General features: G+C 65.2%; 48 protein-coding genes and 1 pseudogene (1 of these 49 running past the window's edge). 20 read left to right on the top strand and 29 right to left on the bottom strand.

Translation table 11 applies throughout. The features are described from left to right. Both FRC96_RS19945 and pyk read left to right on the top strand, forming a co-directional pair. A protein-coding gene (locus tag FRC96_RS19945; RefSeq protein ID WP_146977196.1) for a hypothetical protein crosses the window boundary here: on the top strand, nucleotides 1-59 show its final stretch. 1,027 nt of this gene lie to the left of the window's left edge; only the last 59 of its 1,086 coding nucleotides appear in the window; the start codon falls outside the window, past its left edge; the stop codon is at nucleotides 57-59. A 40-nt stretch (nucleotides 60-99) separates the two neighbouring features. Next, nucleotides 100-1,518 (top strand): pyruvate kinase, encoded by a 1,419-nt coding sequence (gene pyk / locus FRC96_RS19940; protein WP_146977194.1) that lies wholly within the window; start codon nucleotides 100-102, stop codon nucleotides 1,516-1,518. Between the two features lie 137 nt (nucleotides 1,519-1,655). On the opposite strand, the gene FRC96_RS19935 is transcribed toward pyk, so the two are convergent. From FRC96_RS19935 to FRC96_RS19850, 18 genes and pseudogenes are all read right to left on the bottom strand, one after another. Further along, nucleotides 1,656-2,579 (bottom strand): GGDEF domain-containing protein, encoded by a 924-nt coding sequence (locus FRC96_RS19935; RefSeq protein WP_146977193.1) that lies wholly within the window; start codon nucleotides 2,577-2,579, stop codon nucleotides 1,656-1,658. 217 nt (nucleotides 2,580-2,796) lie between these two features. Then, nucleotides 2,797-4,155, bottom strand: a complete 1,359-nt coding sequence (locus tag FRC96_RS19930) for a glucose-6-phosphate isomerase (protein ID WP_146977191.1) — start codon at nucleotides 4,153-4,155, stop codon at nucleotides 2,797-2,799. A gap of 109 nt (nucleotides 4,156-4,264) precedes the next feature. Then, complete coding sequence (gene gcvPA / locus FRC96_RS19925) at nucleotides 4,265-5,626, bottom strand: aminomethyl-transferring glycine dehydrogenase subunit GcvPA (RefSeq protein ID WP_146977190.1); 1,362 nt, start codon at nucleotides 5,624-5,626, stop codon at nucleotides 4,265-4,267. Between the two features lie 2 nt (nucleotides 5,627-5,628). Further along, on the bottom strand, nucleotides 5,629-6,021 hold the full coding sequence (gcvH, locus tag FRC96_RS19920; RefSeq protein ID WP_146977188.1) for a glycine cleavage system protein GcvH: 393 nt from the start codon (nucleotides 6,019-6,021) through the stop codon (nucleotides 5,629-5,631). Nucleotides 6,022-6,069: 48 nt separating this feature from the next. Beyond that, nucleotides 6,070-7,173 carry a glycine cleavage system aminomethyltransferase GcvT gene (gene gcvT / locus FRC96_RS19915; protein WP_230470507.1) on the bottom strand — a complete coding sequence of 368 codons (1,104 nt, stop codon included), beginning with the start codon at nucleotides 7,171-7,173 and terminating at the stop codon, nucleotides 6,070-6,072. A 206-nt stretch (nucleotides 7,174-7,379) separates the two neighbouring features. Continuing rightward, a pseudogene (locus FRC96_RS19910) lies at nucleotides 7,380-8,255 on the bottom strand (bifunctional 5,10-methylenetetrahydrofolate dehydrogenase/5,10-methenyltetrahydrofolate cyclohydrolase); the annotation flags it as partial. A 102-nt stretch (nucleotides 8,256-8,357) separates the two neighbouring features. Then, nucleotides 8,358-8,786 (bottom strand): thiol-disulfide oxidoreductase DCC family protein, encoded by a 429-nt coding sequence (locus FRC96_RS19905; protein WP_146977184.1) that lies wholly within the window; start codon nucleotides 8,784-8,786, stop codon nucleotides 8,358-8,360. Beyond that, the gene (locus tag FRC96_RS19900) at nucleotides 8,783-9,448 is read right to left on the bottom strand and encodes a metal-dependent transcriptional regulator (RefSeq protein WP_230470505.1); all 666 of its coding nucleotides are present in this window, start codon (nucleotides 9,446-9,448) and stop codon (nucleotides 8,783-8,785) included. Before FRC96_RS19900 ends, FRC96_RS19905 begins: the two co-directional genes overlap by 4 nt. Before the next feature lie 49 nt (nucleotides 9,449-9,497). Further along, entirely contained in the window at nucleotides 9,498-10,400 is a 903-nt protein-coding gene (locus FRC96_RS19895; RefSeq protein ID WP_146977181.1) for a metal ABC transporter permease, read from the bottom strand. Continuing rightward, entirely contained in the window at nucleotides 10,397-11,335 is a 939-nt protein-coding gene (locus FRC96_RS19890; RefSeq protein ID WP_146977179.1) for a metal ABC transporter permease, read from the bottom strand. Before FRC96_RS19890 ends, FRC96_RS19895 begins: the two co-directional genes overlap by 4 nt. Before the next feature lie 4 nt (nucleotides 11,336-11,339). Next, nucleotides 11,340-12,098 (bottom strand): metal ABC transporter ATP-binding protein, encoded by a 759-nt coding sequence (locus FRC96_RS19885; protein WP_146977177.1) that lies wholly within the window; start codon nucleotides 12,096-12,098, stop codon nucleotides 11,340-11,342. After that, a complete protein-coding gene (locus FRC96_RS19880; RefSeq protein ID WP_230470504.1) occupies nucleotides 12,095-13,075 on the bottom strand; it encodes a metal ABC transporter substrate-binding protein in 981 nt (326 codons plus the stop codon). Before FRC96_RS19880 ends, FRC96_RS19885 begins: the two co-directional genes overlap by 4 nt. Nucleotides 13,076-13,288: 213 nt before the next feature. After that, entirely contained in the window at nucleotides 13,289-18,472 is a 5,184-nt protein-coding gene (locus FRC96_RS19875; RefSeq protein WP_230470503.1) for a hypothetical protein, read from the bottom strand. 79 nt (nucleotides 18,473-18,551) lie between these two features. Then, nucleotides 18,552-19,532 carry a peptidase MA family metallohydrolase gene (locus tag FRC96_RS19870; RefSeq protein WP_146977173.1) on the bottom strand — a complete coding sequence of 327 codons (981 nt, stop codon included), beginning with the start codon at nucleotides 19,530-19,532 and terminating at the stop codon, nucleotides 18,552-18,554. Between the two features lie 125 nt (nucleotides 19,533-19,657). Beyond that, nucleotides 19,658-20,299: a DivIVA domain-containing protein gene (locus FRC96_RS19865; protein WP_146977171.1), complete on the bottom strand. Its 642-nt coding sequence runs from the start codon at nucleotides 20,297-20,299 to the stop codon at nucleotides 19,658-19,660. A gap of 67 nt (nucleotides 20,300-20,366) precedes the next feature. Further along, the gene (proC, locus tag FRC96_RS19860) at nucleotides 20,367-21,335 is read right to left on the bottom strand and encodes a pyrroline-5-carboxylate reductase (RefSeq protein ID WP_146977169.1); all 969 of its coding nucleotides are present in this window, start codon (nucleotides 21,333-21,335) and stop codon (nucleotides 20,367-20,369) included. After that, nucleotides 21,328-22,056, bottom strand: coding sequence for a YggS family pyridoxal phosphate-dependent enzyme (locus tag FRC96_RS19855; protein ID WP_230470502.1), 729 nt, complete (start codon nucleotides 22,054-22,056; stop codon nucleotides 21,328-21,330). Before FRC96_RS19855 ends, proC begins: the two co-directional genes overlap by 8 nt. After that, nucleotides 22,053-22,691, bottom strand: coding sequence for a Maf family protein (locus tag FRC96_RS19850; RefSeq protein WP_146977167.1), 639 nt, complete (start codon nucleotides 22,689-22,691; stop codon nucleotides 22,053-22,055). Before FRC96_RS19850 ends, FRC96_RS19855 begins: the two co-directional genes overlap by 4 nt. Nucleotides 22,692-22,803: 112 nt before the next feature. On the opposite strand from FRC96_RS19850, the gene FRC96_RS19845 reads away from it, so the two are divergent. The 3 genes from FRC96_RS19845 (at nucleotide 22,804) to rarD (ending at nucleotide 28,039) form a co-directional block, all read left to right on the top strand. Next, the gene (locus FRC96_RS19845; RefSeq protein ID WP_146977166.1) at nucleotides 22,804-25,671 is read left to right on the top strand and encodes a HEAT repeat domain-containing protein; all 2,868 of its coding nucleotides are present in this window, start codon (nucleotides 22,804-22,806) and stop codon (nucleotides 25,669-25,671) included. A gap of 100 nt (nucleotides 25,672-25,771) precedes the next feature. Next, nucleotides 25,772-26,935, top strand: a complete 1,164-nt coding sequence (moeB, locus tag FRC96_RS19840; protein WP_434006984.1) for a molybdopterin-synthase adenylyltransferase MoeB — start codon at nucleotides 25,772-25,774, stop codon at nucleotides 26,933-26,935. A 186-nt stretch (nucleotides 26,936-27,121) separates the two neighbouring features. Next, nucleotides 27,122-28,039, top strand: coding sequence for an EamA family transporter RarD (gene rarD, locus FRC96_RS19835; RefSeq protein ID WP_146977162.1), 918 nt, complete (start codon nucleotides 27,122-27,124; stop codon nucleotides 28,037-28,039). Between the two features lie 437 nt (nucleotides 28,040-28,476). Here the strand turns inward: rarD and FRC96_RS19830 are convergent, their stop codons facing one another. The 5 genes from FRC96_RS19830 to FRC96_RS19810 all read right to left on the bottom strand — a co-directional run bounded on the left by FRC96_RS19830 (nucleotide 28,477) and on the right by FRC96_RS19810 (nucleotide 33,403). Next, the gene (locus FRC96_RS19830; RefSeq protein ID WP_146977160.1) at nucleotides 28,477-29,235 is read right to left on the bottom strand and encodes an SDR family oxidoreductase; all 759 of its coding nucleotides are present in this window, start codon (nucleotides 29,233-29,235) and stop codon (nucleotides 28,477-28,479) included. Nucleotides 29,236-29,237: 2 nt separating this feature from the next. Further along, nucleotides 29,238-29,852, bottom strand: a complete 615-nt coding sequence (locus FRC96_RS19825; protein WP_146977158.1) for a hypothetical protein — start codon at nucleotides 29,850-29,852, stop codon at nucleotides 29,238-29,240. 107 nt (nucleotides 29,853-29,959) lie between these two features. After that, entirely contained in the window at nucleotides 29,960-30,712 is a 753-nt protein-coding gene (locus FRC96_RS19820; protein WP_146977156.1) for a DUF72 domain-containing protein, read from the bottom strand. A gap of 3 nt (nucleotides 30,713-30,715) precedes the next feature. After that, nucleotides 30,716-32,578, bottom strand: coding sequence for a sensor histidine kinase (locus tag FRC96_RS19815; RefSeq protein WP_146977154.1), 1,863 nt, complete (start codon nucleotides 32,576-32,578; stop codon nucleotides 30,716-30,718). 42 nt (nucleotides 32,579-32,620) lie between these two features. Beyond that, complete coding sequence (locus FRC96_RS19810) at nucleotides 32,621-33,403, bottom strand: hypothetical protein (protein WP_146977152.1); 783 nt, start codon at nucleotides 33,401-33,403, stop codon at nucleotides 32,621-32,623. Between the two features lie 216 nt (nucleotides 33,404-33,619). Between FRC96_RS19810 and FRC96_RS19805 the strand changes: the two genes are divergently transcribed. Beyond that, complete coding sequence (locus FRC96_RS19805; protein ID WP_146977150.1) at nucleotides 33,620-34,552, top strand: MBL fold metallo-hydrolase; 933 nt, start codon at nucleotides 33,620-33,622, stop codon at nucleotides 34,550-34,552. Between the two features lie 98 nt (nucleotides 34,553-34,650). Then, nucleotides 34,651-35,268 carry a tRNA (guanosine(46)-N7)-methyltransferase TrmB gene (gene trmB, locus FRC96_RS19800; protein WP_146977149.1) on the top strand — a complete coding sequence of 206 codons (618 nt, stop codon included), beginning with the start codon at nucleotides 34,651-34,653 and terminating at the stop codon, nucleotides 35,266-35,268. Nucleotides 35,269-35,363: 95 nt separating this feature from the next. Here the strand turns inward: trmB and FRC96_RS19795 are convergent, their stop codons facing one another. Continuing rightward, nucleotides 35,364-36,479, bottom strand: a complete 1,116-nt coding sequence (locus FRC96_RS19795; RefSeq protein ID WP_146977147.1) for a PQQ-binding-like beta-propeller repeat protein — start codon at nucleotides 36,477-36,479, stop codon at nucleotides 35,364-35,366. 88 nt (nucleotides 36,480-36,567) lie between these two features. Next, on the bottom strand, nucleotides 36,568-37,377 hold the full coding sequence (locus FRC96_RS19790; protein WP_230470500.1) for a tetratricopeptide repeat protein: 810 nt from the start codon (nucleotides 37,375-37,377) through the stop codon (nucleotides 36,568-36,570). 353 nt (nucleotides 37,378-37,730) lie between these two features. On the opposite strand from FRC96_RS19790, the gene FRC96_RS19785 reads away from it, so the two are divergent. From FRC96_RS19785 to greA, 4 genes are all read left to right on the top strand, one after another. Next, the gene (locus FRC96_RS19785) at nucleotides 37,731-38,174 is read left to right on the top strand and encodes a hypothetical protein (RefSeq protein ID WP_146977143.1); all 444 of its coding nucleotides are present in this window, start codon (nucleotides 37,731-37,733) and stop codon (nucleotides 38,172-38,174) included. Between the two features lie 237 nt (nucleotides 38,175-38,411). After that, nucleotides 38,412-40,301, top strand: a complete 1,890-nt coding sequence (locus FRC96_RS22495; protein ID WP_230470499.1) for an alanine/glycine:cation symporter family protein — start codon at nucleotides 38,412-38,414, stop codon at nucleotides 40,299-40,301. A gap of 121 nt (nucleotides 40,302-40,422) precedes the next feature. After that, nucleotides 40,423-43,671: a carbamoyl-phosphate synthase large subunit gene (gene carB, locus FRC96_RS19770; RefSeq protein ID WP_146977142.1), complete on the top strand. Its 3,249-nt coding sequence runs from the start codon at nucleotides 40,423-40,425 to the stop codon at nucleotides 43,669-43,671. A 177-nt stretch (nucleotides 43,672-43,848) separates the two neighbouring features. Then, a complete protein-coding gene (gene greA, locus FRC96_RS19765) occupies nucleotides 43,849-44,322 on the top strand; it encodes a transcription elongation factor GreA (RefSeq protein ID WP_146977140.1) in 474 nt (157 codons plus the stop codon). Nucleotides 44,323-44,406: 84 nt separating this feature from the next. Here the strand turns inward: greA and lon are convergent, their stop codons facing one another. Next, the gene (gene lon / locus FRC96_RS19760) at nucleotides 44,407-46,839 is read right to left on the bottom strand and encodes an endopeptidase La (protein WP_146977138.1); all 2,433 of its coding nucleotides are present in this window, start codon (nucleotides 46,837-46,839) and stop codon (nucleotides 44,407-44,409) included. 243 nt (nucleotides 46,840-47,082) lie between these two features. On the opposite strand from lon, the gene FRC96_RS19755 reads away from it, so the two are divergent. Genes FRC96_RS19755 through FRC96_RS19745 form a run of 3 tightly spaced genes read left to right on the top strand, consistent with a single transcriptional unit; the run spans nucleotide 47,083 to nucleotide 49,893 of the window. Beyond that, nucleotides 47,083-47,964: a hypothetical protein gene (locus tag FRC96_RS19755; RefSeq protein ID WP_146977136.1), complete on the top strand. Its 882-nt coding sequence runs from the start codon at nucleotides 47,083-47,085 to the stop codon at nucleotides 47,962-47,964. Continuing rightward, nucleotides 47,942-49,147 carry an MFS transporter gene (locus tag FRC96_RS19750; protein ID WP_146977134.1) on the top strand — a complete coding sequence of 402 codons (1,206 nt, stop codon included), beginning with the start codon at nucleotides 47,942-47,944 and terminating at the stop codon, nucleotides 49,145-49,147. Before FRC96_RS19755 ends, FRC96_RS19750 begins: the two co-directional genes overlap by 23 nt. Nucleotides 49,148-49,206: 59 nt before the next feature. Beyond that, nucleotides 49,207-49,893, top strand: a complete 687-nt coding sequence (locus FRC96_RS19745; RefSeq protein ID WP_115602728.1) for a deoxynucleoside kinase — start codon at nucleotides 49,207-49,209, stop codon at nucleotides 49,891-49,893. Nucleotides 49,894-49,896: 3 nt separating this feature from the next. Here FRC96_RS19745 and FRC96_RS22490 read toward each other — a convergent pair whose 3' ends face one another. Then, complete coding sequence (locus FRC96_RS22490) at nucleotides 49,897-50,043, bottom strand: hypothetical protein (RefSeq protein WP_230470498.1); 147 nt, start codon at nucleotides 50,041-50,043, stop codon at nucleotides 49,897-49,899. Between the two features lie 95 nt (nucleotides 50,044-50,138). Then, nucleotides 50,139-51,437, bottom strand: a complete 1,299-nt coding sequence (locus FRC96_RS19740) for a CBS domain-containing protein (protein ID WP_230470497.1) — start codon at nucleotides 51,435-51,437, stop codon at nucleotides 50,139-50,141. 97 nt (nucleotides 51,438-51,534) lie between these two features. Here FRC96_RS19740 and FRC96_RS19735 point away from each other — a divergent pair, with 97 nt between their 5' ends. After that, complete coding sequence (locus tag FRC96_RS19735) at nucleotides 51,535-52,518, top strand: NAD(P)H-quinone oxidoreductase (protein WP_230470496.1); 984 nt, start codon at nucleotides 51,535-51,537, stop codon at nucleotides 52,516-52,518. Between the two features lie 2 nt (nucleotides 52,519-52,520). On the opposite strand, the gene FRC96_RS19730 is transcribed toward FRC96_RS19735, so the two are convergent. Continuing rightward, nucleotides 52,521-53,879: a serine/threonine protein kinase gene (locus FRC96_RS19730; RefSeq protein ID WP_146977128.1), complete on the bottom strand. Its 1,359-nt coding sequence runs from the start codon at nucleotides 53,877-53,879 to the stop codon at nucleotides 52,521-52,523. Between the two features lie 178 nt (nucleotides 53,880-54,057). On the opposite strand from FRC96_RS19730, the gene FRC96_RS19725 reads away from it, so the two are divergent. The 5 genes from FRC96_RS19725 to FRC96_RS19705 all read left to right on the top strand — a co-directional run. Then, complete coding sequence (locus tag FRC96_RS19725) at nucleotides 54,058-54,918, top strand: 3-hydroxybutyryl-CoA dehydrogenase (protein ID WP_146977126.1); 861 nt, start codon at nucleotides 54,058-54,060, stop codon at nucleotides 54,916-54,918. An 11-nt stretch (nucleotides 54,919-54,929) separates the two neighbouring features. Next, nucleotides 54,930-55,715, top strand: a complete 786-nt coding sequence (locus FRC96_RS19720; protein ID WP_146977124.1) for an enoyl-CoA hydratase/isomerase family protein — start codon at nucleotides 54,930-54,932, stop codon at nucleotides 55,713-55,715. 15 nt (nucleotides 55,716-55,730) lie between these two features. Continuing rightward, nucleotides 55,731-56,858: an acyl-CoA dehydrogenase family protein gene (locus tag FRC96_RS19715; RefSeq protein ID WP_146977122.1), complete on the top strand. Its 1,128-nt coding sequence runs from the start codon at nucleotides 55,731-55,733 to the stop codon at nucleotides 56,856-56,858. A 32-nt stretch (nucleotides 56,859-56,890) separates the two neighbouring features. Then, complete coding sequence (locus FRC96_RS19710; protein ID WP_146977120.1) at nucleotides 56,891-57,316, top strand: cobalamin B12-binding domain-containing protein; 426 nt, start codon at nucleotides 56,891-56,893, stop codon at nucleotides 57,314-57,316. 38 nt (nucleotides 57,317-57,354) lie between these two features. Further along, on the top strand, nucleotides 57,355-57,671 hold a 317-nt coding region (locus FRC96_RS19705; RefSeq protein WP_146977118.1), incomplete at its 3' end, for an acyl-CoA dehydrogenase family protein.

Here is a 57,671-nt window from a genome sequence, read left to right as displayed (position 1 = left end):
GTGGAACGCGCCAGATCGTGGGAACCATCGAGAACGCCTCGGTGTGCCTCGACTCCTGAACGCGTCGTTTTTCATGCTCTTTGAACCATTGCGGTGACCATGCGCCACGCCAAAATTGTCTGTACTCTCGGGCCCGCCTCCAACTCTCCAGAGGTCCTCACCGAGATGATCAAAGCCGGGATGAACGTCGCCCGGCTCAACTTCTCCCACGGCTCCCACGACGACCACCGCGCCACCTACACCATGGTGCGTGAGCTCTCGCGGGAGCTACGTCGACCGGTGGCCATCCTCCAGGATCTTCAGGGCCCCAAGATTCGGGTGGGTACCTTTGAGACGGGCTCCGTCGAGCTGGCGCGTGGCGATGAGTTTGTGATCACGGTCGACGACATCATTGGCGACCAGGAGCGCGTCTCCACCACCTACAAAGATCTCCATCGCGACGTGCGCCCCGGCGACATCCTGCTGCTCGACGACGGCCTGATTCGCCTGCGTGTCGTCGATGTTCAGGGCCCGGACGTACGCACGCTGGTGGAAGTCGCGGGCACGCTCAAAAACAACAAAGGCATCAACCTGCCCACCGCCGCCGTCTCCGCTCCCAGCATGACCGAGAAGGATCGCGAAGATCTGGAGTTCGGCATGGAGCTGGGTGTCGACTACGTCGCCCTGAGCTTTGTGCGCTCCGCGCTCGATATTCATCAGCTGCGCTCGCGGATGCCCGAGAGCGCCGCCGAGTCGATCAAGATCATCTCCAAGATCGAAAAACCGCAGGCCATCGCCGAGATCGATGACATCATCGCCGTCTCCGACGGCATCATGATCGCCCGCGGCGACCTGGGCGTGGAGATGCCCCCGCAGAAAGTCCCGATGCTCCAGAAGATGTGCATCGCTCGCGCCAACGAACAGGGGCGGCTCACCATCACCGCCACCCAGATGCTCGAGTCCATGACGGAGAACTTCCGCCCTACCCGCGCGGAAGCCTCCGATGTCGCCAACGCCATCCTCGACGGTACCGACGCGGTGATGCTCTCTGGCGAGACCGCCGCCGGGCGCTACCCGATTGAGGCGGTGCGCATGATGAGCTCGATCATCGAAGAGGTGGAGCGTTCTCCACGCTTCCACTCCCTGCCCGAGCCTCGCTCCATCAGCCACCTCAAGACCTTCCCAAACGCGGTGGCCCGCGCGGCGGCAATCGCCGCCGACGAACTCAACGTCTCCGGCCTGGTGGTCCTGACCACCTCGGGAGCGACCGCCCGGCTGATGATGACCTACCGCCCCACCAACACGATCATCGCCTGCACGCCCTCCGAGCAGGTCTACCGGCAGATGGCCCTCTACTGGGGCGTTGAGCCTTACCTGCTGGAGATGTCACAGAGCACTGACCTGATGCTCCAGCGGGCCGAAGATCTGATGCGCCGCGAGCGCGGCGCCAAAAAGGGCGACGAGATCATTGTCGTGATGGGCTCACCGGCCGGACACGGTACCGAGACCAACCTCATCAAGTTCCACCGCCTGAGCTGAAAAGACGCTCGGCAGATGTGCTGAACAGCCCTCCAAACACAGAGAAGCGGCCGGCAGTGATTACTGCCGGCCGCTACTCTGTGTCGGTGGTTTTAAGACGATCTTCAGACCCAATCGCACACGAACCGATGACGCGGCTATTGACCCACGACGCGATTTCGACCGGTCTCTTTGGCTTTGTAGAGCCGCTCGTCTGCAATCTTGATGAACGCGAACGCGTTGACCTCCGCGCTCATGTCGATCTCCTGAGGGGTCGCAAAGCGCGCCAGATACTCGCGCAGATCAGTCACGCCCATCGAGAGCGTAATGGGGATATCCACGTTATCAAAGGTGAAGGGTTCCTCGCTGATCAGCACGCGGATCTTTTCGGCGAGCTGAATCGCGCGCGCCTTGTCGATCTCCGGCAGGAGCAGAATGAACTCCTCACCGCCGTAACGCGCGAAGATGTCATCGCGTCGAATCGAGCGCACAATCCGCTGCGCCACCTGCTTGAGGATGTGATCCCCGGCCAGGTGTCCGTAGGTATCGTTGACCGGTTTGAAATGATCGATGTCGATCATCACCAGCGAAAGCTCGCGCTGGTAGCGAATGCAACGGCTCAACTCGCGCTCGGTCTCTTTGAGGAAGTAGCGCTTGTTGTAAACCTGAGTGAGGCCATCGGTGGTGGTCAGGCGATAGATCTCGTCGTGGTAGGCCGCCTCGATATTGCTGCCCGAAAGAAACTTGAAGATCGTGCGCCCAATCTTGACCTGGTCACCGTCCATCAGGCGATGCTCGCGCACCGGGCGGTCATTGACGTAGGTCCCGTTGGTCGACTCCAGATCGCGGACCACAATCTCATTGCCCAGGTTGTTAATAACGGCGTGATTCCTCGAGATCGAGTCTTCGTCGATCTGAATATCTACCTTACTGGAGCGGCCAATGACGGTCGAAGGCTGGGCGAGTCCATACTTCTTGCCGAGGTCTCCCCCGTTGATGACCACAAGGCAGGCATCGCGCATCGACGATCCCGACTTGGGGATCTGACTGATGACGGTGACGACGGTGCTGTCCTTACCCATATTCGCCTTCTTCGTCTCCGAATCCGCCGGGGCGGTTTCCACCGAGGTTGGCAGCCGCGCCTCGTTATGAGGCGCAATCGTGCTACGTTGAGCCGACCGGGTGTAGAGCGCCCTCCGGGGCGCGTCCACCTCAGGTCAAGCTCAGGGAGTCAGCGGGATTCTTCCAGGTTGATTAAAGCAAAGTCGCCCCTTGAATGCAAAGCCAACACCGCTCTCCTCAACGCCGAGCTGTCCATGCGCCGGCAGTATCACTCATGGGAACGGCCCCGGTCTCATCCGCCAGAGCTCCATGCTCCGGATGCCCGAGAAGTCCGTGCGCGATCTTCTTGCCGAGCTCAACCCCCGGCTGATCAAAAGCGTCAATGTCCAGCAGCTCGCCGGCGAGCGCGGTGATGACCATCCAGGCGGTCAGGAAGCCCCCCACGCTGGCAGCCCCCGTCGACTCCAGGCGCCAGCAGGCCGTGGGACGCCCCGCCCGTGCAAGCGCCGCGCGAGTACCCTGCGCCTCCGCTTGAAGGATCTCCGCGACGCTGCGCCCTTGCAAATGGCTCAGGGAGGCCGGCAACGATGGCGAGAGCGGGATCGTCAGGTCGGTGCTATGTGAGCGCGTCTCAACGAAGAGGATCTGCTTGTCGTTGGGCCCCTCCATGTAGAGCTGCACCTGGCTATGCTGGTCAATCGCGCCAATGGCTTTTATGGGCGTGATCCCGGTATGAACGCGGGCTCCGCGGCGGTCACGCGCTTTTCCGAGGCTCTCTGCCCAGAGCTGGCGAAACCAGTCGACCAGAGCGTTGAGCCGGTCGGCGTAGGCCATCATCACAAGCTGACCGTAGCCCTGGTCGCCCAGCGCAACATGTTGCGCCGCAATGCGCGCCAGCCCCATCCACGCATCCTCTCCCCCATCGAGACACCGACGCGCCCCGCCGAGAAGTCCGTCGATGTCGTAGCCGGCCAGCGCCAACGGCACCAACGAAACGGCGCTGAGCACGCTGAAGCGCCCCCCGACGTTGGGCGGCACATCGAAGCTCTCCCAGTCTCGCTCCTGCGCCAGCGCCCGCAGGGAGCCCTTCTGAGGATCGGTGATCGCGATGACCTGGCGGTCGGCCTGTTCGCGTCCTACTACTCGAACAAGCGCGTCGTACAGAATCCACAGCTGACTCATCGTCTCAATCGTCGATCCGCTTTTGGTGACCACAACGAGCAGAGTCTTCTGAAGATCCACCTGCTCGAGGATCGCGTGCAGCGTGACCGGGTCGAGGTTCTCGGCAAAATGTGTCCGGATCGCCGCCTTCCAGGCCGGCCCCATCGCCTCAAGCACCGCGCGTGTTCCCAGGCTGGAGCCTCCGATGCCGATGACAATCTGGTCGGTCCAGCCCTCCGCACGTCGCCCCTCGGCCCAGGTGATGAGGTCGATCGGATCGCGCTCAGGCAGCGAGGCAAAACCCAGCTCGCCACTGGCGATACGACGCTGAAGGCTGGTGATCGCGTCCTGGCAGCGGTCCGACCACAGGGTGTCAAAGTCGGGGGAGAGACCTGCCTCAACGTCAAACAGGCCCGCATCGTCGTAGCTGTACATGGGGCTCCTGATAGAAAATGTTGGACTGAGCGGGCAATGCTAAGCGCCGTTCTCCCCCCCGCAAGTCTCTGGTTCGATCAGCCGTGCTCTTGTGGTGCGACGCAGCGTTTTAGAGCGCCGCCTCGACCGCGTCCAGAGCGCGGTCCAGCGATTCCGCGGTGGTCATCTCAGTGCAGGCGATCAGCATATGCCGACTCCATTCGGGTCGCACGCTGCCCAGGTCAAAGCCCGGCGCGATGCCCTTGTCGAGGCAGGCGTCGATCACGTCGCGCGCTGGCGCGTCCAACTCCACCACGAACTCGTTGAAAAAGCTCCCCGAGTACACGCGCCGTCCCAGGCCACGCGCTTCGTAGGCTCGCAGCGCGTGACGAGCTCGAGCCATGTTGAGGCTCGCAAGCTCTTTAAACCCTTCTCGCCCCATCAAGCTCAAGTAAATCGCCGCCGCCAGCGCCATCAGCCCCTGGTTCGTGCAGATGTTGCTGGTGGCGCGAGCCCGACGGATATGCTGCTCACGCGTAGAGAGGGTGAGCACGTAGCCCTCGCGCCCCATCGCGTCGACGGTCTGGCCGGCGAGGCGCCCGGGCATCGCGCGAAGATGCTTCTCACGGGCGGCGAAGATACCGAGCGCCGGACCGCCGTAACTCAGTCCCACTCCCAGGCCCATCCCTTCGCCCGCGCAGATATCGACCCCGTGACTTCCCGGCGGTTTCGCCAGCGCGAAGGCATGAGGCTCATTGAAGGCTGCGACGGTGAGGATCTTGTGTTCCTCCGCCCAGGCCACAAGCTCGCGCGGATCTTCGAGGACCCCGAGAAAGTTCGGTGTCTGGAAGATCACACAGGCCACCCGTTTGGGATCTTCGACCCGCGCCTTGAGGTCGTCGAGATCCATGCGTCCCGTCTCAGGATCGACGTCGAACTCGTGGTAGACCCCGTCCTGGTAGCGCAGGTAGGTCTCGATGACCTCCCGGTACTCCGGGTGAACGTTACGCGCCACAAAGACATGCTCTCTACGGCTGATGCGCTGGGCCATCAGCGCGGCCTCGGCGGTGGCATGCGCCCCATCGTACATCGAGGCGTTGGCGATCGGCATGTCGAGCACCTCCGAGACCATCGACTGAAACTCGAAGATGGTCTTGGTGGTGCCCTGGCTGATCTCGGGCTGATAAGGCGTGTACGAGGTCAGAAACTCCGCACGCAAGAGAAGTTGATTGATCGCCTGCGGCACCACGTGGTCATAACACCCCGCCCCCAACAACGAGACCGTCGAGGGATCGGAGCTCTGATTGCGCGCAGCCAACGCGCCCAGGTGCTGATTGAGCGCGATCTCGCTCATCGGCGCCGGCAAGCTGAGCTCGCGCGCACGCTCGCGCAGCGCTTGAGGAATGCGCTCAAAGAGCGCGTCGATGCTCTCGACACCGATGGCCTCGAGCATCCGGGCGATATCATCTTCGGTATGCGGAATGTAGCGCATGATCAGGACTCGCCATCGTTAAGGAACGCCTCGTAACCGGCGGCGTCCATCAAGGCGTTGATCTCAGCGGGGTCGCTGAGCTTGATGCGCACGATCCAGCCCTCCTGGTACGGGCTCTCGTTGACCAGCTCCGGGGCGTCTTCGAGCGCATCATTAATCGCGACCACCTCGCCAGAGACAGGCGCGTAGACGTCTGAGACGGTCTTCACACTCTCGACCACGCCAAAATCATCTTCGGCGTTAAGCTCCGCTCCGACCTCGGGGAGCTCTACAAAAACGATGTCGCCGAGCGCGTCCTGCGCGTAGTGGGTGATGCCCACAAGCACAGTGCCATCGCCCTGGTCGCTGACCCATTCGTGGTCTTTGGAGTAGCGGTAGGAATCGGGAAGTTGCATGACGGCTCCTCAACGCGAGCATCGCTCGCGAACATGGGGTGGGTAGACTTAGCGCGGACGGCTGTAAAATGGCTTTTTGGAGACCTGAACCGGAAAGCGTCGACCGCGAATCTCAACCTCGGCGCGCTCCACGTCGGTATGCTCCACGTCGATGTATCCCAGCCCAATGCTGGCATCAAGCGTCGGGGCGTATCCACCGCTGGTAAGTTCGCCTACCGGTCTCCCATCCACAAAGATCGCATACCCCGGACGCAGCACCCCACGCCCCTCCAGGCGAAACCCCCGAAGGCGCCGGGTCACGCCCTGAGCCTTGATCGTCTCAAGTGCCGCTTTGCCGACAAAGTCATGGCCGGCATCGAGCTTCACGACCCAACTCAATCCCGCTTCCAGAGGATTGATCTCCGCGCTGAGATCCTGGCCGTAGAGCGGAAGGCGCGCCTCCAGCCGGAGCGTATCGCGCGCGCCGAGACCGCACATCACAAGGTCATTCGGCACATAGCGCTCCACGAGGGTGTCGAAGACCACCGCCCCGCCCTCTCCCGGGATGTAGAGCTCAAAGCCGTCTTCGCCGGTATAGCCGGTGCGGGCCACCAGGGCGTTCACCCCCGCCACCTGCATCCAGGCGCAGCGAAAGAGCTTCAGCGCGGAGAGATCCGCGTCGTCGACCAGGGGCTTGAGCAAGGCTTCGGCCTTCGGGCCCTGCAGCGCAAGCTGCACGTAGTGGTCGGAGGTGTCCTCCAGCGTCGCGTCGACGTTCGGGAGATGCTCCCGCATAAACGCGACATCCTTATGCCGGTTGGCTGCGTTCACGCAGATGAAGACGTGATCTTCGGCGAGTCTGTAGACGATCAGGTCGTCGACGATGCCGCCATCCGGAGCGCACATCACGGTGTAGAGAGCCTGACCATCCACAAGCCCACGCACGTTGTTGGTCACCAGCGCGTCGACAGCTGCGATGGCGTCAGGGCCACGCACCTCCACCTCGCCCATATGGCTGACGTCGAAGAGGCCGACGGCCGAACGCACCGCCAGGTGCTCATCTTTGATGCCCTGATACTGCACCGGCATCTCGAAGCCGGCGAAAGGCACCATGCGTCCTCCCAGCGCGACGTGGCGGTCGTGAAGAGGGACTCGGTCAAGGGAATCAGACATCATGCGCATCCATGATCGGGGCACATCACGCAGCCCGGTGAAGGGTTGGCGCTGTGCGTGTCTCGTGAGCGCTAAGACGCTCAGCGGGGTGTAATGGGGCGAGCACGCCAGGGGGCAAGCCCCACGCCGGAGTCGAAACGGACGCCGGCGGAGGCCGCATCAATGAGCTCGCCATTTCGAAAGATCAAACCATGTCGCACACAGACCGCGCGAATCAGATTTTCCATTAAAGTGGCCACGGTCATCGGGCCCACACCGCCGGGAACCGGTGTGATGGCACCCGCACGCTGCCGCGCCCCTTCAAAGTCGACATCGCCGCGAAGTTTGCCATTTACGCGGCTGATCCCCACATCGATGACGACCGCCCCGGGTCGTATCCACTCGCCGCGAACCAGCCCGGCCACCCCGGTGGCCACCACCAGCACCTCGGCCTGGGAGACGATCTCGGCAAGCTCGCGGGTGTGACGGTGGCAGAGGGTGACGGTGGCGTTGGCGCGGGCCAACATCAGCGACATGGGTCGACCGACGATCACGCTGCGGCCAATCACCACCGCGCGCCGGCCCGTGAGCTCCACACCGGAGGCCGCCAGGAGGGTCATCACCCCACGCGGCGTGCAGGGCTCCAGCACAGCGTGGCCACTCATCAACCCGCCCAGGTTCAGAGGATGAAAGCCGTCAACGTCTTTGCGCGGGTCGATCGCGGTGAGCAGATCGGCGCCGTTCATGTCGCCGGGAAGAGGCAGCTGCAACAAGATCCCGTGGACGTCATCATCGTCGTTGAGACGGCGCAGCGAGGCCAGCACCTCAGCTTGAGTCGCCGTGGCGGGGAGATGCTCCTGGCGAAAGGCAATGCCCACCTTCGCGCAGGCGCGCTCCTTGTGGCGCACATAGATCTCGCTGGCGACGTCGTCGCCCACGCGCACCACCGCGAGCGTCGGAACGATGTCACGACGCGCCAGCGCGGCGGTCGCAACCTCGACCTGCGCAAGCAGCGCGGCGGCCACCGCCTTGCCATTGAGCACCCCCGGCGCTCCGGCCTGTGCCGCCTCGCGAAGCGGCTGTGTCGCGATCTCAAACACCATAGACATTGACCCCGTCCCTTCCGTGGTACCAACCCCCGGCGCACTATAGAAACCGCCCCCTTGCCTGTCTACAACTGCGAACGCCCCATCAGACACACCGATCTACTTCGGTACATCGTCAGGAAGTTCGCGCCGCATCCAGCGCGTCAAGCGGGAGGCCGTCATGCGGTTGTTGGCCACCAGGCGGTAGACCCACTCACTTAACTGCCGAAACCCCGGCACGTAGCGGTACATCCACCAGGGGAGCCGGTACCGCGCGCGCAACGACGCCGCCTTATAGACCGCAGCCGCCCCCCGCCAGACTCGCCCCTCGACATCCACCAAATGAATCGCCTCCAGCAGATCGCGCTGCGATATGGCGTGAAAACGATCGCCGCGCCTCTGCAACGCCACGATTTGAAGCGCGTCGCCGATCTTCATCGCCCAGCGCCGCGCCCAGTAGGTGCAAAATCCACACTCCGCGTCATAGAGCAACGTCGCTTTCTCGGGCGCGTCCTCCACTCGGATGCTCAGGGCGTACGCCTCACTCACGGGGGCTCCACTTCGGTGACCAGCATCTTCGCGGCGAGGCTCTCACTGACGGAGACGTCCTCATCATTGAGCGTCAGGAACATCTGGCCATCGAAACTGAGCACCTCCCGCACGTATACAAGGCCCCCGGGCCGAAGGCCGATGCGATCGAGGTAGCGCAACACCTCCGGGGTCTGGTCGAGCACGCGCTCCACACGCACGCGCATGCCGGCCGTGGCGACGCTCAGCGGCATCACGTCGCGTCGGGAGATCTCGCCATCCGCGCTGGGGATAGGGTCGCCGTGGGGATCAAACTTGGGAAAGCCCAGCGCCTGTTCGATGCGCGCCACAAGGGTGTCGCTTACCGCGTGTTCCAGGCGCTCGGCTTCGGCATGAACCTCATCCCAGCTGTAATCGAGGGTCTTCATCAAGAAGACCTCAATGAGGCGATGGTTGCGGATCACGCGCAGCGCCATCCGACGGCCGGCCTCGGTGAGCAGCGCGCCGCGGTAAGGCAGGTAGTCGACCAGCCCTTCATCCGCCAGCGACTTGAGCATCCCGGTGACCGAGGGCAGTGAGATGTCGAGATGTTCAGCGAGCGCCTTGGTCTTGACCCGTTCCTCGGCCTCCCCCTGAAGATGAAAGACGGCCTTGAGGTAGTTTTCGACCGAAATCGTAGGCATCGACGCATCATCCGAAGCGAGGGATTGAGTTCCAGCGGGGTCTAACAGATCACCCCGAAGGCGACAAGGGCCGGGGCGGCCCGGAGGTGGCCAGCGCGCGTCGCCGCCAGCGCCAGACGCGACCATGCTCTGGCGCGAAGAGAAAGGCCAACGCGTAGAGCACGCCTCCGGCTACGACCACCGCACCGGCCGCCGAGATGTTAAGGCCGATGGCCAGGTACATACCGGCCCAGCTGGCGATGATTCCGTGGGCGGCGCTGATCGCGAGCATCGCCTTAAGGTTGCGCGCCAGCAGGTGCGCGGTGGCCGCCGGCACAATGATCAACGCGATGACCAGCACCGCGCCGACGGCCTCAAACCCCGCGACGGCAGTGACCGTGACCGCGCTCATCAGCCCGTAGTTCAGCGCAGCGACCGGCACGCCCAGCGCCAGCGCAAAGCGCGCGTCGAAGCTGCTCACCGCCAGCCAGCGGTAGAAGATCGCCACCAGCCCCAGAATCAGCGGCGTGCTCCAGGCGACCAGGCTCAGCGCACGGTCACTGACCCCGAGCACATCGCCGAAGAGCAGGCAGTGGGTGTCGATATGCGCGTCGCGCACCCGGGTCGAGAGCAGGATCACGCCCAGCGCAAAGAGCGCGGTGAAGACGACACCGATGGCCGCGTCGCTGCGCACCGTCGGCTGACGGCTGACCCACTCAATGGCCACCGCCGTAAACAGGCCCACCACCGCCGCGCCACCCAGCATCAACGCGCCGTCGAGCGAGCCGGTGACAAGAAAGGCCATCACAATGCCCGGCAGCGCCACGTGCGCCAGAGCGTCCGCGATAAGGCTCATGCGACGCAGGTACAAAAAGACGCCCAACACCGCGCAGGTGATCGCCACCAGGTTCAGCGTGAGCATGCCCCGCCACATCCAATCCCCCCACTGCCAGGGCTCGATCAGAAAGCTCATCGCGCACCTCCGGGCATCGCTCTCTGACGGGCACGGCGGCGGCGTAGCGCCCGGGGCAACGCGCCCCCGACCGGGCCGAAGCCCAGCGCCAGCGCGAAGAAGAAGACCGCCACCAGCACCATCGCCGGGCCCGTGGCCACGCCCTCATACACGTAGGAGAGCATCGCGCCGAGCGCCCCGCTGACGCCGCCCATGACGACCGACGCGACCATCACGCCGGGGAGTTTTTTGGAGAGAAAGCGCGCCGCCGAGGGGGGGATGATCAACATCGCCGCCACCAGAATCACCCCGACCGCCTGAATCGAGAGCACCACCGCCACCGCCAGCGCAGACATCAACCCCAGCTCCAGCCAGTGGGTGGGCAGCCCCAGCGACTGCGCAAAGCGCTCATCAAAGACCATCAGAGAGAGCGGTCGGTAGAAGATCCCGACCAGAACAACGAGCACCGCCCCGGCCAGGGCGACCACCCCGATCTGTGCGGGAGTGACCGCCGCCGCATTGCCAAAGAGATACTCCGAGAGCCCGGCCTGCTGCCCGGTGGGTGAGGCCTGGATATAGGAGAGCAGCACGATCCCCAGACCGAAGAAGGTCGAGAGCACGATGCCGATCGCGGCGTCGGCGCGCACCCGCGGGCCTCGGCTGATCCAGGTGATCGTCATCGCGCCGAGCACCGCGCTGACGAGCGCGCCCAGAAGCAACGCCGGCGCACTCTTGGTGCCGGTGAGCAAAAACGCGATGGCCACCCCGGGCAGCGTGGCGTGCCCGGCGGCGTCGCCCACTAGCGACATGCCGCGCAGCACCATAAAGGTGCCCACCAGCCCGCAGATCACGCCGACGAGCACCGCGGCCAGCAACGCATAGAGCGCAAAGTCGTACTGCAACGAAAAGAACTCGGCGGCGCGGCTCAAGAAGATGTCGGTACTGCCCGTCTCCATCGCCCTACTCCACCACGGCGACCGCGTCGCGGCGGTCAAAGATCGCGAGGTTGCCACCGTAGGTCTCGCGCATGTTGTCGGGCGTGAAGACCTCGGCGGTCGGTCCCTGAGCGATGATGGTGCGGTTGAGCAGCACCAGCTCGTCGAAATAGTCGCTCACCGTGACCAGGTCATGGTGCACGACCACCACGGTCTTTCCAGCATCGCGAAGCGCGCGTAAGACCTCGACGATGGCCTTCTCGGTGGCCGCATCGACGCCGGCGAAGGGCTCGTCCATCAGGAAGACCTCGCCGCCCTGGGCCAACGCTCGCGCCAGAAAGACGCGTTGTTGCTGCCCACCGGAGAGCTCACCGATCTGGCGATGTTTCAAAGCCGTCATCGCGACCGCCTGGAGCGCGTCGGTGACCGCGGCTTTGTCGTCGCCGCGGAAGCGACGCAACAGGCCGACATGCGCAAAGCGCCCCTGACGCACCACCTCTTCGGCGGTGATCGGAAAGTCCCAGTCGACCTCGCCACGCTGGGGCACATAGGTCAGATGCCTACGCCCGCGCCGCCCTTCCTCACCGCATATGGTGATCGTGCCGCTGTCGGGCTCCTTCGCCCCGGCGATCGCCTTGATCAGCGTGGACTTCCCCGCTCCGTTGGGCCCGACGATGCCCACCAGGCTCCCGGGCTTTAGCTTCACGTTGACGTCTTCCACAACGCGCTCGGCGCCGTAGGAGAGGTTGAGATGTTGAATGGTTAACGCGTCGCCGGCGCTCATGCGTCGCTCTCCTCAGCATCTTTCGGAGCGGTGCGTTTCGCGCGGCTCTTGAAGGCTTCGGGGTTGCCGCCCAGCGCTCCGGTGATGAGTCGCACGTTGGACTCCACCATCTTGATGTAGGTGTGCGCCCCACTCTGCTCCGGTCCCAGGCTGTCGGAGTAGAGCGGGCCGCTGATGCGCGCGCCCGTCTCGCGGGCGACCTGCTCGATGAGCCCGGGCGCGACCGAAGACTCCATAAAGACGGCCGGCGCATTTCGTTCGCGCACCACCTCGATCATGTTGATGACGTCGCGCTGACTGGCCTCCTGCTCGGTGCTCAGCCCCTGAATGGCCTCGACGTCCAAATCATAGGCGCGCCCGAAGTAGCCGAACGCATCGTGGCTGGTGATCAGCACGCGCTGTGCTTCGGGGACGGTCGCCAGCTGGGCGCGCACCCAGGCGTCGAGCGCCTGAAGCTCCGCGTCGTGGTCGGCGTGTCGGGCGGCGATCGCAGCGCGTCGCGCGTCGCCCTCTTCAAAAAGATTCTGCAGAGATTGAGCGACCTCCTCGCCACCCTGTCGCCAGAGCGCCACGTCGAACCAGAAGTGCGGGTCCACCGCGCCCTCCACCGACATCAGCCGTTCTTTCTCAAGACTGTCGCCCACCACAAGGATCGGCCGCTCGCCACCGGCGTGGCGTACCAGCCCCTCCATCCAGCCCTCGAGAAGAAGCCCGTTCATGACCACCAGGTCGCTCTCCGCGATCTGGCGGGCGTCGGCCGGACGCGGTTGGTAGATATGCGGGTCGGCTCCCGCAGAGAGCAGCCCGACCACGTGCACATCGTCGCCGGCGAGCTCGCGCGTGAGGTCTTCGAGCATCGTGGTGGTCGCCACGACCACCGGGCGTTCGTCGGCGACTCGGGTGTCACGCTCGCAGCCGCTCAGAAATCCCAGGGCAACGATCGACGCCAGGAGTGTGCGCAGAAATAGAGAGTTCATTGTCATCCTAAAAAGCCTCACAGGCCATTGCGGCGCCTACCATATGCGCCGGGGCGAAACTTAGTCGGCCCCACCTGTGAACTTAATCTAACCCCATAAAAGATTTAGGCAAGACTAATCTTTATGGGTACGCCTCGTAAAAAAACGCCCCGGATCTCTCCGGGGCGTTGAATGTCGTGAAGGTCGCGGGCCTCTTAGCCCGTTTTCAGCGGTTCAAATCTCCAGCGCGCTGGGGCGGCCGGCGAGCCCGAGGCGGTAGCGCAGCTCCAGGAAGGCGTCGTCGTGGGCGAAGGCGACCAGCGCGCCCACGCCGTCGTGATGACGGATACGCTTCTGCGTGGCGACTTCGTCCAGCGGCATGCCCCAACCTTCCAGACGAAGCATCGCCTCGACGGCGGCGGCGACATCGCCGCAGATCAAGAGACCAAAACGCGCCGCAAACGCGTCGATGTTGCGCCCCCAGGCCTCACAGTGGGCGCTGGCGAGGCGATCCATAAGCCCCTCATGTGCCTCCATCACCTGGGCCACACGGCGACGCGCCGGGCTGTGGAAGGGGCTGCCGACCTGCTCGCCAAGCTCCTGGCTCTGCAGATCCACGCGATCGGTGAAGCCGCGGCCGACCTGACGCAGGGTGACGCCTTCCATCAGATGCCAGACCTGGCGCCCATCCAGGCTCATCAGGGGCGCGAGATCGCTGACTACCAGCGCGGCGCAATAGCCGCCCACAAAGCGCAGACCCGCATCACTGAGGCCTTCAATCAGGGTCTCATTGAGCCACACCGTGGGGGTGCTCTCGGCGAAGACCACCGGGTGCTCCGGACCACTGTCGCCCACAATGAGGCGGAACTTCACCACGCCGATGGCGGCGAACCCATCCGCAATCGCGTCATAGACCGGATGATCGCCGGCGCGCAGGCGCTGGCCATCCAGCGCCTTCTTCTGGGGCAGGGTCTCCGAGAAGACGCGCTCCGCAAGGGGCACCGTCGCCTGAAGCGCCTGGAAGACCCCGCCGCGAAGCGCGTCGTCGATCAGGTGGCGCTCCACCAGCTCGGCGTCCACCGCGCGCGAGGGGGTGGTCTTGGTGCGTGTTTCGCTCAGCTCCACCTTTGCGCCCAGCGCGCGCAGCGTCTGACGGGTCAGACGCAGGCGATCGTGGGCCTGCGCGCGCTCAAAGAGCGTCTCCAGACCGCGGTAGTTGGTCGGCTCGAAGGGCTCTTCAGCCAGAAGTTCGCGGAAGGCCTTCATTGCCAGCGCCTCACGCCCCGCCATGCGCGCCAGACAGAAGGCGCGACGGCGACGGAAGTAGGCCGAGCGTTCAGCGTCACCCTCGCAGAGCGTGATCAGGCGCTCGAAGTAGCGGGCGGCCTCCTCGACATGACCGAGCTCCTCGTCGGCGGCCTCGGCCGCGCGCGCCAGAAGATCGATCTTCGCCTGAGAGCTTGTGGCATGCGAGAGCTGCGCGAGCTGCTCCACACAATCCGCGACCTCTCCGGCCTCCGCAGCCAGGTCGATCAGCAGATCAAGATCCGCGCGGGAGTCGGGGAAGGCGCGAACGATCTGCCATTGCAGGGTGTAGGCACCGGCGACATCGTCGAGCAGGCGGTGACGCACATCGACCAGCGCCCGCCAGTCCTCGAGCTCCTCGCCGATGACCTGGAACTTGAGCACGCGCTCGTAGAGTTCGGCGGCGCGACGGCCACTGCCCGCCTGGCGGTGGGCACGGGCCAGCAGGCGCTCGGCGCGGTGCAGGGCCTCCAGCCCCTCATAGTCGTGAACGAGGTCTTCGAGGCAGTCGATGGCCTGCTCCAGATGCGCTTCATCGCCGACGCTCATCAGCAAGCGTCCGAGCCAGTAGCCCGACTGAATGCGCTCCTCGACGACGTGCTCATCGTCCATCGTGATGCACTCGAAGTGACGGCGCTGGAAGTCGATGGCGTCATCGATCTTCTCAAAGCGGGACGCCAGCTCGACCAGCGAGCGCAGGTAGGCCGCATCCTCGGAGATCTGCCAGCAGGTCGTCAGCGCGCGCTGCGCGCCCGGGTAGTCGGCGAGCTCATCGGCGCAGAGCGTGGCCAGCGCCTCAAAGAGCTCCAGGCGGCGGGTCTGGCTCAAGCCTTCACGTCCGACATGGGCCTGAAGACAGCGGCGCAGCAGGTTCCACCGGGAGGTCTCTCGGAGCGCGGCGTAGAGCGCCTCGATATGCGCGCAGTCGGCCGGGATCGTTGCGATCAACGCTTCGTCGGCGCGATCGAGTTCGGCCTCACCTTCGGGAACGAAGGTCGGACCCTCGTGCTCGACCAGTTCGGGGAAGGTCGCCTCACAGGCCAGCGTATAAAGATCATCGGCGCCGGCGAGCCCGTGACGCGAGGCGTAACGGGCCATCTCCAGGCGGCGCGAGGCGCGCACCAGGGGGTTGATGTGCGCGTCGGCTTCCAGGGTTGTCCAGCTCAGGTAGTGGGCGTGCTCCTGAAGTCGTCGCGCCTGAAGCGCGCGCAGGCGCTGCTCTGCAGGCGACATCGACTCGCCAGGATTCTGCGCAAAGATCTCCTGGCCCTGGAGCACCGCGACAAGATCGGCGCTGAGCCCCGAGAGGTCGGTGGCCGCAGCAGCGCTGGTCAGCTCGATCTCCTGGCTGAGGAAGGCTCGCGCCGCCGAGGGCAACATCTCGAACGCGTCGCTGGCCAGCGCGTCGCGCTCCCAGGCGTTGAGGTTGTGTCGGCCCATCGCCACCAGCGCCTGCAGCGGGTGATGCGGCAGGCGCACCCGCGCCTGCGCAAGCTCAGCGCGCTCGGCCGCGCAGGCCATCGCGACGCGCAAGACGATCTGGTTCTCCAGGCTCTCGGCCGCGCCGTGTGCGCGGTACGCGCGGCTGGCATCCGGAGAGACCTCGGCGCGCTCGCGAAGACGCGCGATCACCATAAAGTAGCGATCCCGAAGCGTGGCCTCGGTGGCGTGCATCAAGAGATCTTCGAGCTGGTCGGCGATCGCCTCCGGGGCATGTCCGGCGCGCTTCCAGGTGCGCGCCACCCCGCCCAGCCAGTGGGTGTTGGTGGGCTCCACCTGCAGCGCTTCCAGGTAACGGGCGCAGGCGTCGTCGGGGCGGTTGAGACGCCACTCCGCGATCATCGCCAGCTCACCCCAGGCCGCCGCCAGCTCCGCCGCACCGCTGAGGTGGGCCAGACGGTTGAGCAGGAGCGCCTCCAGCGAGGTCCACGCTCCACTCTGGCGGTAAAGTCGGCTCAGCGCGTTGAACACGTGGCTGTCAGCGGGGTTCATTGCCAGCAGCTGATCGTAGATGGCAATGGCCTCATCGCGACGCTCCAGGCGCGTCTCCAGAAGCTCGGCGAGCGCGCCCAGCTGGCGGGCGGCCGCGCGAGGATCGGTGATGGTGTGGAGCTCTCGCCCCGTCATTTGCACGATCTCGTCCCAACGCGAGCCCCGCATGTAGATTCGGCCCAGCGCTTCGAGGGCCGGCAAAAAGTCGGGGAGCTCCTCCAGGGCGCGGCGGTAATAGCGCTCGGCACGCACCACATCATCGAGCTGCTGCTCGGCCACCTCGGCGTTGCGAAGCCAGGTGGCGGCGACCTCTTCCGGATCGTCGATAAGCGCGATCTCGCGCTCATTCAGCGCGATGAGTTCCTCCCAACGATGGGTCCGCGCGTAGAGACGCCCGAGCGCCGCAAAGCAGCGCGGGTTGCTCTCGTCGAGCGCAAGAATCTCCAGCCAGGCGCCAATGGCGACCTCATAGTTTTTCAGCTGTTGCTCGGCCACCTCAGCGACTTTATCGAGCAGATAGAGCTTCTGACGGCGCGAGGGCGCAACCTCCACCAGCCCCAGAAATAGGTCAGCGAGCTGGGTCCAGCGCTCCAGGCGGCTCAGGATGCGCGCCGCGCTCTTGAGCGCGGGCAGGTAATTCGGGCGCACCTCCAGGACCAGCAGGTAGTGCTCCAGGGCGCGCTCATCGCGCTCCAGGCGATGTTCGTAGACTTCAGCGAGCTGGAAATGGCGGCGCCAGGCGCCGGAGGTCGCCTGCGCCGAAGCGATCTCGCGCTCGTAGAGGTCGGCCAGCCCGCGCCAGTTCTCGCGGCGGGTGTACAGCCGCCCCAGCGCGCGCAGCGCCGGCACATGGCGAGGATCGTAGCTCAGCGCCTCGCGGTAGACCTCGGCGGCCGCTTCGGCCAGCCCGGCCTCAACCTCGTAGAGGCGGCCCAGGCGCGTCAGCGTGCTGACGCGCTCGCTCACCGAGAGCGGGCCTTCCAGGCGGCGGTTGAGCACGTCGATCAGCTCAGATCCCCCGCCCCCCTGCGCTTCGGGCTCACTTTCAAGAAGGTGCTCACGCAGGCGCAGCAGCGTCCAGTCATCCTCGCGCTCGGTGCCCTGGCGCAGCACATCGCGGGCGGCGGCGGGATGATCCGAGGCGGTCAGGTGCAACATCGCCAGGGGCACAGCGTGCACCCCCTGTCGAAGTTCCTGGCGGGCGGATCGACGCAGCACACCAAAGGCGCGCCCCACCTCACCGGACTCAAAGCAGAGGCTCACCAGCAGATCGTCGAGATCGCCGGGAAGTTGGCCCTGGTTGGCCAGATCGTTGAGCAGGTCGCGGGCCTCATCGTGGCGGCCAAACACGTGCAGCCACACCGCCCGGCGCGCTTCCAACGCCTGGCGGATATCCACCGAAAGTTCGGGAAGGCGCGCGGCCTTCTCCAGCGCAGAGAGCGCCTCCTCAAACTCGCCACGCTCCAGGAGCGCGTCGCAGCGAAGGTGCAACGCCCAGAGCGCCGCAAAGATGTCGAGGCAGGCGCGACCCTCGCGGTCGTCTGTGGCGCGCTCGCAGCCGCGAAGCACCTCGTCGGGGCTTGCGCCACGCATCCAGCGGGTCGTCGCCAGCTCCAGCTCCACATAAACCGGTGCCCAGGTGGGCTGGTCCCGGAGCGCCAGCGCGCGCTCCAGGGCGTCGATAACGGCCTCATCATCGCCCAGCGCGCGGCGAAGGCGGCGCACCAGATGGCCGACCTCCCAGTTCATCACCTCGCCAATGCCGGCGCAGCGCAACATCTCGAGCGCGCGCTCAAAATCGCCGAGCGCCTCACAGGCACGGGCCACCTCGATGTGGCGGTGGGCCACTTCGGCGTCGTCACCCTCCACGTGGGCGCGATCGGCCAGCGAGGCGGCCACAAAGGCTTCGAGCACATCGCGGCGAAGCGCCACGCTCTCGCGGGGGCGAAACGCCGCGCGGCGGGCCTCATCGGCCTCGCCAGCGCTTAAGTTCAGCGTGGGAGTCTGGGCCGCGCTCGGCGGCGCCTCGTCGGACTTCGGCGCGACAAAACGCGCGGTCCGGCGCTGCGTTCGGTCGCTGTCATGGGCGCGAGAGAATACGTCGGAGATGCTCTGAGCCATCCTTAGCTCCTGGCTGCAATCGTCGTTCGTGTCGAAGCCTGCGTGTGCTGCCGTCCGTGGCAGCTGGCGCGACGCGTGCTTAGCGATCCTGGCCAGGCAAGGGGTACAGCGACGGGTCGTAATCCCACGGCCCGGGGTCGTCATCGTCGACCATCGCCTGCGCCTGGCGGCGCTTACGCATCACGCGCACCACGAACGCTACAAGGAAAAGAAAGGAGGCGCCAAAAAAAAGGGCGTTGACGTCACTCAGGATCGCCCAGAATGAGGCGCCCTCCTCCAACTCCTGCCTCCACTGCGTCTCCAGCGCGCTGAGCGTGCTCCCGCTGCTCACGTGCACCGCCTCCGCAAAAGGCGTTCCCTGGCGCACCTGGGCCATCACCTCGGCAAAAAAGTCTTCGCCGAAACGCTGCTCCAGATGGCGCACAAAGTGGAAGCTCTGCGCGTAAGCCAGCGATACCGACTGATGGTGGGGTGGGAAGTAGCGGTCCAGGGCCGAAAACGCCATGACGCTGCCGGTCGACGCCGCCCGCGTCAGCGTGTCGCTGCGCTCGGGCGTCCACTCCTCGGCGTGCAGCACGGCAAAGCCTTCGTTGAACCAGCGCGGCACATGATGTCCGGCGCGGGCGCGGTCCACCGCCACGTGCGCGAGCTCATGAATGAAGGTTTTTCGGATATCCACCGGCTCGGCCGCCGAGCCCACCCCGTGCTTGACCAACACCGTGGAGCGGTCGCTCAGCGAGAGGCCCACCGCCCAGCTCGACGGGCGGTAGTCGGCCTCCTGCCACTCAAAATAGGTGTTCATGTCGCGCAGCAGGTAGACGTCGACGCCCTCGAGCGCGTCGAGGCCCAGGCGGCGCTCCAGCGCCTCAACCACCTCGGTGGCCTCGGCGTCGAGCTGGTTGATGGCCGGCTCAAAAGGCTCGGGGTAGTGGTAGGTCAGCGCGACCTCGGCCCCCGGGCGGCTGACAAGCCCGGGCATCACCTCGGCGAAAGCAGGCGCGCTGAAGATCGTGAATGCAGAGAGGAGGATCGCAACAAGGGGGGCGCGCAACAACTTCACATCGACCTCGAAGATCACAGGGTTGGGCGCGCATCACGCAATCATTGCGCGATGCGCCGCACCAAGAGGTACGCACATCGGCCCAATCACCAAACGATCTCCTGGCGCCCCCCCTTCCCCTGTGATCAGTGCGAGGTGCTCGAGCCGGCCATCATCCCCGGGGAGGTGTGGCGGCGCGGACGTTCGTCGACAAGCGCGTCGTCCTCAACCTCCTCGCCATCCTCGCTCTCGGCAGCCTGAGCGCTCTCTTCGGCGCGTGGCGAAACCGGGCTCGGCGCGTGGCCGGGGATCGGCGGCAGCACCTCCACGCCTTCGGCGCGCTTCTCAAAATGCGCGATCATCGCGCCATAGCTCTCGACCATATTCTTGAGCTCGCTCTGAAAGCGCACCCGATGCTGATGCAGCTCCAGCATCTCTGAGCGCAGCTGACCGACCTTCTGCTCGGCTCGCGTGAGCATGCGCTCGGCCTTGAGCTCGGTCTCCGCCAGCACAAGCTCGGCGTCGCGATCGGCCTGATGGCGGATCTCCTCGGCGACCTGCCGGGCCATCTCCAGGGCCTCGACCAGGCTGCGCTCTCGCCGGCGGTAATCGCGCAGCTCACGGGTCTGCTCATCGAGCTCATCCTGCATCCGGCGCACGGCGTCTTGCACCTGGCGCCATTCACGCGCGAGCCCCTCTAAAAACTCGTGAACCTGGTCGGCGTCGTAGCCTCGGAACTTCGACTGAAACGACTGATTGGCGATATCATCGGCGCTGAACTTAAACATCTTCTACCTCATCCGTGGCGTTGACGTGGGTGCTGCCCTGCTCCCGTGGGGTGGTGCAAACATCCATCTATCCGATGGGACCTTCTTCTTCGATGCGTCGCTCGGAGACCTCATCGCTGAGCTCGGCGCTGCGGCGCGCGGCAGCCTCCACCGCGCGAATCAGCGCGTGGCGAAAGCCGTGCTCCTCCAGCGCCACCAGCGCCGCGATGGTCGTGCCTCCCGGGCTGGCCACCTGATCTTTGAGCTCCGCGGTGTGCACGTAGCTGCGCTCCTGGGCCAGCCGCGCCGCACCTTCCATCACCGCGCTGGCCAGCTCAATGGCGGTCTTGCGGTCCAGGCCCATAAAGACCCCGCCGTCCGCGAGCGCCTCCACCGCGGTGAAAATGTAGGCCGGACCGCTGCCGCTGATGGCGGTGAGCGCGTGAAAATGATCTTCGTCTTTGATGCGCACGACTTTGCCGACCGCCTCAAAGAGCGCGCCGACCGCGGCCATATCGACGGTGCCGTCGCCCATCACGCCGGTCACCCCGGCGCCCACCAGCGCGGGGGTGTTGGGCATCGCGCGCGCCATCCCGGCCAGCGGACCGGCGTAGCGACGCATCGAGGCAATCTTCACGCCTGCGGCGATCGAGATGATCGTGTCTTCGTCGGTGAACTCCTCGTAACGCGCCTCCAGCACCGCGCGCACGTCACCGGGTTTGACCGCGATCACATAAAGGCGCGGACGCCGCGTGGGCTGATCGTTCTCATCGAGCTCGATCTCCGGCAGGGCTTCGCGCGCGTTCAAATCGTCGGCCAGATCCTGCGCCGTCTTCTCGTGGGCATCCAGACAGACCAGCCGGCGCGGATCGAGCGCGCCGCTGTCGATCCAGCCCTCGGCCAGCGCGCGCCCCATCTTCCCGCAGCCGATGAGGACCACAAGGTAGTCCTCCAGGCGCGTATCGAAGCTCGGCGTCTCATCGCTCATCGCGGGCACGACCAACTTCTCAGTGTCGGCCTGCGCGCTTGTCTCGGGCGTGTCATCAGGCTCATGCATCGTAATTCCTCTCTCCAAAGAGCGCGCTTCCCACACGAATCAGCGTCGCGCCCTCTTCAATCGCCACTTCAAAATCGCCAGACATGCCCATCGAGATCTCCCGAAGCTCACCGGCCCGTTGCGGGGCGTGGTGTTGCGCGTACGCGACAAGCCCTTCATAGAGCTCACGCAGGCGCCGAAAATAGGGGCGTGCATCTTCCGGATCTTCGGCGTATGGGGCCATGCCCATCACCCCGCGCACCCGCAACTCCTGGCGGGCGACCACGCTCGCGTAAAAGTCGTTGAGGGCCTCGGGCTCCACCCCGCCCTTGCTGTCTTCACCGCTGATGTTGACCTGCAGAAGCACATCCACGGGCTCGTCAGTGCGACGCGCGAGCGCTTTGACCAGGCTCTTGCGATCGACCGAATGAATCAGCGCGACCTCGCCAGCGACAAAACGTGCCTTGTTGGACTGCAGCCCACCGATGAAGTGCCAGCGCACGCTGTCTTCGAGCTCGCCGGCCTTCTCCTGCCACTCCTGCACGTAAGACTCCCCGAAGTCGCTTACGCCAAGCTCCGCCAGCGCTTCGATCGCCTCGATCGGGTGCGTCTTACTCACGGCGATGAGCGTCACCTCGGCACGCTCGCGCCCGGCCCGCTCGCAGGCAGCGCCAATGCGCGCCTCCACCTCGTCCAGACGTGACTTCAACAGCTCACGATCGATGTCCGCCGGGGTGCTCATAGCGGGAACCCCTTGAGCCCGCCGAGCTCCTCAAGCGTCTCCACAACCTCACAGACCGGAAGGCCCACCACGCAGAAGTACGATCCATCAATCCGACGCACGAGCGTGCTGCCCAGATCCTGAATGCCGTAGCTTCCCGCCTTATCCATCGGCTCGCCACTGGCGACGTAGCGCCGAATATGCTCCTCGGTGAGCTCGCGCATCCACACGCTGGCGCGCACCGCCACCGCCTTCGAGACACGGGCATCGACCGGCTGGCCCGGCGCGCGCCAGGTCCAGCAGTACGCCGTGATGACCTCGTGCTCGTTTCCGGCCAGCCTGGCGAGCATCGCGCGGGCGTCGGCCTCATCGACCGGCTTCTCCAGGATCGCGCCATCGAACACCACGATCGTGTCGGCGGAGAGCACCCACCCGGGCAGCTCGCTGTTGTCCGCCAGCGCATCCGCCACAGCCTCGCCCTTTTCCCTGGCGAGTCGCAGAGTATATGCTTCGGGCGACTCCCCGGCGCGGGGTACTTCCTCGATGTCGCTCTTGTAAACAAGCGGCTCAAACCCCAGACGCTGCATCAGCTCCAGGCGGCGAGGTGAGCCGCTGGCGAGCACGACCCGGGGGGATGTTTTGGTGATGATGTCCATTCGACGTCCTGATAACGCGTGATTCAAACTCCGCCCCGACGGTAAGAGCGCCCCGACGGGGTGTCAAAAAATCGCCGACCTCCACCGCGCGCCCCAATGCCCTGGATCGTTCATGTTCACGTCGCCCTCTGGCGCGCCCTCCCTCATCGACAGCCTGCCTATGCCGCGCCTGACGCCCCTGACTTCAGGGCTTGTGGTCGCCACCCTGCTGCTGACGAACGCGCCGCCTCTGAGCGCCCAGATCACCGCACCGGAGCGCATCGAGCGCTTCAGTGAGACCGTCGAGCTGGAGCAGCGCCGACCCGACCTTCAGCTCAACATCTACCAACGCGCCGACGCCGATGAGCGCATCTGGAACGTCGAGCTCGCCGGCGGCCCGGGCCGCACCTCGGCCATCTGCCGCACGACCTTCCCCGAGGAGGTCGGTCAGAACTTCTACATCTTCGAGATCCAGACGCGACAACTTACTGAGCGCGGCCACGCGCTCATCCTGGAGGCGCGCGCCGACCACCAGAGCGGCCCGCTCGATCCTCCGGTCTACCAGGTCGCGATGTGGGTTGAGCGCGCCAACAGCTCCACCGGCTGGAGCTGCGGGGTGGTAGGCCGCGGGCAGTACACCCGCCTCGACGGCGGCGCCTCCCTGGGGTTTCGCACCCTCGCAAACGCCCCCGACACCACAACGCTTGTACGCGCTGACGGCACACGCGGAACAAAGTTCTGTGGCCTGCAAAAAGAAGAGGATCGCGGCTTTGAGATCTTCGACCCGGACCAGGGCCGCTTTGTCGCCGGCGATCGCATCGATCTTCAACTGCAGCAGGCCATTGAGCTGGAGGCGTCGCTCCCGGAGCGCCCCTTCCACGCCCCGCTGACCACCAACATCTTCAGCTGGGCGCTGGCCAGCAGCGACGTGCGCGGCGCTCCGGTCGGTGGGTTGCCCGCGCGCCCCATCTCACTGGGAGACGCCGACCTGAAGACGGCCTGGATCGAAGGCAGCGGCGAAGGTGGCCGTGGCGAGTATGTCAGCGCCAACGTGACCACGGCGGTGCCGATTCGGGGCCTGCGGATCTTCCCCGGGCACGGCCGCTCCGCCGAGCATTTTGAGAGCTACGCTCGCCCCACCGAGCTGCTCATCGGCTTGAGTGACGGACTTCGTTTTCGCGTCACCCTCCCTGAGGTGTCACAAGAGGAGCTCTTCGAGGCTGGAGGGCTCTACGTCACCTTTCCGGAACCCGTCTACACCAGTTGCCTCTCGGCGATGATTCTCGGCTCGGAGCCGGGCGCGATGGCCCGCGCCCCGGAGGCAGAGCGCCGCCGCCTGGGTCGCTCGGTGGCCATCTCCGAGCTCTCGCTGACCTCGACGGTCGACGCCCCCACCGAAGATGAAACCGCGCGCCAGATCGTCGATGAGGTCATCCGCGAGCCCCAGGCCCAGCGCCGTGACCAGCTCGCGCGCATGACCACACGCATCCCTTCGGCCGCCGTAAACGCCGTTGATGAGGTGCTGCGCGGCGATGACGCCACCGCCCGCGATCGCGCCGTGCCCATGCTGGCCACCCAACCCTCCGAAGACGCCCTGCCCACGTTGATGGCGCATTTAAGCCGGGTGCGCACCGACGCGGTCGATTACCGCGCCACCCAACGCGCCATCGCCGCCCACGGCGGCCGCGCCGCCGACCCGCTGCTCGATCGCCTCGACACGTTCAACCCCACCGAACGCAAATACGTCGACACCGTGCGCCTGATCGGCAGGCTCGGCTCTCCCATCCAGCTGGAGCGCCTGATCAGCGCGTTTGGCCAGGGCCCCGACCGCCTGCGTAACGAGCGGGTGCGGGCGGTGGCCTCCGGCGGCCCGGCGATGCTCCCCCGGCTCATCGAAGCGGCCGAAGTCGCGCCCAACAGCCCCAAAACCGAAGACGCTCTCAGCGCCATCGGGCTTATCGCCCGACGCGACTTCACCCATGAGCCCGGCGAGCTCGACGACGTGAACGCCCTCTTAGAGCTGGCCCAGACGAGCGAGGTGCGACGTCACCGCCTCCGCGCCATCGAGGCCCTGGGGGCCTTTCTGCACCCTCAGGGCGTGAAGCATCTCAGCGATCTTCTGGCCAATGACCCCGATCCTCTCGTTCGCGCCGCGGCCGCGAGCGCGCTCACTCGCTACCCGGGCGACGAGGCGCGCCAGGCCCTGGAGCGCGCCCTCAACGACGCCTCCCCCGACGTGCGCATCGCCGCCATTGGCGCCATCGGCGCCCGAGAGGACGCCGAGCCCGCCACACCTTCGGTCATCGACTACGTGGAGCGCGAACGCTGGCACACCGGCCTGCATCGCGGCCTCGACATCCTGGCTGCCTCCGCCCACCCCGACGCGCTACCCTACCTGGAGCGCCTGCTGGTGGAGCACCCCAACGGGGAGCGCGTGCCGGTGGCGCTGCGCGCGTTGCGTCACTACCGTCGCCCGGTCTCCCGCGCAGCCATTGATCAGACCATGGCCATCCCCGGGCTGCGCGCCTCGGTGCTGCGGCAGCTGGTGAGCATGCTCGGCATGCGCGATGATCCCGATATTGACGCCGAGCTGCTCACCATCGCCCGCGGCACCCACCCCACCGTGGCGGCCACCTTCACCGAAGATCCGTCGCTGGCCGGCGAGCTCCGCCGGCAGGCGCTCAACGCGATGGGCACGCGCCGATCGGCGGCGGGCCGGGCCAACCTCCTCGCTTTCGTCACCGACGACGACGCTCCCGACGATCTGCGCATCGCCGCGCTGCAGGCCCTGGCTTTCTTCGCCGACCCTACCCTGATCGAGGAGCTGCAGGAGCTTGCCACCTCCCTGCCTCGCCCGCTTCGCCCTCAGCTTCGCGATACCCTGACCCAGATCCAGGGGCGCGTGGCGATCGACGACGCCGGCGAGGACATCCAGGAGTTCCGCGACACCCTGGAGGAGCGCGAAAAACGACGGCGATCCGACGATGAATCCACCCGTTGAACAATCCACACCCACGAAGTATGAATAACCTGGCGAGCCCCGGTGTTCCCCTCCCGGAAATTGATGCCTCGCCCCCCGACCCATGCCATTTCAGGAGTTCATTGTGGCTACATTTGACGAGCTCATCGCGCGCGTAAAAGCAACGATCACCGAGACCGACACCGACGCGGTGCGCGCCCTGCAAACCTCCGACGACCCCACCGTCATCATCGACGTGCGTGAGCGCGAAGAGTTTGTTGACGGCCATATCGAAGGCGCGGAGTTCATCCCCCGCGGCCAGCTCGATCTGAAGATCGAGACCGCCGTCCCCAGACGCGACACGCCGATTGTACTCTACTGCGCCGGCGGCACCCGCTCGGCCCTGGCGGCCCGCTCCCTTCAGGAGCTGGGCTACAGCGATGTGAAATCGATGGCCGGCGGCTTCACCGCCTGGAAGCGCTCGGGTTACCCGGTGCACATCCCCAAATCGATGAGCCCCGAGCAGCTCACCCGCTACAGCCGCCACCTGATCATCCCGGAGATTGGCGAGAAGGGGCAGAGCAAGCTGCTTGACTCCAAAGTGCTGCTGCTCGGCGCCGGTGGCCTTGGCAGCCCGGTGGCCATGTACCTGGCCGCGGCCGGTGTGGGCACGATCGGGCTCATCGACAACGACGTCGTCGACCGCTCCAACCTCCAGCGCCAGATCCTGCACACCGACGAGAGCGTGGGCACGCCCAAGGTCGAGTCGGCCAGAGCTCGCATCAACGCGCTGAACCCCGACGTCGACGTGCGCACCTACGAGACCTGGCTCAGCAGCGAGAACGTCCTGGAGATCTTTGAGGGCTACGACGTGGTGGTCGACGGCGGCGACAACTTCGCCACGCGCTACCTGGTCAACGACGCCTGCGTGCACCTGGGCATCCCCAACGTGCACGGCTCGGTCTACCGCTTCGAAGGTCAGGTCACCTCTTTTGTGCCCCACCAGGGCCCCTGTTACCGCTGCCTCTACCCGGAGCCCCCGCCCCCCGAGCTCGCCCCGAGCTGCCAGGAGGCCGGCGTCCTCGGCGTGCTCCCCGGCGTCATCGGAATGCTGCAGGCCATTGAGGTCATCAAACTTCTCGTCGACGTGGGCGAGCCCCTGGCCGGGCGCCTGCTGACCTTTGACGGGCTTAAGTCGCAGTTCCGCGAGCTCAAGCTTCGTCGCGACCCGGAGTGCTCGCTCTGTGGCGAAGACGCCGAGTGGACGGGCTTCATCGACTACGAGGTCTTCTGCAACGTGAGCTAAGGCGCAACGCGTGTGCGTGCTTTATGCCCCGGTGACCCGATGGTCGCCGGGGCATTCTTTTGTTGCCAACTCAACCCGTGCGCATCTAAGCGTTGCCACGGGCACTTGCCCCCTCTCCTGGCCGCCTTCCCCGGCGCCGTCTTCTGGCACCTCCTGTGCCCCCTCCCGCTTTCCCCCTCCACGACCATGTCCCACGAAGAACGCACCTTACGCAGCGGCCTGGGCTTTGCCCTGGGCGCCTACCTGATGTGGGGCTTTTTCCCCATCTACTGGAAGTACCTCGAACATGTCCCGGCGATGCAGATCCTCTCGCACCGCATGGTGTGGTCGCTGGGCTTTGTCGCAATCATCCTGGGCGTGCGCGGGCGCTGGGCCTGGGTGCGCGAGCTGACCCCGCGCACGCTCCTGACCTACCTGGCTGCCTCGATCTTTCTGGCGTTTAACTGGGGAATGTACATCTGGGCGGTCAACGCCGGCTACATCGTCGAGACCGCGCTGGGCTACTTCATCAACCCGCTGATTAACGTCGTGCTCGGTGCGCTCATCCTCGGTGAGCGTCCTCGCCGCGGCCAGTGGATGGCCATCGGCCTGGCCGCCTTTGGCGTCGTCTACCTGACGGTGGTCTATGGCCAGCTCCCGCTGATTGCGCTGAGCCTGGCGGCCTCCTTTGCCATCTATGGCCTCATCAAAAAGAAGGCCCGCCAGGGCGCAATTGAAGGCGTCGCGCTGGAGAGCGCCCTGCTCTTTTTGCCCGCCCTGGGCTTCATGCTCTTCTGGGAGTGGACTGGCGAGGGCCACCTTCTAAGCGGCCCCTTGAGCACGCAGCTGCTCCTGATCGGCGGGGGCGCCGCCACGATGATGCCGCTGCTCTTCTTTGCCGCGGCCGTCCGCCGCCTCTCGCTGACGGTGATCGGGGTGATGCAGTACCTGGCACCCACCATCCAGTTTCTCATCGGTGTACTCATCTTCAACGAACCCCTGACCCTGACGCGCCTGGTAGGCTTCATCTTTATCTGGCTGGGTCTTGTCGTCTTCACCACCGAGGGGCTCATCCAGAACCGCCGCGCCCGCCGAAGCCGTCTGATTCCCCCGGGCGCCGGCTGAGTCGTTCGTCCCAGGCCCGGGCATCGTAAACGTCACGGGGCGAGGGCCTGGAATCGCGATCGACATACCCCGAACGGGGCGTCGAGGGGGTCACGAGCCTTTCGCGATAGGCACGGCCAGGGGGTCGAGGGGGTCACAAACCTTTCGCGATAGGCGCGGCCAGGGGGTCGAGGGGGTCACAAACCTTTCGCGATAGGCACGGCCAGGGGGTCGAGAGGGGTCACAAGCCTTTCGCGATAGGCAACGCCCGGGGGGGCGAGGGGGTCACAAGCCTTTCACGATAGGCAACGCCCGGGGGGGCCAAAAAAACTCAAGCCTTTCACGATAGGCGCGGCCAGGGGGGCGAGGGGGTCACAAGCCTTTCGCGAACCTAAACGAAAAGGCCCACCCTCTCGGATGAGCCTTCATGCTTCGTTGCAATTACAAAAAACGACCCCTTAATCCGTCGGAAGCTCGACCACGTCGTCCGAGCTCTCCTTCGCCAGATCAAAGAGCGCGCGGCTGCTAAAGCGCTTGCCGCTAAGGTCCGCGCGAAGCTGTCTGGCGAGCAGCACGATTGTCTGCGCGACGTCCTCGGCGGAAGGCAGGGTCTCCGGATCTTCGTCCGGATACGCCTCAGCCCGCATATCGGTGGCGGTGCCGCCCGGGTTTAACGTGACGACCACCGCGTCCTCACCGAGCTCGTCGGCGGCAATCTCACTTAAGCCCTCCAACCCGAACTTCGAGATCGAGTACGCGCCCCACTGCGCGCGCCCCTTCCGTCCCACACTCGACGAGAGGTTGATGACGCGCGGCAAGGACGCAGCACGCAGCGCCGGATAGCTCGCGCTGAGCACGTTGAACGCCCCGACCACGTTGATCTCCAGCACCTCACGCAACGCCTCGGCACTGGTCTGGTCGAGGGAGGCACGCGGGCCGAGCACGCCGGCGTTGTTCACCAGCAGATCGAGACGACCGTGGGCTTCCATGATCTCGGAGGCCAGCTCCTCGACCATCACCTCATCGCGAAGATCGAGCACGCAGACGCGCACGCCTTCCGATGCTTCAGCGAGCTCCCGGAGGGCGTCTTCGCTGCGGGCGCAGGCGTAGACGATGGCGCCGGCCTGCGCGAGCTGGAGCGCACACGCACGGCCAATGCCCCGGCTTGCGCCGGTGACCAGCGCCACGCAGCCCTTGATGTCGAAGGGTACGGTCATGCTCAGAGCACCGTCTCGTCGGGAGAGAGCGTCAGCGGCCAGCGGATCGACTGGTAGTCGGCGCTGTCTTTTCCAAGCTCGCGGCGCAGCACCTGACGGAAGCTGCTCAGGCTGTCGGACACGTCGCTGAACGCATCGGAGCGCAACGTCGCAAAGCGCTGGTAGTTGGAGAAGGCCGAGCTCTCCTCTTTGGCCTCACCGGTGGCTTTATCCATCATGCGCTCAAGACGCTCGGCCTGACCGGAGGCGAACTCGATCTGCTCGGCGCGCTCGTTCAGGTAGACGATCATCTCTTTGACGGCGTCGATCAGCAGCGCGGTCGACCAGTACATCACACGCTCCGGGTCGTAACCGACCGCACCCACCTGCGCGAGCTTGTCCTGAGTCTGGCGCAGCTCTTTGGCCAGGTGCTTCCAGGCCAGCTTGTCGTCGCGGCTCTCCATACGCCACTGCGTAAACTGACGGTCGGTGGACTTGAGCGCCTCCTCAAAGTTGGCGCGCACCTTACGAAGGCGCGGGCCGAACATCGCGCTATGCTGGCGATCGGCGTGCTCCTCGCAGTAGCGGATGCAGTCATCGAGACACTTGTTTAACTCAAACACATTGGCAACGGACATCGTGAAACCCTCGGTTGTTTGGCGAGCGAAGACCGCCGTTGGTATGCCCCACCCCGGCGCGCGCTGTCAATCTGCCCCGGCGCGCTCCTTTCGCCTTCCTTATAGCTTCAGGGCGCGAGCATCTCGGTGAGCTGATCGGCGGTCGCCGGTGAGTGACCGGAGAAGTGGTTGTTGACGTAGCCGAGCACGGTGCCACCGCGCTCCACAAAATGTTGGATGCGGGGCACCCACCAGGCGAGCTCGTCACTGCGGTCGGCCTGCACCCGATCAAAATGCTCGAACGCGTTCCAATGCCCCAGCCAGCGGATGTAACAAATCTGCGAGGTCACCCGCCAGAAGCGCTCCAGATACTCCCCGTCGGTCAGCACCACCGAGACGCGCCAGCGTTTGAGCAGGTCGGCAAACGCATCGACGAGCCACGAGCGATGGCGCACCTCCACCGCATAGGCGTAGCCGTCGGGGAGCCCCTCAAAGAAGTTGGCCAGCGCGTCGAACTCCTCGATCGAAAAACTCGGCGGAAGCTGAAGGACCAGCACCCCGAGCTTTTCGCCAAGCTCGCTCATCGTCTCGACAAAACGCATCGCGTCTTCGCCGGCGTGCACCAGCCGCGCCTCGTGGGTCACCGAGCGGGGAAACTTCGCCGAGAAGATAAAGTCGTCGGGGGTGCGCCCGTACCAGCCCTGCACCGTGCTGCGGGCCGGGATGGCGTAGAAGGTCGAGTCGATCTCCACGGTCTTAAAGCGCGTGGCATAGTGGGTGAGGCGCTCCGTTCCGCTCACCCCGCGGGGATAAAAGACGCCGTCCCAGTCGTCATACGACCAGCCCGACGTTCCGATCAGCGCGCGACCTGGTTGCGTCATGATCTACTCCTCGAAGTGGGCGGCGGCGCGCCAGCGCTGGCGTGCCAGCTCAATCTCATCGCTCGATGGAAGCTCAAACGTGCCGCTCTCGCCCATACGCTCCGGCTTGCGAAATTTGGGCGCGCGAATGGGCAGCTCAATGCTCATCATGGTGCCTTCGCCCGGGGTGCTCTGCACACGCAGCTCCCCTCCTAAGCTACGCACCAGATCGCGGGAGATTGAGAGCCCCAGGCCGGTGCCCGTGCCGGGCTTTTTGGTGGTGAAGAAGGGCTCGAAGATCATCTCCAGGGCTTCGGGCTCAATGCCGGTGCCGGTGTCGGTAATGTGCAGCGCGATGCGATCGGCCTCTTCGTCGGCCACGGCAAAAATCCGCACCCGGTTCACATCCGGAGCGCCGGGTTCGATCGACTGCAGCGCGTTGACCACAAGGTTCAGCACGACCTGACTCAGACGGTTGGCGTCGGTGTAGACCTCGGGCGCGTCGTGCAGATCCACCTCGATCTCGGCGCGCCGGCGCCCCTCGTGGCGCACCAGGGTGAGCGCCCCATCGACAAGCTGCGCCAGCTGCACCCAGCCCGGCTCATGGGGGCCTTCATGGGCCATCAGGCGAAGGTCGCGCACGATCTGGTGGATGCGCTGCATCCCCGCCAGACTTCGCTCAAGCAATTGTTGAAGATCTCCGAGAATATACTTCAGGTCCAGCTGCTCCTGCAGCGCGCGCAGCTCCAGCGCGACCAGCGGCGCGCGCTCCAGAGTGAGCGTCTCCGTCTGCTCGATGTACTCGGTCAGTGAGCGGCTGTAATCCTCCAGCACGCTGAGGTTCGAGATGACAAAGCTGGCCGGGTTGTTGATCTCGTGGGCGATCTCCGCGGAGAGCAACCCCATCGCCGCGAACTTCTCGGCGTGCACGAGCTGGCGTTGAGTGCGCTTAAGCTCCTGATAGGCGTGCTCCACCTCGGTATGGTGCTGGGCCCGCGTGAGCGCCGCGCTGAGCTGAGACCCCAGCGATTGCAGCACGGCCTCCCGCGAGAGCAGCGGGGTTGGATCTGTGGCCAGGTCACCCAGCACAAGCAGCCCACGCCCCGACGCCGATGTCGCCATATGAACCAGCGCAGCGCGCCCCGAGGTGCCCCGGGACGCCGCGCGCCAGGAGGGCGCCCAGCGCAAGAATGTCGCGTCCTGCTCCGGCGCCTCGACCAGCTTGACCCGGCCCGTGTCCCCCTCGCTCCCGCGCCCCGAATAGCGCTCTTCACGCCCGGGTTTGACCACCATCGCACCGGCTGCAAGCTCCGCCAGAAGCTCCCAGCGCGCCTCGCCAGCACGCCACTCCCAGTAGGCCATGTAGCCCGACGCGCAGACGCTGTGCCAGAGGGTCATCATCGAGCGCAGCACCTCATCGGCATCCCGCGCCGCGCTTGCCGCGGGTGAGAGGCTCATCAACCCCAGCAGGTCGCGGCACTCCCGCTCCAGCTGGCGATAGCGCTGCACCGCCGCTCTCGCGTCGGGCTCGCCAGATCGCGCCAGCTCAATGCGTAAGAGAAGGTCCGGTCCGAGGTTCTCATCTTCGAGCGCCACCCCATCGATCGCCACATCCCGCAGCGTCGCAAAGCTCGCCAGATTGCACGGTGTCATCGTCGCCAGTAGCACAAAGCTGGCCTTCCCCGACTCGCGCAACCCGGCGAGCGCCCGCAACGTCGCCGCACACCGGGTGGGGGCGATGACCGCCTCGACGTCGGGCGCTGCACCCAACACCTCGGCCGCCGAGACAAAGGCCGCCTGCAGCCCGGCAGACGCCATCGCCTGGCGCGCGCTCTCCAGGGCGCCTCGCCCGAACTCTGGATCGACCACCATCACCACGTCGTTCATCACTGCCTCTTGCCCGATGCCCGGGGCTTTCTTCGAGCCCGCTTACTCCGGGGCTATCCTAAGCGCGCGGCGACCGTTTCGCCACCATTGAAGCGCGATCAGGGCCAAGGTCAGCGCTCCTGCAGCGTAAAGCATCACACTCCAGGGAATCGCTCCAAGCCGACGCGACACACTCTCGGTCGCTCGCGTCAGCTCGACACACGCCGCGAGCGCGAGGGTAACACTCCCGACGGCCGCGACGCCGCCCGAGCGCGAACCCCAACGTCGCCTGGCGATCGCTGTGCCCAACGCGCCCAGCGCAAAGGTCGCGACCATCATCGGCGCGAAGGGAAGCGTAGGCCTGCTCCAGGCCGCTCCCGCGCCGAGCTGCCCTGTGAGCACCTGAAGCTCCCAAGCCGCCGTCCCTGCGGCATGGCGCTGTACGAAGAGCCCCTCGCCCTCGGGCAGGACCCCACCAAAATCGCACCCCTCAAACACGCACCCGATGCGCGCGACGGCGAGCCCCGCAAACCCCGCCACAAGGGCAGCCGCCAGCCAGTCTGCGCGCCTCTGCGTATCTGTAGTCGTCAACCAGGCGGCCGCGCCGACCACGCCGGCGCCCAAAAGAGCACCCAGCGACGACGCCCCCCCTCCCAGCCAACTGCCCACCCCCACCCCGGCGACGAGCCCACCGCCCATCATCGCGCCAAAGCTCACAAGGCGCGTCTCCACCCGCTCCCCCTCCCTGGAAAGCCCACGCCACCACAGCGCAAACATCACCCACACGCCAACGCCAATCATCGCGCTGCCGGCCGGCCATCCCCCGGCCTCGACCATCAATTCCATCGTCGCCTCAGCGCTGCACAACGGCCCTCAAAACCACCCACGCGAGCGCCTCGCCACCCTCGTTTCAACGCCTCACGCGCGGCCTTAGACCCGGTGTTCCCGGCTGCCCTTCTTGACGCTATTTTTTGCCGGTTGTTATAGTCCGACGTCACCCCGACATCGTCTGCTGATGTCGCTTTTGCGCGCCCCCAACCTCTCGCAGCTCGAGTCTGTACCATGACCTCCGACGTATCTGTCACCATTCACGGCTCTCGTGGAAGTTATCCGGTCTGCGGCCAGGAGTTTACGCGCTACGGCGGCAACACCTCCTGCGTGAGCTTTCGCGCAGGCCAACGCCAGATCATCTTCGACGCAGGCAGCGGCATCATCGAGTACGGCCGCGCGCTGGTCAAAGAGGCGTTTGCCAACAAGCGCCCCATCCACACCAGCATCTTCGTCTCACATACCCACTTCGATCACCTCATCGGCCTGCCCTACTTCCCGCCGGTCTACATCCCCGACGCGACCCTGCATCTCTTCGGTCCGCGCTACGGCAGCCAGCAGAGCTTTGAGGAGACCATTCACGACCTCATCCGCTCCCCTTACTACCCGGTGGCGCTCAACGAGATGACCGCGCTCAAGCACTTCTATGACATCGGCGAGGTCGACCGCGTCTACTTCTTGCACGACCGCCCCGAACCCCTGCTCGTGCGCGCCACCCACCCCAGCCAGGCCCACCTGCTCCCGGATCCGGAGCAGGTCGAGCTGGAGGTTCACTGCCTGCGCGGCTACAACCACCCCAAATCCGGGGTGAATATGTATAAGGTCATCGCCGGCTCCAAGACCTTCGTCTACGCCACCGACACCGAGGGCTACGTACACGGCGACCGCCGCCTGGCCGAGTTCGCCCGCGGCGCCGACCTGATCGTGCACGACGCGATGTACACCGAGGCCCATTACACCTCGATGCCCGCGCCCACGCAGGGTTACGGACACTCCACGGTGGCCATCGCCGCCGAGCTCGCCAGGCAGGCTCAGGCTAAACGCCTCTGCCTCTTCCATCACGACCCCAAGAGCACCGACGACGACCTCGATGCGATTGACGCGCTCGGAAAGAGCCTCTTTGCCGAGTCCTTCGCCGCACGTGATGGCTTGACGATCGCGCTCTAAAAGTCCACACCCTTTCGGCACGCTGCGCCTCAACGCGTTGAGCCGCGACGTTGCCCCTCTCCCTTTTTGATCTTTTTGCCACTTGCTGAGGTTACCCCGTGGCTGACCTGTCGCTTCGCTTCGATGACGTCATCGAAGAGAACTACGATCGTATGCTCACGCGTATCCGCACCTTCGCTGTGGAGCGCCCCCTGCCTGAGCGCGTCTCGCTGGAGATCGGCTCAAACCGCGCCAACTTCCTGCGTCAGCTCGCCCAGCGCCATCCGGAGCGCTTTTACCTGGGCATCGAGTGGCGCAAAAAGTACGTGGACTTCGGCAAAGAGAACCTGCTGGAGCACGGCGTCAAAAACGCCGACCTGCTGCAGGCCGACGCCACCATGGCCATCCCCATCCTTCTGGAAGAAGGCCAGCTCTCGGAGCTCTTCATCCTCTTTCCGGACCCGTGGTGGAAGAAGCGCCACCGCAAGCGTCGCATCATCCAGCCGCACACCCTGGACCTTTTCGCCTCGAAGATGCACCCGGGCGCAAAGCTCTGGCTTCGCACCGACGTCGGCACACTCGCCGACGACTTCCGCGAAGTCCTCGACGCACACCCCGAGTTTGAGCACCTTCCCTTTGAGCAGATGCCGACCGAGCCTTTTCCGCGCACCACGCGCGAGGTCAAGATCCTGCAGAAAGGCATCCCCGTGCACACGCTCTACTACGTAAGACGCTGATCCTCACGCCACGCGCTGAGAACGAGAAAGGCCCGGCACGCATCCACGCGCCGGGCCTTTTTCCTGCTCTCAGATGCGGCGCGCCGCGCTCGCCCTCAATACGCCAGGCGATACCCGTACAGGTACCCGCGATTGGAGAGGGTGTAGCCGCGCACGCTGTCGTAGACCGGCGCCCGCTGAAAACCCGAGGACGGGTTCCACCTTGTGACCGGACGCCCATCGCGTGTCCGCACCAGGTAGAGCGGCCCCGAGGCCGTGGCCACGCTCAAGAGCGGCCCGGTGGTGCTCAGCGCCACGGGGGACTGCTCATCGGGCATCCGAAAGCGCCACACCGGCTCACCGTCGTTCTTCGAGAGCGCGAAGACGTGCCCTGTCGCCGAGACGCCCAGCAACCAGGGGCCCTGCATGATCAGGTCCGCCACGCTCTCAATATCCTGACGCCACATCAGCGCGCCGCTGGACTTCTCCACCGCGTAGATGCCCCCGGCATAAGAGACGGCGTAGAGTAACTCACCGTCTTCAATCACCGGCAGGTCCACATCGCCGAACTCCTGGGAGGCGTCACCCAGGTTGGCCGCCCAGTCGAGTTCGCCGCTATCCGCAAAGAGCGAGACCAGGTGGCCATCGGCAAACCCGCAATAGATGCGGTCCCCCGAGATCACCGGCGTGCCGCCGCCTTTAATAGTGAAGAAGTCGGGCTGGCGACGCTGGTAATCCCACACCAGCTCACCGCTCACTTCATCAAAAACGTAGAGCACATCGGCGCTGTCCGTCACCGCCACAAGCCCCTGGCCCACGGCAGGCTGCGCCTCGAAGGTGCTCCGGGCCTCGGCGCGCCAGATCTCCTCGCCACGCTCCCAGCTCAGCTTATGCAAACTCCCGCGGGCGCTGGCCACATAGACAAAACCATCCGCGAGCGTCACAGGCGCGTCGATCGCACCGCCGAGGTCCTTCGACCAGACCACCTCACCACTGTCGGTGCGCACCCGATAGACGTAGCCATCACTGGCGCCCACCACGAGATCACCACCAGGCGCGAGCACGGGCTTGCCGAACTCCCTGGGGTTGATCTCCCAGGGGCGATCCGAGGAGAGGGGCACACGCCACTCCACCTTCACACGCGCTGTGGGCTGCTCCACCGAGTCGAGCCCGGTGGGCTGCGCCGGCCCCATCGCACACCCGGTCCCCATAAACGACACGAGCGCGGCCACCAGCCACGCTCGTCCAACCTTAACGGTTACTTTGGTCACGTCCGCTTACTCTCTTCGAGAATCGTCGCTCGTCGTCTCAAGCGTTGCCTTAAAGCGTCGCCAGGCGGCGTTCGATCTCCGACTTAAAGGTGAACTCGGGATCGTCTTCCAGGATCTTGTGGTAGAGCTCTTTGGCCTGGTCGGACTGGCCGGCACGGTCGAGCATGCGCGCCTTCTCGTACTGCGCAAACTGCGCGCGCTCCGGGGCCTTCTCAGCCACAGCGTCCCAGGCCGTCGCGGCCTCATCGGTCTTCTCCAGGGCCGAGAGCGTGTTCGCAAGACCCACCTGCGCCATCACCTTCATCGCTTCGCTGGCCTCGCCATCGAGCACCTGACGGTAGAGCCCCTCGGCTTCCTCCAACTTCTCAAGCTGAAAAGCCGCCGCGGCCTGGGTCAGGCGAGCGTCTGCAGCGATCGGGCCACGATCAAAATCAGCCAGTGTGGACGCGGCGGCATCGTAGATCTTCTGCCACTTTTCGTCTTCGCTCTCGAAGATATTGGTCGGCTCGGCAAGCCCTTCCTGACCACGGATGGCCTCAAGCTCCGGAGAGCCTTCCACGTACCACTCATAGGCGGCGAGCCCCTTGCTCAGGCGACTGGAGGCCTCAACCTGCTGCCCTTCGATATATTGAAGGCCCAGGATCACGCCCAACACCGCCACAACCACGGCGATGATGCCGCCGAAGACCACGCTGCGGTTGTCTTCGATCCAGGCGGTCGCCTGCAGCGTGGTCCGCTCAAACGCATCCAGGTCCTCGCCAGTGCCCGCGCCAAGTGCGGCTGCGGTCTCCAACTCATCGAGGCCTTCCTGCTCTTCAGGCTCGGGCGCCTCACCCTGCTTCTTAATCTTGATCGCCATCTCTTCTCTCCTTAACCTGAGCCCGCTCAATCGCGCCGCGCGCAACCTCGGGAATCCGTACCCACGAGGCCTCATCGGGCTCTCGTTTCGGGCGTCGCCGGAAACGAATGGGTGCGGACTATATGCAGGGCACCATGAGGTGTCAACGCAGACCACACGAGCTATGCAACGCATCGCTTCCCCTTTAAATTGGACCCCATCGCATGCCTGACTCCCGGGGCACGACCCGCCCCCCCTCGGCTCCTCGGACCACCTCTCTTGCGCTCCTTTGTGCAGGCCTCCTCACCCTCGCGTGCCCGGGTGAGGCGCACGCCTGGGAAGGCCAACTCTGGGCCGGCGCCGGACTGAACAACGTGCTGAACCCCGCGCCCACCGCACTGGGGCGGTGGGGCCCGGGCCTGCAGCTCGGCGCCAACCTGCAGCTCGACGACTTCTGGAAGGTGGGCGTGGACGTGGCCGCCTCCTACCACCCCTCCCAAATTGACGGTGAAGAGAGCTTCGACGCCCTGCTCGTCAGCGCCCTCGCGCTGGAGGCGCGCTACGCCCTGGATGTCTTCACCTACGTCCCCTACGTAGGGCTGGCCGGCGTCTTCTACCCCACCGGCCCCACCTCCGAGCGCGCCCCGGCCGGGGAGCGGTTGGGCCTTCGCGCCACCCTGGGGGCGGACTATCGCTACAGCCGCGAGCGATCGCTGGGGGTCGCCATCGACCTGCACGCCCCCCTGACCGCTCCCCAGGACTTCCCTCTCTACGGGAGCATCCGCGCATACTTCGCGTGGCACTTCAGATCTTTTTAAAGCAACACTTCAAAAAAACACCCAGGCACCTGGCCTGGGTGCAGCGAGGTTGCCTGATCGCGCCCCGCGGTGATAAACCATCGAGTCCATTCCGGTTTTTTTGCACCGCGGTCGACAACGACTGTGCCGACGCGCCTCGATAGGGCCGACGTCCAGCCCGGGTGTCCGTACTTCTCCTGAGCGAGAAGATCTGACCGTCGTCGCGGTGCTCCGCGTGCACTTGCTCGAAGGTCATCCATGAAGCCCTTTCTGAAGCCCACTCAGCGCTACGCCCTTATCATCGGGCTGATCATTCTGGTCAGCGTCGCCGTTGGTGTGTCCAGCGGCGGTGACCTCAACAAGATCGATCAGCGCTTCGGCCTCATTGTTTCCGCGATGGCCGCCATCCCTTTCGGGACGGTCCCCGGCCTTCTGGCTGGCATCTGGTCCTTTCTCAATCAGATCCCGCTGGTGGTGCTGGTGCTTATCAGCGGCGCGATCTTCTTCACCTTCCGCTTTGACTTTGTGAACCTGCGGGGCGTCAGCCACGCCATCAAAGTCGTCGCCGGCAAATACGACGATCCCAACAACCCCGGGGAAGTCACCCACTTTCAGGCCCTCTCGACCGCACTCTCGGCCACCGTGGGCCTGGGAAACATCGCTGGCGTCGCCATCGCCGTAGGCATTGGCGGGCCCGGTGCGGTTTTCTGGATGATGGCCGCGGCGATCTTCGGCATGACCAGCAAATTCGCTGAATGCACGTTGGGCCAGATGTACCGCAAGGTCGACGCCAACGGCGCGGTTCAGGGTGGCCCGATGGTGTATCTGCGCGACGGCCTGGCCGAGATTGGACGGCCGGTGCTCGGCCGCTACCTCTCGGTGATCTTCGCGGTGCTCTGCATCGGGGGCTCGTTCGGGGGCGGCAATATGTTCCAGGCCAACCAGAGCTTTGCCGCGATGGCCAACCTGGTGCCCTGGTTTGGTGGCGAGCGCGCCCGCGGCGAAGTCACCCTGGTGAGCGAAGCCCCTATGGAAATGGCCTACGCACGGCACCTCGCCCGCTTCTCAGCCCCCTCCCCGCTGGAGACCGAAGACGTCCTCTATTTCAACCCGGCAGAACGCCTCGAGATCGGCACCGAAGACTGGACCCGCGGCGAGGACGGCCGCTGGACCCTCACGCTGGATGTTGTGGCCGCCGACTCCGGGCATCGCTTCGATGTGGCCGCCGGCACGATCTCGACCCTGGAGTTGGCACGCGTCGAGGGCCGCCAGGTAAACTGGAACGTCCCGGTAGGCGTCGCCGCCCTCAATGAAGCCCCGGTCGAGGGCGGCGTGCAGCCCCGAAGCTGGCTCTACGGCATCGTCATCGCCTTGCTGGTCGGTATGGTCATCATCGGCGGCATTCAGAGCATCGGCAAGGTCGCCTCGAAGATCGTCCCGGCGATGTGTGTGATCTACGTCGCCGCCGCGCTCTACATCCTCTTGAGCAACGTCACGATGATCCCCCACGCGGTGGGCATCATCATCGGTGAAGCGTTTGCGCCGAAAGCGGGCCTGGGTGGCCTGGTCGGCGTGCTGATTGTTGGCATCCAGCGCGCGGCCTTCTCCAACGAAGCTGGCGTGGGTTCGGCCGCCATCGCCCACTCCGCCGCCCGCACCAAAGAGCCGGTACGCGAAGGCTTTGTGGCGCTTCTGGAGCCGGCCATCGACACCCTGGTGGTCTGCTTTATGACAGGCATCGTCGTGGTCATTACCGGTGTCTACGCCGACCCGGCCACCGCCGGGCTCGAAGGCGTCGCGCTGACCTCGGCTGCTTTTGAGACCGTGATCAGCTGGTTCCCCTACATCCTCTCCATCGCCGTGATCCTCTTTGCCTTCAGCACCATGATCTCCTGGTCTTACTATGGCGAGCGCTGCTGGAGCTTTCTCTTCGGCGCCAACAGCTCGATGATCTACCGGGTGATCTTCCTCTTCTTCGTCTTCCTGGGCTCGGTCTCCAGCCTGAGCAACGTGCTGGACTTCTCCGACCTGATGATCCTCTCGATGGCCTTCCCCAACATCCTGGGCGCCGTGCTGCTCTCCGGGAAGATCCGCGCCGCCCTCATCTCCTACTGGGACCGGCTGGAGGCCGGTGAGTTCGACGTCTGAAACGAGACGTCCGACGATGCGATTGACGCGCACAGGCGCTTTGCATCGACGGTGGGTTTTGGCATAGTCCGCGCGTCCCGGGGCCAAATTTGCCCCGCAACACGCGATTTAGGAGTGCGCCATGCCACGCCGTCACGATCTGAAGTCGATCTGCATCCTGGGCTCCGGGCCCATCGTCATCGGACAGGCCGCCGAGTTTGATTACTCGGGCACCCAGGCTATTCGCGCTCTGCGCGCAGAAGGCTTTCGGGTGATCCTGGTCAACTCCAACCCGGCCACCATCATGACCGACCCGGAGCTGGCCGACGCCACCTACATCGAGCCACTCACTCCGGAGTTTGTCGCGCGCGTGCTCGAAAAAGAGCGCCCCGACGCCGTCCTCCCCACCATGGGCGGACAGACCGCGCTCAATATCGCGATGTCGCTGCATAAAGACGGCACCCTCGATCGCCTGGGCGTCGAACTCATCGGCGCCAAACCCGAGGTGATTAACCGCGCCGAAGATCGCGAAGAGTTCGCCAACACCATGCGCGCCATCGGCGTCGACCAGCCCGCCGCCGGGGTGGCCCGCTCGCTTGAGGAGGCCTGGGAGATTCAGGCCCGCGTTGGATTCCCGGCCATCCTGCGCCCTTCCTTCACCATGGGCGGCAGCGGCGGCAACATCGCCTACAACCGCGAAGAGTTCGCCGAATACGTCAAATGGTCCCTCTCCCAGAGTCCGACTGGCGAAGTGCTCATCGATGAGAGCCTGCTCGGCTGGAAGGAGTACGAGCTTGAGTTGATGCGCGACCGCAACGACAACGTCGTCATCATCTGCGGCATCGAAAACGTCGACCCGATGGGTGTGCACACCGGCGACTCCATCACCGTCGCCCCCATTCAGACCCTGACCGATCGCGAATACCAGGCGATGCGCGACGACGCGCTGCGCATCATCCGCGCCGTCGGCGTGGAGACCGGCGGCTGCAACATCCAGTTCGGCGTCTGCCCGCAGACCGGCCGCCGCGTGGTCATCGAGATGAACCCGCGCGTCTCCCGCTCCTCAGCCCTGGCCAGCAAAGCCACCGGCTATCCCATCGCCAAGATCGCCGCGCTCCTCTCGGTGGGCTACACCCTCGATGAGCTTCTTAACGATATCACCAAAAAGACCGCCGCGGCCTTTGAGCCGGTGCTCGACTACACCGTGGTCAAGATCCCGCGCTTTGCCTTTGAGAAGTTCCCCGACGCCTCCGACACCCTCACCACCCAGATGAAGTCGGTGGGCGAGGCGATGAGCATCGCGCGCACCTTCCCGGAGGCCTACCTCAAAGCGCTGCGCAGCCTGGAGCAACGCGACAGCGGCCTCTTTACCGACATCGACACACCGGTCGATGACGCCACCCCGGCGCAGATCGAGGAGTTCTTCGCGCCTCACCTTCGCCGTCCCACCCCGCGCCGTCCCTGGTACGTGTTTGAGGCGCTGCGCCGCGGACTCACGATCGAGACGGTCCACACTTACTCGCGTATCGACCCCTGGTTCCTGGATCAGTTTCAGCAGGTGGTGGAGGTCGAGCAGCTCCTGGCCGCGGCGCCCGACGACGCCTGGCCGGCCGACGAAGACATCTTCCTGGCCAAGCGCTACGGCTTTGGCGACGCCGACATCGCGCGCATCCTCGGACGCAGCGAGCGTGAGGTGCGCGAGCATCGCATCGCCCTCGGCGTGGCACCGACGTTTAAGCAGGTCGACACCTGCGCCGCCGAGTTCGAGGCCGTCACCTCCTACTTCTACTCCAGCTATGAGACCGGCAGCTGCGAGTCGAAGCCCGATGATCGCCCGGGCGTCATGATCCTGGGCGGCGGTCCGAACCGCATCGGCCAGGGCATCGAGTTCGACTACTGCGCGGTGCACGCGGTCATGGCCCTTGGCGAGGCTGGCTACCGGACCATCATGGTCAACTGCAACCCGGAGACCGTCTCCACCGACTACGACATCAGCGACCGCCTCTACTTCGAGCCGCTGACCCTGGAGACGGTGCTGGCCATCATCGACATCGAAAAGCCCGAAGGCGTCATCCTTCAGTTCGGCGGCCAGACCCCCCTCAAACTCGCCGCCGCTCTCACCGAGCTGGGCATCAAAGTGCTGGGAACCTCCCCGGAGGCCATCGACCGCACCGAGGACCGCGAGCTCTTCAACGCCATCGTCAACAAGCTCGAACTCAAGCAGCCCCAGGCCCGCACCGTCATGACCTGGGAGCAGGCACAGACGGCCGCCGCCGAGATCGGTTTTCCGATGATGGTGCGCCCGAGCTACGTGCTCGGCGGCCGCGCGATGGAGGTGGTCTACGACGCGCCGAGCTTCGAGCAGGTCTTTCTGCGCGCGCAGTCCGAGTCCCCCGACAACCCGGTGCTCCTCGATAAGTTCTTGAGCCAGGCCGTCGAGGTCGATGTCGACTGCGTCAGCGACGGCACCCTGGCGGTGGTCGGCGGCATCATGGAGCATATCGAAGAGGCCGGCGTTCACTCCGGCGACTCGGCCTGCGCCCTCCCCTCGCACGATCTCCCCGAGGTCGTGCTGCGCACCATTCGCGAGCAGACCTTGAGCCTGGCCAGAGAGTTGAAGATCGTCGGACTGATGAACGTGCAGTTCGCCGTCCAGGACCGCAACGTCTACGTGCTCGAGGTCAACCCCCGCGCCAGCCGCACCATCCCCTTCGTCTCCAAAGCCATCGGCCGCCCGCTGGCCAAGATCGCCGCGCGCGCCATGCTCGGCGAGTCGCTTGAGGAGCTGGGCTTTACCGAGGAGCGCGTCCCGAGCTTCTTCTCGGTCAAAGAGAGCGTCTTCCCCTTCACGAAGTTCCCGGAGGTCGACAGCCTGCTGGGCCCCGAGATGCGCTCCACTGGCGAGTGCATGGGCATCGACCCCAGCTACGAGATGGCCTTCTACAAAGCTCAGGTCGGCGGGGGCAACGCGCCGCCCACCGGCGGCACGGTCTTTATCAGCGTCAAAGATGACGACAAATGGGCGTCGGTGCCGGTGGCTCGTGGTTTGAGCGAGCTGGGCTTTAAGCTGATCGCCACACGCGGCACGGCGGCATACCTGGAGCAGAACGGCCTCCAGGTCACCCCCATCAACAAGGTGCGCGAAGGCCAGCCTCATATCGTGGACGCTATGATCAACGGTGAGGTCGACCTCGTCATCAACACCACCGTGGGGGGCCAGTCGGTCCACGACAGCCGCACCATCCGCCGCGCCGCGCTGCAGCTCGGCATGACCTACTTTACCACGCTCGCCGCCGCGCGCAGCGCGGTGGGTGCGCTCGGCGCGCTGGCCAAGGCTTCGCCCACGGTGCACTCCATCCAGGAGCTGCACGGCGCGAAGACTGCCCGTTGATCTATTTGCCGGGCTGTCCCATACTCGTCTTAGCGACACGCCGCTGAGGCGCATCGCGACTCTTTTAAACAAGCCGCCCCCCATCCTGGTTCGCCACGATGGGGGCATTTATTTCTAAGGCACGGCGCCACGTCCTTCGACGCGCGCGCTCGTGTCCTGCTGCTCATGAGGCAACCCATGCAGAAGATCCCCATGACCGTCGACGGCCATCGCAAACTTCGCGAAGAGCTCGAGAACCTCAAAAAAGTTCAGCGCCCCCGCATCGTTCAAGAGATCGAAGAAGCCCGCGCCCACGGCGACCTCAAGGAGAACGCCGAGTATCACGCCGCCAAAGACAAGCAGGGCTTTGTGGAGGGCCGCATCCGCGAGATCGAGGGCAAACTCGCTCACGCCCAGGTCATCGACACCGACGAGCTCAGCGGCGACCGTGTGATCTTCGGCGCCTTCGTCACCGTCTTCTTCTTAGATACCGACGAAGAGAAGACCTACCAGATCGTGGGCGACGATGAGGCCGACATCAAGGAGCTCAAGATCTCGTACGCCAGCCCCATCGCCCGCGCGCTGATCGGAAAGACCGTCGGCGACGAGTCGGTCATTAAAGCTCCGGGCGGCGATCGCGTCGTTGAGATCATGGAAGTCGAGTTCCGCTGAGCGCGTCTTGCAAGACGCGCGACACAAAAAAGGCCGCCCTCAACGGGCGGCCTTTTTTATGCGCTACATCGTGTCTCTGCGGCCTTATTCGGCGCTGGCCTCACCGGAGGCTTTCTCTCCACCGATGGTCCAGGTGCCTTCCTCGAAGACCAGCTCCGGCAGCACGCTGACGTGCTCGACGAAGTGGAAATCGAGCTCCTTCTGGATGTCTTCGGAGACGTCCATCAGGTCCTTCTTGTTGCGCGCCGGCAGGATGATGCGCTTGATGCCGGAGCGGTGCGCCGCAAGGACCTTCTCTTTGATGCCACCGACCGGGAGCACATTGCCGCGAAGCGTGATCTCACCGCTCATGGCCACATCGCTGCGCACCTTCACGCCGGTCAAAAGGCTCAGGAGCGAGATGTACATCGTAATACCCGCCGAAGGCCCATCTTTGGGGATGGCGCCGGCCGGCACGTGAATGTGGATGTCGTTCTCGCGCATGAAGTTCGGCGCGAGCTCGTAGTCCTCGGCGCGGCTGCGGATGTAACTTAGCGCGGCCCGCACCGACTCCTTCATCACATCGCCCAGCTGCCCGGTGAGCACGAGCTCGCCCTTACCCGGCATCCGCGTCGACTCGATAAAGAGGATGTCACCGCCGGCGGCCGTCCAGGCAAGCCCGGTGGCCACACCCGGCGAAGAGGTGCGCTGAGCGACCTCGTACTGGTAGCGCTCCGGTCCCAGGTAGTCGGCGATATCGTCAGGAGCGACCGTCATGCTGACCTCCTGGCTCTCCTCCTCCGACTTGCCGAGGTTCTCGGCAACCTTGACCGCCACGCCACGCGCGATGTCCGCGATGCGTCGCTCCAGGCTACGTACGCCCGCCTCGCGGGTGTAATTACGGATGATGATATCGAGCGCCTCATCATCAATGCGCAGGTTCTCCTCGGTGATCCCGTGCGACTCCAGCGCCTTGGGGATGAGGTACTGACGCGAGATGTGGTGCTTGTCCTGAGCGGTGTAGCCCGGGATCTCGATCACATCCATACGGTCGCGAAGCGGCGCCGAGATGGTGTCGAGCTGGTTGGCCGTCGCCACAAAGAGGACGTTGGAGAGGTCGACCGGCACTTCCATGTAGTGATCGGAGAAGTTGTGGTTCTGCGCCGGGTCGAGCACCTCCAGCAGCGCCGCGGAGGGGTCACCGCGGAAGTCGCGCCCGATCTTGTCGACCTCGTCGAGCATGAACACCGGGTTGTTCGTGCCGGCCTTACGAAGCGCCTGCACGATTCGCCCGGGGAGCGCGCCGACGTAGGTGCGACGGTGCCCGCGGATCTCCGACTCATCATGCACGCCGCCCAGGCTGATGCGCACGAACTTACGCCCCAGCGCCCGTGCCACACTGCGCCCCAGGCTGGTTTTACCCACGCCGGGAGGACCGACCAGACAGAGGATCGGGCCCTTCATGTCATTCTTGAGCTTGCGCACCGCCAGGTACTCGATGATGCGCTTCTTCACCTTGTCGAGGTCGTAGTGGTCCTCATCGAGGATCGTGCGCGCCTCCTGGATGTTGAGCTTATCCTCGGTGGACTTGCTCCAGGGGATATCCAGCAACGTCTCCAGGTAGGTGCGCGTGACGCCGTACTCGCTGGATGCAGGCTGCATCATGCGCAGGCGGTTCATCTGCTTGCGGCAGACCTCCTCGACCTCTTTGGGCAGGTTCGCCTCTTCGATCGCCTGAGCGATGTCTTCGAGGTCACCGCCCTCACCATCGAGCTCGCCGAGCTGCTCTTTGATCGCTTTGAGCTGCTGGCGCAGGTAGTACTCGCGCTGATTCTTGTCGATCTCTTCTTTGATCTGACTTTGAATCTTGTCGCTGACCCGAAGTACTTCGAGCTGGCGCGCAAGCAGCGTGACCACCTTGGTGAGACGCTCTTTGAGATCGACCGTCTCCAGGATGGCCTGCTTCTCCTCGGGCGTGTTCTCCATGTTGGCGACCACGAAGTCGCAGAGCTGGCCGGGATCGTTGACCCCGTCGACCATCTGGGAGGCCTCTTTGGGCATCTCCGGGATGAACTTCACGACCTGCTTGGCCGTGCTCTTCAGGTTGAGGAAGAGCGCCTCAATCTCGACCTGCTGCTCCGCGCTGAGCTCAGCCTCGGGCTCCAGCACGTCGAAGTTCCCGATGAAGTAGGGGTCTTCCTGGGTGATCTCGTTGAGGCGAATGCGCTTCTGCCCCTGAATGATCACGCTGTAGTTGTCGTTGGCGATCTTCACGACCTTGAGAATGCGAGCGACCGTCCCGATCTCATAGAGGTCGCCGGCGACCGGATCGTCGGTCTCTGCGTTGCGCTGGGTGAGCACCGCGATCGGCTTCTCATTTTTGACGGCGTCTTCGATCAGGCGCACGCTTTTGGGGCGTCCCACCGCCAGCGGCACAACCACCTGCGGAAAGAGCACCGTGTTGCGCAAAGGCAACAGCGCCAGATCCTGATTCTTTTCCATCGGCTCTTGGGGAGTATTCTCTTGTTCTTGCGACATAATTTTATCCTGGGCCTCGATCCGAGGCGTCCACTCTTTTGAGCGTGGCTCGCTCGTTGACAACTTGCCCCGTGGCTAACATCGTGCACCTCCCTTTTGGCGCGCCAGCGCGATGGCGTCAACCTTCGCGTGCCAGCCGGGAGGCGCATCCACGACGCGCCAACTCTAGGCACGTTTTACTGATCGCAAAGCAAATGACGTGCCCGCAGCGCGCTCGACCCCGCTGAGGCGGCGAGTTTTTTTATGGACGAGAACCCCGAAGAAAAAGGCCTCCTGGCGCGAATCCCCGCGCCCCGCGCTGTCCGCACGCTGGGGCGAGTCGGGAAGATCGGGGCGCGAAAGATGGGCGCCCGCGTTCAAAAGGCCGGCCAGAAGATCGCCAAACGCCTCGCCCACGAGATGATCCAGCCGGAGCAAATCACCGCCATTCAGGGAGCTCTGGCCCGCTTCGCCCAGTGGGGCATGGAGCGCGGTTTCGCCCTGGACCCCAACGCCGCGCTCTTCTTCGAGTTCCTCGACTGGCTCGACGCGGAGTACGGGCGCGAAGCGGTGATGACCCGGCTGATGCTCAGCCCCATGTTTCAGGACCCGGCCTTTCTGGAGGCCATCACCCGGGCGGCTGCGCTGCTCTCCCCCCTGGCACCGCCGCAGGCCTCGGAGACCTGGGGAGCCGACGAGATCGAGCGGCTCAAAGATCGCGCCGGCCAACGACTTCTCGAACTTCTGGTGAGTCTGACCGAGCTCGCCACCGACTCCCCCGCACCGGCCTCCGGCAGCGTCGCGGCCAGGCAGGACTACATCGCCGCAGCCCCCATTCCGGAGCACTTCCGGGCGCTGGCCACGATGGCCACCGGCGAAGGGCTCAACCCGGCAAAGCCCGCCACATCGTCGCGGGCAACCAGCGCGTTGCGAGAGATCTCCCAACGCCTGGATCGCTCGGGCAGCAGCCAGCATGGCCTGACGCGTTTTGTCCCCGGGCTGGGTGATGCCCACCTGCATTTTTTGGTCTTCTCTACGACCTTCGTGATGCAGAGCTACCTGCTTCGACACCTCGTCGAGTCCCTCCCTGAGATGGCCGCGCGCCTGCGCGAGCTCGAGCCTCATGACCTCCCTCCCCAACGCTGAAGACGAGTTCGGGGGCGCCCGCGCAGGCTCTCTGGCCCTGATTTACGCCACCAGCCTGGCGACCGTGTTGATCTTCACCTACCTCCCCCGCCACTTTGAGGCGCTGGGGTTGAGCGGCGCGATGATCGGCACGATCTTCGCCGCCCGCACCATCGCCCAGAGCATCGCCAGCCCCCTGTGGGCCACACTCGCCGACCGCCACGATCGGCTCACCGCGACCACGCGTGCGCTGCTGGTGAGCGGTGTAGTCGCCGTCATTGCCCTGCCCTTCGTCTCGGCTCCCCTGGCGCTCTTCGGGGTGCTGGTCGCGTACGCGTTGACGGCGGGCTGCGCCCTCCCCCTGATCGACGCGCTCACCCTCCGAGCGGCTGGCGCGGAGGGATTCTCCCGTCTTCGCGCTTTCGGCTCGGCCGGCTTTGGTGTGGCCGCGCTCGGTGCCGCGGCGCTCGGGCTGTCTTACACGCACGCCGAGATCGCGGCGATGACGCCCTGGGCGTTGGTGATCGCGACCGCGCTCACCGCCCTGGCCACGCTCGGACTTCCCCCTGGCGAGCGTCGCCGCGCTCGCCCGCGACCGGACTGGAGCCTCTTTAAAGAGCTGTGGCGCGCGCCACTCGTGGTGATCTTTGCCATCGCCGCGCTGCACTGGGCCTCCCAGATGCCTTACAACCTCTTTCTGGTCTTTCTCTGCGAAGAGCGCGACTTCCCCGCGTGGAGCCCCGGACTGGCCGTGGGTGTGGGCATCGCCGCAGAGATCGTCGCGTTTGCGATGGCCCCGCGACTTCTCAAACGCATCAATCCCCTGCCCCTCTTCGCGCTGAGCATCGTGTTGACCGCGCTGCGCTGGTTCATCACCGCCTACGTCACAAGCCTGCCGGTGATCCTGGCTGCCCAGCTCGGGCACGCCTTCAGCTACGGCGCTTTCTATGTGGCGATGATGGCGATCCTCGACCGACGTATCCCGCCGGAAGTTCGCGCCACCGGCCAGGGAGCCCTCTACCTGGTGGTCTTCGGGTTGGGCGGCGCGTTGGGCGCGGGGCTCGGAGGCTGGCTGCTCGATGTGGCTCCGGCCTCACGCACCTTTGCGGCCGCAGGGTGGTTGGAGCTCGCCGCTTTCATCGGGTTGGTGACCGCCTGGCGCTGGTTGCACCGCGGGCCCACCACATTCTTGCGTCACGCCTGACGCCGGCTACACTGCCGCCGATTCAGGCAATGATTTCCCCTGTGAATGCTGAGTTGAACATGACCACGTCCCCCCGTCATTTTATCGCGCTGGCCGGCAACATTGGCGCCGGCAAGAGCACCGCCGCCAAGATTATCGCCCGCCATTTTGGCTGCGAGCTCTTCCATGAGCCGGTCGTCGACAACCGCTTTTTGCGTAACTACTACGGCGACATGACCCGCTGGAGCTTCACCCTGCAGATGGAGTTTCTGCTGCGTCGGGTCGAGCACCACGGCCAGATCGATCGCATGCGCGCCTCCTGCGTCCAGGACCGCACCCTGATCGAAGACCCCGAGATCTTTGCCAAGTACCTGCACGGTCTGGGGCACATGACGGACAACGAGCTCGATCTTTATTTCGACTTCTTCAAGCGCTTTAACCACTCGATCCGTCAGCCCAACAAGGTCATCCTGCTGCACACGCCGGATACCCGTGTCTTGCTCAAACGCATCGCCGAGCGCGGGCGCGAAGAGGAGCGCGGCATCACCAGCGACTTCTTGCGCGGCCTCAACGGCTACTACGAGACCTTCGCCCAGGTGGCGCGCCGCAAATACGGCCTCGACGTGCTCGAGATCGACGTCACCAGCCGCGACTTCCGCAGCGGCCAGGAGCGCAAACGCTTCCTCGGTGAGGTCGCCGAGTTCATCAATCGCGACCTCGCCCCCAACGAAGAGCTCCCCCTGGCGATGGAGTCGGAGACGGACTGAGGATCAGGCCGCCACCAGCTGCAGCACGATAAAGCCCAGCAAGAAGAGCGCGCCAAGCACCAGCAGCAACATCATGAACTTCTTGGACTGCTCGGCCTCGCGGTGACGCTGGGCGCTCTCTTTTTTCTTACGGCGACGCTTGGGGGCCATGAACATCTCCTGACTTCGATTCGGGCGTGATAGGCGCGACGAGCGCGCTCAAGGTGAAGGGGCAAGGTATAAAAGCGTGGCAAGGCGGCGCAAGCCTATTCGGCGTCTTCGCTGTAGAGTCGGCGCAGCGCATCGCTTCGCGAGATGATCCCCACCAGAACGCCTTCATCCAGCACAGGAAGTCGACCGATATCGTGCTCCGTCATCCGTTTGAGCGCCTCACTGAGCGGCTCGTCCGGCGAGGCGCTGATCACGCGCTGACTCATAAAGCCAGCCACCGGGATCTCCCAATCGCCTCGCCTGGCCGCCTGCTCCACATCGCGGCCTGATACCACGCCGACCACCTCGCCATCGCGCACCACAGGCATGCCATGCACGCCCCAGCGCTCCAGGCAACGTCGAAACTCCTTGAGCGTCGTATCATGCGCCACCGTTTGCACCGGCGAGCTCATGACATCGGCGACATCAAGCGGGTCGACCGGCCAGCTCTGCAACATCTCGAAAATCACAGGCACCACCTCGGAGGCCTCCCCCGGCTTGATCTTCGCCGCGGCCGCCGCCGGGTGGCCTCCGCCCCCAAACTCGCCCATCAGCGCGGCCACATCGAGATGACGTGTGTTACTGCGCGCGATCACCTGCACCGTTTTCGAGCCGTTTTGCTGCGCCACCAGAACCAGCGCGTCGACCCCGGTCAGCTGCAGCACCCGCTCCACCACCACCGCCGCGCCCTTGACGTAGGCCTCGCCAACATGGCTCGCCAGCGCCAGGCGCAAGCCCTCCCGCTCGACCTCCCGGGCCGTGCCCATCACCTCCACGAGAAGTCGTTGCTGGTCGGCAGTGAACTCTTGCTGAAGGTAGCGGTTGACCACTTCCAGGCGCGCGCCCTGCTTGCGCAGGTACGCCGCCGCCAGGATGTCTCGCGTGCTGGTGTTCCCAAACGACAATCGCCCGGTGTCCGCGTAGAGCCCCAACATCATAAGGGTCGCGTCGCCCACGCTGAGCGAGACCCCGGCCTCCTCCAGACGCTCGCAGATCAGCGTGACACACGCCCCCACCGGCTCGATCACATCCTCATCGGCGACCACATCATCCGCGGAGGGCGCGTGGTGATCAAAGACCACCACGCGCTGCGCTTTCTCGAGAAGCGTGGCGTAGGGCTTGAGCCGATTTCGAGCGCGCGTATCCACCACGATCAGCTCGTCGATTGTCTCCCCCTCCAATGCCTCCAGGGCAACGAGCTCCAGGCTATCCTTATGCAGGGCCAGATAGCGCTTCACCGAGGGGCTTATCGGTCCGGCAAGGCAGGCCTGAACATCGGGCCAGAGGCGCGTCACCGCGATGAGGGTTGCCAGCGCGTCAAAATCGGCGTTGCTGTGGGTGATCACCACACGCATGAAGTCTCCCTTCAGGTTGTAGCTCGTTTCAAGGTGTGCACGCTCTGCTAAGGTCAGGCGCGCCCACATTAACCTCCCCACCCCGATGAGCAAGGCTATGATGAACGCGATCGCTGTCGAGAGCACCTCGGACACCCCACGCCTCCTGTGGACCGAACACCCGCGCCCTGAACCGAGCCCCGGCGAGGTTTTGATTCGAGTGCATGCCACCGCGGTCAACCGGGCCGACCTGTTGCAGGCCCGCGGGCGCTACCCGGTGCCCGCCGGCGCCAGCACGATCATGGGGCTGGAAGCCGCCGGCAAAGTCGTCGCGGTGGGCGAAGGCGTCTACAACGTCGCCATCGGCGATCGCGTCTGCGCGCTGCTCACCAGCGGAGGTTATGCCGAATACGTCACCTCTCCAGCCTCCCTGCTCCTGCCCCTGCCCGAGACACTCTCCATGGAAGAGGCCGCGGCGCTCCCGGAGGTCTTCTACACAGCCTTTCTCAACCTCTACCTCGAAGGCGAGCTCAAAGAGGGCGAGCGCGCCTTGATTCACGCCGCTGGCTCCGGGGTAGGAACGGCCGCGTTGCAGCTGTGTCGTCTCACAGGCAACCCGGTGATTGGCACGGCCAGCGCCTCAAAGCTCGATGCGATCCTGGAGCTGGGCGCCGAGCGCGCCATCGATCGCCACAGCGAAGACTTCTCCGAGGTCATCCGCGAGCTGACCGGGGGGCGCGGCGTCGACGTGATCCTCGATCCGGTGGGCGCGAACTACCTCGACGCCAACCTGAAAAGCCTCGCCACCGGCGGCCGTCTCATCCTCATCGGGCTGCTCAGCGGCGCGAGCGCCGAGCTCTCGCTGGGGCGTCTTCTTATGAAGCGCCTTCAGGTCAAAGGCTCCGTGCTCCGCAGCCGCACGCTCGCTGAAAAAGAAGCGATCACAGACGCGTTCAAAGCCCGCGTGTGGCCCCACGTCGCCAGCGGGGAACTTCGCCCGATTATCGAGACGGTCATGCCCATCGAAGAGGCCGATCAAGCTCACAGACTCCTGGCCTCCAACCAGACCACCGGCAAGATCGTGCTGCGCGTCACAGGCTGATCCTACCCGCGCGTCGAGAGGTAAATGTAGGTAAAGAGCAACGCGCAGAAGATCAGCACCACGCTCAGCGCGATGAGCACAAGCGCGTTGTTCCCCTGACGCAGCATCGCAAACGATGACCGCGAGGAGCCCTTTTTGCCGGCCTCACCCCGGGCGGTATCTCGAACGCCGCCGGCTGGCGCTGCAGGCTGCGCGCTGACCGCCCGGGCCGAAAGCCCCGCCGGCGCGACGCGGTCGACGGTGGGGTCGACGTTGTTGCCGATGATGCGATCGCCGGGAACCATCACCCTCCCTCGGCGCGCGCCCCCCTCCGGGGCGCTCACACGCAGCGCCTGCCCGGAGCTCTTGCCCGCCAGCGACTCGAACGCCACCAGCGCGGCGTGCGCGTCGGCGTAGCGATCCTGAGGGGGCTTGGCCATGCACGTGCGCACAAAGGTCTCCAACCCGGCGGGCACCGTCAGCCCCACGCGAGGCTCGAGGTCGGGAATGGGCTCGAGCTGATGCATGCGCACCATCTCCTGAGGCGACTTCGAGACGTAGGGCAGCTTCCCACACACGAGCTCATAGAGCATGCAGCCCAGCGCGTAGATGTCGGTGGCAGGACCGATGTCCGACTCCCCGCGGCATTGCTCCGGGCTCATGTACGCCGGCGTACCGAAGAGCAGCCCCACCGCAGTGCGCGCCGACTCCGGATCTTGCTGCAGGAGCTTGGCAATCCCGAAGTCGAGCACCTTGACGATCTGCTCATCGCTGGAGCGCCGGTATGAGAGGATGATGTTCTCCGGCTTCAAATCGCGGTGCACAATGTCCAGGGAGTGCGCCTCGCGCAGCGCCATCAGGATCTGGCGCACGATCTCCAGGATGGCGTCGACCTTCAGCCCCCGCCGCACCGCCTTTCGTAGCGAGACCCCGGCGACGTGCTCCATGGCGATGTACAGAAAACGATCATCGTCGCTCACTCCGAAGTCGTAGAGCGTCACGCAGTTCGGGTGCGAGAGCTTGGCAAGCACCCGCGCCTCCTGCGCAAAACGGTCCTGGCCACCGCGACCGCTGGAGTTGGCCGTGCGCTGCCCCATCAGGGTGCCCTCGACCTTCTCGGCGTGAAAAACCTTCAGCGCCACCATGCGATCGACCTGCGCCTGATACGCTTTATAAACATAACCCATCGAGCCGCTACCCAGGATCGCCGCGACGATAAAACGCTCCCCGATCCGCCGCCCCAGCAGGCGATCGTCGGGGTGGCTGGCGTGCTCATCCTCCTCAATCGCAAAGAACCCGTCGCCCGAGGGGCACGGCGCAAAGGTCTCGTCCACCCTGGTCTTGCAGTTCGGGCAAATGGCCATCCAGAAACCCGTGTTCAAGGTCACTCAGCGAAGAAAGTCTCGTGCCTTGACTATCGCACAGCCCACCGGCGCTGACCAGCCAGTCAAGGGGCGGTGATTTGACCCTTTAAAACTCGCCGTGCTATCGAATCGGCGCGCCCCGCAGCGCGGGGCAATCAACCGGGCAATCTGCCAACACTTTTTAGCTGGAGGACGTATGTCGAGCACGATTCAATCGATTGGTGTGGTGGGCGCAGGTCAGATGGGCAACGGCATCGCGCAGGTCGCCGCGGTCGCCGGCTTTGACGTGATCATCTCCGATCTTAACCAGGACGCGCTCGACGCCGCCATCGCGTCGATCACCAAAAGCCTCGACAAGCTGGTGAGCAAAGAGCGTCTCGGCGCCGACGATCGCGATCAGGCCCTCGCGCGCATCAAAACCACGACCTCGATCGAGGACTTCTCGGAGAGCGACCTCATCATTGAGGCCATCGTCGAGAACCTCGCCATCAAGCTCGAGCTCTTCAAAAAGCTCGACGCCATCGCGCCGGAGCACGCCATTCTGGCCAGCAACACCTCCAGCATCTCGATCACGCAGATCGCCGGCGCCACCACGCGCCCCGATAAGGTCGTGGGCATGCACTTTATGAACCCGGTGCCGCTGATGAAGCTCGTCGAGCTCATCGAAGGCCTGGCGACCAGCGACGAGACCAGCGCCGCGGTCCAAGCCGTCGCCGAGAAGATGGGCAAGACCACCGTCTTCGCCCAGGACTACGCCGGATTCATCGTCAACCGCATCCTGATGCCCATGATCAACGAGGCGGTCTACGCGCTGATGGAAGGTGTCGGCTCGGTCGAAGACATCGACACCGCTATGAAGCTCGGCACCAACCAGCCGATGGGGCCGCTGACCCTGGCCGACTTCATCGGCCTGGACACCTGCCTGGCGATCATGGAGGTGCTGCACAAGGATCTGGGCGACAGCAAGTACCGCCCGTGCCCGCTGCTGCGCAATTACGTGACGGCCGGCTGGCTCGGTCGTAAAAGCGGCCGCGGCTTCTACAACTACAACGCTTGAAAGGAGCGAGCATGACGACGTTTGAAACCCTGAAACTCGAACGGCTCGACGGCGGCATCGCCCTCCTGACCGTCAACCGCCCCGACAAGCTTAACGCGCTCAACGCGCAGGTGCTTAGCGATCTTCTGAACGCGGCGCTCTCGCTCAAAGACGACGCCTCCCTGCGCGCGCTCATCCTCACCGGTGAGGGCCGCGCCTTTGTCGCCGGCGCCGACATCGCGGCAATGGTCGATATGAGCGAGGAGGCCTCCTACGAGTTTTCCAGCCTCGGGCATCGCGCGATGAGCGAGCTGAGCAACCTGCCGGTCCCCGTCATCGCCGCCGTGAACGGCTTTGCGCTCGGCGGCGGGCTGGAGCTCGCGCTAACCGCCGACCTTATCTACGTCAGCGAGAAGGCCAAACTTGGGCTTCCCGAGGTTGGCCTGGGCATCATCCCGGGCTTCGGCGGCACCCAGCGCCTGGGCCGTCGCATCGGCTGGCAGCGCGCCAAAGAGCTCGTCTTTACCGGGCGCACCATCTCGGCCGACGACGCCCTGGCCTACGGCCTCGCCCTCGACAAACTTCCGCTGGAGGGCTTCCTCGACGCCGTCATTGAGCTCGCGCGCAGCATTGCCTCCCGCGGCCCCCTGGCGATTCGAGCGGCCAAGCAGGCCATGGTCCAGGGCGCCGAGCTGCCCATCGACGACGCCAACCAGAAAGAGGTCGAAGCCTTCTCCGGGCTGTGGAACTCCCACGATCGCGCCGAAGGCATGAGGGCATTTATCGAGAAGCGCACTCCCACCTACGAGGGGCGCTGAGGCGCCGAATTCCGCATGAACCTGCAACTTACCCCGACCCAACGTGACGTGCAGGCCCGGGCTCGCGAGATCTGCCGCGAGCACATCGCCCCGCGCGCCCTCTCCCGCGATGCCAGCGCCGAGTTCCCGCTCGACGATCTTCGCCGCCTGGCCGACGCCGGCCTGATGGGCGTCAACATCGACGCAGATCTCGGCGGCCTTGAGGCCGGCGTCGTCGCCTACAGCCTGGCTGTGCAAGCCGTGGCCAAAGCCGACCCGGCCGTCGCCGTTACCATGGCCGTCAACAACATGGTCGGTGAGGTCCTGGCGTATTTTGGGACCGACGCGCAGAAGCAGGCGTTGGTGCCGAAGATGACCTCCGGCGAGTTCTCCAGCGGCTCGTTTTGCCTGAGCGAGCCGGGAAGCGGCTCCGACGCCGCTGGCATGCTCACGCGCGCCACCCGCACCTCTGAGGGGTGGCGCATCAACGGCACCAAAGCCTGGATCACCTCCGGGGCCTACGCCGGCGTCTTTCTGGTCTGGGCTCAGACCAGTGTTGATGGCGACGACCAGGGCATCTCCCTCTTCATCGTCGACCCGAACCTCGATGGCGTCTCGGTCGGACCGCCCGAAGAGAAGATGGGCCAGCACGCCTCCAACACCGTCTCGCTCGCCTTTGACGACGTGCGCATCCCCGCCGATGCGGTCCTGGGAGAGCTCGGCAAGGGCTTTCGCATCGCGATGATGGCACTTGATGGTGGCCGTATCGGCATCGCCAGCCAGTCCATCGGCATCGCCGACGCCGCGCTGGAGCTGGCCACGGAGGCCGGCGTGGGCGCGCACGCAAAGAGCACCGACGCCTTCGAGATGATGCACGCTCGCGTCGAAGCCGCTCGCCAGCTCACCCTGCGCGCGGCCTGGCTCAAAGAGAGCGGCTCGACCAACTTCTCGCGCGAGGCCAGCATGGCCAAACTCATGGCCTCGGAGATCGCCAACGAGGTCGCGCGCCAGTGCCTGGCGCTCGTAGGACCGGCGGCCGCCGCCTACGACCACCCGCTGGCCAAGCTGGTGCGCGACGCACGCGTCACCCGCATCTACGAAGGCACCAGCGAAATCCAGCGCGTTGTCATCGCCCGTGACTTGATTCGAAACGGCGCGGCCTGAGCGCCCCGCTTTAGCTCAAAAGGTGTTGCCTTATGTCCGACGCCAACGCTCCCCATCCCACAACCTACCGCGTGCTCATCGGAAAGCCTGGCCTCGACGGCCACGATCGCGGCGCCAAGGTCATTGCCCGCGCGCTGCGCGACGCTGGCTTCGAGGTCATCTACAGCGGTCTGCACCAGACCCCGGAGATGCTCGTGCGCACCGCTATCCAGGAAGACGTCGACTGCGTAGGGCTCTCCATCCTCTCCGGCGCCCATAACACGCTGATGCCCGAGGTCGTGCGCCTGCTCAATGAGCAAGGCGCCGGCGACATCTTCGTCTTCGGCGGCGGCATCATCCCCGAGCCCGACATCGCCGAGCTCAAAGCGGCCGGGGTGCGCGCGATCTTCACCCCGGGCACGCCCACCACCGAAGTCATCGCGTTTGTGCGCGAGGAATGTGAGCGCAAAAACGCCTGAGCCGTCCCCGGCCTCCCTGACGTTGAGATAAAGCCGTTATGAACTTTGAGATCACCGAAGATCAGCAGATCCTGCGCCAGACGGTGCGCCGCTTCGCCGACGAGAGCCTCAGCGCCGACGCCCCGCTCCGAGACCACGCCCCGCAGAGCGCGTGGCCCACAGCGCTGGCCGACCTCGGGCTGTGGAGCCTGGCGGTGCCCGAGGCCCAGGGCGGTGCAGGCTTTGACCTGCTCACCGGCACACTGGCCATCGAGGAGCTCGCCACACGCGACGCGTCGGTGGCCGGCGCCGTAGCGCTGACGAACGCGGTGGTGGTCCCGGCGCTGGCCGCCGGCCAGCACCCGCTGCGCGACGC

The sequence above is a fragment of the Lujinxingia vulgaris genome (genome assembly GCF_007997005.1).
Lineage (GTDB): Bacteria > Myxococcota_A > Bradymonadia > Bradymonadales > Bradymonadaceae > Lujinxingia.
Note: the sequence above shows the minus strand (reverse complement) of the source record. Positions and strands in the feature narration are given on the sequence as shown.

What these genes read in the sequence shown, in the direction of transcription:
- pyk (WP_146977194.1), top strand. Translation starts at nt 100, where the DNA reads ATGCGCCACGCCAAAATTGTCTGTACTCTCGGGCCCGCCTCCAACTCT.
- FRC96_RS19935 (WP_146977193.1), bottom strand. Translation starts at nt 2,579, where the DNA reads ATGGGTAAGGACAGCACCGTCGTCACCGTCATCAGTCAGATCCCCAAG.
- FRC96_RS19930 (WP_146977191.1), bottom strand. Translation starts at nt 4,155, where the DNA reads ATGTACAGCTACGACGATGCGGGCCTGTTTGACGTTGAGGCAGGTCTC.
- gcvPA (WP_146977190.1), bottom strand. Translation starts at nt 5,626, where the DNA reads ATGCGCTACATTCCGCATACCGAAGATGATATCGCCCGGATGCTCGAG.
- gcvH (WP_146977188.1), bottom strand. Translation starts at nt 6,021, where the DNA reads ATGCAACTTCCCGATTCCTACCGCTACTCCAAAGACCACGAATGGGTC.
- gcvT (WP_230470507.1), bottom strand. Translation starts at nt 7,173, where the DNA reads ATGTCTGATTCCCTTGACCGAGTCCCTCTTCACGACCGCCACGTCGCG.
- FRC96_RS19900 (WP_230470505.1), bottom strand. Translation starts at nt 9,448, where the DNA reads ATGCCTACGATTTCGGTCGAAAACTACCTCAAGGCCGTCTTTCATCTT.
- FRC96_RS19895 (WP_146977181.1), bottom strand. Translation starts at nt 10,400, where the DNA reads ATGAGCTTTCTGATCGAGCCCTGGCAGTGGGGGGATTGGATGTGGCGG.
- FRC96_RS19890 (WP_146977179.1), bottom strand. Translation starts at nt 11,335, where the DNA reads ATGGAGACGGGCAGTACCGACATCTTCTTGAGCCGCGCCGCCGAGTTC.
- FRC96_RS19885 (WP_146977177.1), bottom strand. Translation starts at nt 12,098, where the DNA reads ATGAGCGCCGGCGACGCGTTAACCATTCAACATCTCAACCTCTCCTAC.
- FRC96_RS19880 (WP_230470504.1), bottom strand. Translation starts at nt 13,075, where the DNA reads ATGAACTCTCTATTTCTGCGCACACTCCTGGCGTCGATCGTTGCCCTG.
- FRC96_RS19875 (WP_230470503.1), bottom strand. Translation starts at nt 18,472, where the DNA reads ATGGCTCAGAGCATCTCCGACGTATTCTCTCGCGCCCATGACAGCGAC.
- FRC96_RS19865 (WP_146977171.1), bottom strand. Translation starts at nt 20,299, where the DNA reads ATGTTTAAGTTCAGCGCCGATGATATCGCCAATCAGTCGTTTCAGTCG.
- proC (WP_146977169.1), bottom strand. Translation starts at nt 21,335, where the DNA reads ATGCATGAGCCTGATGACACGCCCGAGACAAGCGCGCAGGCCGACACT.
- FRC96_RS19855 (WP_230470502.1), bottom strand. Translation starts at nt 22,056, where the DNA reads ATGAGCACCCCGGCGGACATCGATCGTGAGCTGTTGAAGTCACGTCTG.
- FRC96_RS19850 (WP_146977167.1), bottom strand. Translation starts at nt 22,691, where the DNA reads ATGGACATCATCACCAAAACATCCCCCCGGGTCGTGCTCGCCAGCGGC.
- FRC96_RS19845 (WP_146977166.1), top strand. Translation starts at nt 22,804, where the DNA reads ATGTTCACGTCGCCCTCTGGCGCGCCCTCCCTCATCGACAGCCTGCCT.
- rarD (WP_146977162.1), top strand. Translation starts at nt 27,122, where the DNA reads ATGTCCCACGAAGAACGCACCTTACGCAGCGGCCTGGGCTTTGCCCTG.
- FRC96_RS19830 (WP_146977160.1), bottom strand. Translation starts at nt 29,235, where the DNA reads ATGACCGTACCCTTCGACATCAAGGGCTGCGTGGCGCTGGTCACCGGC.
- FRC96_RS19825 (WP_146977158.1), bottom strand. Translation starts at nt 29,852, where the DNA reads ATGTCCGTTGCCAATGTGTTTGAGTTAAACAAGTGTCTCGATGACTGC.
- FRC96_RS19820 (WP_146977156.1), bottom strand. Translation starts at nt 30,712, where the DNA reads ATGACGCAACCAGGTCGCGCGCTGATCGGAACGTCGGGCTGGTCGTAT.
- FRC96_RS19815 (WP_146977154.1), bottom strand. Translation starts at nt 32,578, where the DNA reads ATGAACGACGTGGTGATGGTGGTCGATCCAGAGTTCGGGCGAGGCGCC.
- FRC96_RS19810 (WP_146977152.1), bottom strand. Translation starts at nt 33,403, where the DNA reads ATGGAATTGATGGTCGAGGCCGGGGGATGGCCGGCCGGCAGCGCGATG.
- FRC96_RS19805 (WP_146977150.1), top strand. Translation starts at nt 33,620, where the DNA reads ATGACCTCCGACGTATCTGTCACCATTCACGGCTCTCGTGGAAGTTAT.
- FRC96_RS19790 (WP_230470500.1), bottom strand. Translation starts at nt 37,377, where the DNA reads ATGGCGATCAAGATTAAGAAGCAGGGTGAGGCGCCCGAGCCTGAAGAG.
- FRC96_RS22495 (WP_230470499.1), top strand. Translation starts at nt 38,412, where the DNA reads ATGAAGCCCTTTCTGAAGCCCACTCAGCGCTACGCCCTTATCATCGGG.
- carB (WP_146977142.1), top strand. Translation starts at nt 40,423, where the DNA reads ATGCCACGCCGTCACGATCTGAAGTCGATCTGCATCCTGGGCTCCGGG.
- greA (WP_146977140.1), top strand. Translation starts at nt 43,849, where the DNA reads ATGCAGAAGATCCCCATGACCGTCGACGGCCATCGCAAACTTCGCGAA.
- lon (WP_146977138.1), bottom strand. Translation starts at nt 46,839, where the DNA reads ATGTCGCAAGAACAAGAGAATACTCCCCAAGAGCCGATGGAAAAGAAT.
- FRC96_RS19755 (WP_146977136.1), top strand. Translation starts at nt 47,083, where the DNA reads ATGGACGAGAACCCCGAAGAAAAAGGCCTCCTGGCGCGAATCCCCGCG.
- FRC96_RS19750 (WP_146977134.1), top strand. Translation starts at nt 47,942, where the DNA reads ATGACCTCCCTCCCCAACGCTGAAGACGAGTTCGGGGGCGCCCGCGCA.
- FRC96_RS19745 (WP_115602728.1), top strand. Translation starts at nt 49,207, where the DNA reads ATGACCACGTCCCCCCGTCATTTTATCGCGCTGGCCGGCAACATTGGC.
- FRC96_RS22490 (WP_230470498.1), bottom strand. Translation starts at nt 50,043, where the DNA reads ATGGCCCCCAAGCGTCGCCGTAAGAAAAAAGAGAGCGCCCAGCGTCAC.
- FRC96_RS19740 (WP_230470497.1), bottom strand. Translation starts at nt 51,437, where the DNA reads ATGCGTGTGGTGATCACCCACAGCAACGCCGATTTTGACGCGCTGGCA.
- FRC96_RS19735 (WP_230470496.1), top strand. Translation starts at nt 51,535, where the DNA reads ATGATGAACGCGATCGCTGTCGAGAGCACCTCGGACACCCCACGCCTC.
- FRC96_RS19725 (WP_146977126.1), top strand. Translation starts at nt 54,058, where the DNA reads ATGTCGAGCACGATTCAATCGATTGGTGTGGTGGGCGCAGGTCAGATG.
- FRC96_RS19720 (WP_146977124.1), top strand. Translation starts at nt 54,930, where the DNA reads ATGACGACGTTTGAAACCCTGAAACTCGAACGGCTCGACGGCGGCATC.
- FRC96_RS19715 (WP_146977122.1), top strand. Translation starts at nt 55,731, where the DNA reads ATGAACCTGCAACTTACCCCGACCCAACGTGACGTGCAGGCCCGGGCT.
- FRC96_RS19710 (WP_146977120.1), top strand. Translation starts at nt 56,891, where the DNA reads ATGTCCGACGCCAACGCTCCCCATCCCACAACCTACCGCGTGCTCATC.